The organism is Sphingobacterium yanglingense (genome assembly GCF_004363245.1).
In the GTDB taxonomy this organism is placed as follows: Bacteria; Bacteroidota; Bacteroidia; order Sphingobacteriales; family Sphingobacteriaceae; genus Sphingobacterium; species Sphingobacterium yanglingense.
Genome location: NZ_SNYV01000016.1, coordinates 230,174 through 287,844 on the forward strand (window position 1 = coordinate 230,174; position 57,671 = coordinate 287,844).

Genomic DNA, 57,671 nt, shown 5'->3' on the forward strand with positions numbered 1-57,671 from the left:
GATATGGTCATGGCACAGACCCTTATCGACAAAGGCGTGGACATCAGTTTTGAAACAACTGTTACCGCAATATCTTTTGAAGGCACAAACTCTGTCACTACCGTTGTAGACAAAGAAGGAAAGGAATCACAGATTAAGGCCAAATTTGTAATTGACTCTAGTGGGTATGGTCGGGTATTGCCGAGACTACTCCATTTGGATAAACCGTCAAAACTGAACCCGCACTCTGCAATCTTCTCGCATGTAAAGGATATTAACAGACCTGAAGGAATCGAAGGCACTCAAATTTCGTTTGATGTACTAGACACTGAAGTCTGGCTTTGGGTAATTCCGTTCTCCAATGGAAATACCAGTCTTGGAATAGTCGCAGACACCGCATTTATTGAGAAACTGGCAGAAAATGGAGATACCGCACTCGCTTTACAAAGGGCTATCCAACTTTCAGACTTCTATGTCAAACGATTTGCGGGAACGGAGTTTCTTTTTGAGCCTATACATTTGAAAAACTATTCGGCAGCGGTCACCAAAATGTATGGAGATGGCTTTGCGCTTACCGGAAACAGTTCCGAATTTTTAGATCCGGTATTTTCATCGGGCGTATGCTTTGCCACCGAATCGGGCATCTTAGCCGCTAAACTGGCATGGAGGGAAATAAACGGTGAACAGATCGATTGGGAAAAGGATTTTACACAGTATATGCAACGGGGCATCGATGTATTCACGACATATGTCAAAGAGTGGTACACCGGAAATCTGCAAACATTATTCTTTCACAGACCCGAAAATCTGGATGTTAAAGAAAAGGTCTGTGCTGTATTGGCTGGATATGTATGGAATGAGGAAAACCCATTCGTCAAGAAACATAACCGTGTCATCAGATCTATAGCCTATATGCTGGAAAACAATAAAGAACTATCTGATAATATTGAAAAAACATATAAATAAGAAAAGGAGGTTAAAAACCTCCTTTTCTTATTTACTTTATTAGCTTTCTAAAGTTTGCCACACTCACGCAAACATCTTTTTTACTATTCTCCCAATTATATTCATATTCGGCAGACAGCATTCCTTTAAACTTCTGACGTTTCAATTCATCAATGACCCCCTGCAAAGGCAACTTACCCGTCCCCCAGTGTACATCATGCGCCTTCTTATTTCCAAACTCATTCAAATCTTTAAAATGAAGATGAAATATATGCCCTTCCAACTGTTTTAGGCAAGCGATCGGATCCAAACCTGAACGCATCCAGTGCCCTACATCTGCCGCTGCACCCATTAATTTGCTCCGACCTTCCAAAGACTTTAGGACAACTTCTGGATTCCAGTATTTGGAAGGTTCAGGATGATTATGCAATGCCGCCTTAATCTGATACTTGTCACAAAGACGGGATACAATATCCAAATGAGCATCCGATGGCTCTACATTGATAACCTGTATCCCCATGTCTTTTGCAAAAGCAAAAACCTTATCCCATTCCTCAGCATCCTGCGCTCCTACCACACCGAAAGCGTGTAAAGTCACTCCTTTTTCTTTCAAAAGTTTCTTAACAAGACGCCTTCCCTCGGAGGATAACTGATAGCCCATCTTCTCTGTACTACCTGCACCGATAGTCTGTCCCGGATAGGCTTCAACATAGCCCAGATTACAGCTATCTAACTTGTCTAAAGCTTCAGCGAAGGAAAACAAACGAAAGGTATAAGCCTGTGCACCCAGCTTCCAACCGAGGCGTTCCTCTGGTCTATCTTTGGATGATTTACTAGTGCTGAAGGATAAAAAAAGTACCCCCAGCGCAATCACAAGCATAAATAAATTGATCTTTCTCATAAAGTTTGGTTTAGATTCTAAAGAATCTAAGTTAACCATTAAATATATCGAGTGCAATTTTTACACGCTTTATAACTTCTTTTTTTCCAAGAAGCTCAGCGATAACAAATACATCTGGTCCAAATTTTCCTCCAACCAACATGATACGGAAAGGCATCATCAGTTCTCCAATTTTCATTCCTGAAGCTTGTACACGCTCTTTGAAGAAAGGTTCTACAACTGAAGCTTCCCAATCCAACGGTTCAAAATCCACCATAATATCTTCGAAGAATTTAGTTTTATCGGCATTCCATTTAGGCTTGACCGCATCGACGTCATAACCCGCTGGTGACTGGAAAAAGAAAGACGCCTGTGCCCAGAAATCAGACAAATAAGTCATTCTCTCTTTCACGACCGACAATACTTTAATAACGGCATCATCTTCAACGGCAGTAGCACCGTGTTCTGTTAGGCTATCCTTTACAAGTGGTAAAAGATCAGTATCAGTGCTGTTTTTAATCCATTCGTGGTTGAACCATTTCGCTTTTTCAAAGTCGAACTTAGCTCCGGATTTATTGATTCTATCGACCGAGAACTTGGTAATCAACTCAGGCAATGTAAATATTTCTTGTTCTGTCCCGTCATTCCAGCCCAACACTCCCAACATATTGACAAAAGCCTCTGGTAAGAAACCTAACTCTCTAAATCCTTTCGTCACGTCGCCGGTTTTGGCATCGGTCCAGTTCATTGCGTATACCGGAAATCCTAATCGGTCTCCATCACGCTTACTCAACTTACCATTACCATCTGGTTTTAAGATCAATGGTAGGTGTGCCCACTGCGGCATTTGATCAGCCCAGCCTAAATATTCCCAAAGCAATAAATGAACAGGTGCCGAAGGCAACCATTCCTCACCTCTGAATATATGTGATATCTCCATCGCCTTATCATCAACAACTACTGCTAAGTGATACGTAGGCATGCCATCTGCTTTCAATAAAACTTTATCATCGACTAGCTTTGTCTCAAATGAAACCCGCCCACGAATCATATCATCAAAAGAAACAGTATGGTCCTCAGGCATTTTAATACGAATGGTATGAGGCGCATTGGCATTTAATAATTCTTGCGTCTCTTCGGCCGACAAATTCAATGAGTTACGTAAACCCAGCCTATTCTCATGTGAATAACGGAAGTTAGGCTCCACTTGTCTGAGCGCATCAAGCTCCTCCGATGTATCAAAGGCATAGTAAGCATAGCCTGCTGCAACCAATTGTTCTGCATACTGTCTATAAGATGGTTTACGCTCACTTTGACGATAAGGACCAAAAGCGCCAGGCTGGGAAGGACTCTCGTCCGGCAAGATACCACACCAAGACAAACACTCGTTAATATACTCTTCTGCTCCCGGAACAAAACGAGTCTGATCGGTATCTTCAATTCTTAGGATAAATTCTCCGTCATGCTGTTTTGCAAACAGATAATTGAACAAGGCTGTCCGTACTCCACCTAAATGTAATCCTCCTGTAGGACTTGGTGCGAAGCGCACTCTAACTTTTTTCTGCGAACTCATATCGCAAAATTACTTATTTCTAAATGATTCCTGTAATATAGAATCTGTAAAGTTATAAATTAAGGCAAGCCCCCATATTTTAAAAGAAATCTTCAATAAAATCGTTATTTTGCATATCGATTCACTAAAAAAATGAACCCATACAAGTATAATAAACAGGTTTGGAAAATCGTACTGCTGTTTTTCGCAGCAATGATTGGCATCGCCTCGCTCCTATACACCAATTACCTAGTTAAAAATCTATCCTCATCCGAACGGACCAAAGCAGAGGTATGGGCCATGAGCACACGGAGTATTATGTCCATGCCTGATGTGGATGACGAATTTATCAGCTTTGTCTATGCCGTACGGGATAGTCTATCGCTACCGGCAATTATTACAGACGCAAAAGGAAATATTATTTTTTGGAGAGACCTTGACAGCACTAAAACCAACATACAGGCAGAAGTCGAGCATAAAAAAGGATTGGTATACGATACCGATTACTTTCAAAAACAACTGCACACAATGAAAGGCATGCACCCTCCTATCATGCTGGATTTAGATACAGGCGAATCCTGGTTTGTCTATTATAAGGACTCCAGTGCACTACAACAGCTACGTATATTTCCTTACATACAGCTTTCACTTATTGCTATATTCCTGGTTATAGCTTACACGGTATTTAATTCCATCAAGAAATCAGAGCAAAACCTCGTATGGGTAGGTATGGCAAAAGAAGCGGCACACCAACTTGGCACCCCCATATCTTCACTAATGGGCTGGATAGAGCTCATACGACTAAAATACAATGCTGAAAATGATGATGTAGTCAACGAAATGGAACGGGATGTACAAAGACTAGAAATCGTAGCAGACCGTTTTTCAAAAATAGGGTCCACCCCCTCACTTTCCAATCACAACGTCTATCTCGTAGTCAACGATTTCATGAACTACTTCAAAATACGGACAAGTGACAAAATCACTTTTATATTAGAGGGGGACAGACATGTTGAAGCAATGTTGAATGTGCCATTATTTGATTGGATTATAGAAAATTTATTAAAAAATGCGGTAAATGCGATTGGAACAGAGGGCACTATAAAAGTATCGATTACTGAAAATATTGCAAAAGAAGAAATTTTTATAGACATTAGTGATACGGGGAAAGGTATTCCCCGTTCAAATTTCGAAACCATATTCCAACCTGGATTCACCACAAGAAAAAGAGGGTGGGGACTGGGATTAAGTCTAACTATGCGTATGGTTAGCTACCATAAAGGGCAAATTTTCGTTAAAGAATCAGAAATAGGAAAAGGAACAACTTTCAGAATAATACTAAAAAGCAACTTAAAATATGAACCTACTCAAGTCTGATGAATACCCAGCCATATACGACGACTATATCGAAACGATTGTTGGCGACATAAAAGAAGAGCTCATAAATCAGTTAGAGACTTTTCCCGACTTTATAAAAGCAATTCCTGACGAATTAGGAACCTATACCTATGCTGAAGGAAAATGGACAGTTAAGGAAATCCTCTGCCACATCATCGACACAGAGCGCGTCATGGCCTATCGCGCTTTACGCTTCGCGCGAAATGATATGACTGCCCTTGCCTCCTTTGAACAGGATGAATTTGTTGCCAATGGAAGACATAATGAAAGGACATTCGAGAGTATCATTGAAGAGTTTATTATGGTTCGAAAATCAAACCTCATATTATTCGATACATTCAATGAACACGAATTAGCGCGAAAGGGAATGGCATCTGATCGACTAATCAGTGTACGGGCCTTTATCTATGTTGTCGCTGGCCATCTAAATCACCATCGAATAATTTTACAGGAACGATATCTTAAAACTCAAGAATAAAGGACATGATTTGGTTTAGAACATACACGTTAGAAGAGGTCAACAACATATTTGATAAATACATGACCAAATTGTTGGAAGTAAAAGCCATTGAAATTCATGACGACAGCATTGTAGCCACAATGCCTATTACTGACAACGTACGTCAGCCTTTCGGCATATTACACGGAGGAGCTTCGGTAGTATTGGCAGAGTCTATTGGTAGCGTGGCCTCAAACCTGATTATTGATACCGACAAATATGCTGGCGTTGGCCTAGACATCAATGCAAACCACGTCCGCTCGGCATCCGAAGGCTTACTCAGAGCTGTTTGTGCGCCAGTACATATTGGTAAGACCACTCATGTATGGGACATCAAAATGTACGATGACAAGGGCTATTTAATTTGTATTTCAAGACTTACGGTAGCTATTATTGAAAAATCAAGAGTAATGTAAAACATTTTCAACCTTAAATTGTAGTAATACTATATACCATCATTTATTGGTTATATGATACGGTTTAGGTTTATAGAGAGACGTCGCCCATCGAAGTCTCTCTATTTTTATACTACTGCAACCGTTTGCTTGAGATATTTCTCTTCTTTAAATGAATAAATTTTATTAGTCTTGTAGTTAGAAAAAACTTAAACTTTACAAAATATAATCAATCAATGGATTCTAAAAACCTAAACGCTCAAAATGGTCAATCTACAGTTGGCCCAATGATAATCATCGGAGCTCTTTTTTTTATTTTCGGTTTTGTCACATGGCTCAATTCGCTTTTGATTCCCTACCTGCGTATTGCATGTGAACTGACAGAAGTTCAATCGTATTTCGTAACCTTTGCCTTCTACATTGCCTACCTAGTTATGGCACCGGTTTCTACTTGGGTACTTGACAAATACGGTTTCAAAAAGGGAATGTCTATCTCTTTAGGCATCATGGCCATAGGAGCATTATTATTTATACCAGCCGCATTTTCACGTACCTATGTCATATTCTTACTTGGCTTGTTTATTATGGGAGGAGGTTTAGCTATACTTCAGACAGCATCAAATCCCTATATTACCATAATAGGCCCTGTTGAAACAGCAGCGAAACGTATCAGTATCATGGGTATCTGTAATAAATTTGCAGGCGCTGCAGCTCCAGTTATACTCGGATTGTTCCTAAATCTAGGCGAGGCTGATAAAATAACAAAACAAGTTGACTCCATGAGTCCGACCGAATACGCCGCGGCATTAGACCAAGTAGCCTTACAGGTAGTTAACCCTTATATAGGTATTGTTATCGTTTTGATTGTACTATCAATCTGGATTTCAAAAGCAAACCTTCCAGAGGTAAAAGGAGACGAAGAAGAAACAGCAGACCATCACACTGTCTCAGAGGACAAGAAAAGCATCTGGAGCTTCCCCCATGTTATCTTAGGATTTATCACTTTATTCCTATATGTAGGGGTTGAGGTATTAGCAGGAGATACCATTATTGCTTATGGCGTTTCTCAAGGAGTGAGCCTAGAAGACGCTAAATTCTTTACAGGTTTCACTATGGGAGCCATGGTAGTAGGTTATATCATAGGTATTATATGTATCCCAAAATACCTAAGCCAAGAGAATGCATTAAAACTATGTGCACTTTTAGGCATCAGCTTTACCGTTGCAATCGTATTCACATCAGGGATGACCTCTTTACTATTTGTTGCTCTATTGGGTCTAGCCAACTCGCTGATATGGCCAGCGATATGGCCTCTAGCGCTCAAAGGCGTAGGCAAGTTTACAAGTGCTGCTTCTGGTTTATTAGTGATGGGTATAGCAGGTGGAGCTATTATCCCCCTAATCTATGGACAAATTGCACATGCCATTGGTTCACATCAAGCATACTGGATAGCATTACCTTGTTATCTATTCATACTGTATTACGCTATTTCCGGTCACAAAGCAGGAAAAAAGAATGTAACACATTAGTCAGTAAACACACCGCATCAAGCAAAACGGCATTGGGATACCCCAATGCCGTTTTGCTTGATGCTAAAAGCGATACAATGCTGTAGGGCTAATGCAATATTTCAACCTAATATCCCAAATACCAACATCAGTTATCTCTGCTACAGGCTCATAATAACTTAGACCAATAGTAGCAATATCTGGTCTGCACCGAGCCAAAAAGCGATCGTAAAATCCCTTACCATATCCGACTCTATTTCCTAGAGTATCCACGACCAACAAAGGAACAAGCACGACATCCAGTGCAGACTCTTCGACCATGACACCCCCTACAGGCTCCAAAACACCCCATTTATTAGCTTCAAAAACAGTATGCTCGTCCCATAAGTAATGAACCATCTCGTGGCTTTCAAAATCAGATCTTGACACCACAAACCGCACATCCGGTCGATTCTCTTGTATCCATTCTTTAAATCTTAAGGTATCTGGCTCTCTAAATTGCTGTATGGGTAAATAGATGTGTATATAAGTCGATTTAGACCAATCCATGGTTTTCAAAGTAGTGAAAAGAGCTTCCTCAAAGGCAGCCTGAGTATCGTCATTAAGTGCCAGTCGTCTTGCTTTATACAATAAACGTAGTTCTCTCTTGGTCATGCGCGCTGTAATTTGTAAATCAAAAAAAACGGCCTTGCAGCTGAGCGCTTACAAGACCGAATAATCAACCTAAACCTAAAATCTTTATTATTTTACACGCTCGATATAATCACCGCTTTGTGTATCAACTTTCACTTTATCTCCCTCATTAATAAAAAGAGGAACATTAATCTCTACTCCTGTTTCCACCGTTGCTTTCTTCAAAGCATTCGTAGATGTATCTCCTTTTACCGCAGGTTCCGTATATGTAATCTCTAGCTCGACACTCTTTGGCGTTTGGGCCATAATGGGTTCTTCACTTTCAAAGGCTACAATAACATTCATACCTTCTTTCAAAAACCGTGCCGACTCACCAAACAAGAACTTAGGAATATTAAACTGTTCGTAGCTGGCATTGTCCATAACCACGTAAAAATCTCCATCTTCGTATAGATATTGATAATCATTTGTTTCTACACGAGCTATTTCCACAGTCTCGTCTACACGAAAACGGTATTCTACCAACTTACCAGTTTTCACATTACGCATTCTAGCTTGATAGAATGCACGTAAGTTACCTGGTGTACGGTGTATATATTCTTCTACAGCAACTAGTTCGCCGTTAAAACGCAAAATATTTCCTGATTTTACTTCTGAAGCTTTAGCCATTGGAATTGTAGTTTTTATTTTCTGCTACAAACTTAGACAAAATGCCTTGCATGTACAAGACCTAGTCATTCGATAAATTCAGTTTATTTATAGTTTACTATAGAAAGGAAAGAGTCGCAGAAGGCATATTCTTTCTCTTGATTCGAACCGATAATAAGCACCCTATCTGGGCGGGATGTTTTATGAACGAGATCTAAGTACCAGGCCTCCCCTTCCAAATCCATATTACTGGTCGGCTCATCCAAAAAAAGTAAATTAGAGTCGCTACAACAAGCCAAAGCCAACTTGACACGTTGCTTCATGCCTGACGAGAAATATTTGAGTTCCTTACTACGGGATTTGCCTAGGCCTAAGAGATCTACAACGACATCCTTGTCGAAACCAGCAAGGTAACTTTTAAATTTAAAATGAAAATCTAAAAGCTCATTCAGTGTAAACTCCTCAACAAGTTCAATATAGGGTGCAGCAATAGAAACATGGCTGTAGACCTGCTCGATTGGAATCGCAACACCCGCTATAGAAAAGTCGAGTGTACCCTCGCTAGGTGCGAGTTGCCCAGTCAACGTCTTAATCAACGTTGACTTACCTGAGCCATTCGGTCCTAAAATTGCATATTTTTGATTGGAAGAGAAGGTATAATCAATTCTCCGAAAAATCCACTCTTGATTAAACCTTCTCCCTAAATTATGTAAAGTTATATTCAATAATCAATCTGTTTAATTAAACACCAGTTTTACCTTGATTAAATCCTCGAACAACGCCACGATTAGAATTACGTACAAAAGCTAAGATTTCATCCCTAAGCTCTGTCGCTTCAAACTCCGCTTCGACCAAATCCAATGCCTTCGAGAGGTTCCTGTTTTGAACGAATAACACACGATAGATATTCTGAATCTCTGCAATCTGTTCAGATGTGTACCCCCTTCTTCTCAGGCCTACAGAATTGACTCCTGCATATGAAATAGGTTCACGAGCTGCTTTTATAAATGGAGGTACATCCTTACGGACCAACGTACCACCAGTAACAAAGGCATGCGAACCGATCTGACAGAATTGATGAACAGCAACTAATCCTGCGAGGACGACATAATCCCCAACAGTGATATGTCCAGCCAATGTGCTTGAATTAGAGAAGATACAATTATCTCCAATAATACAATCATGTGCAATATGACTGTAGGCTTGAATCAAACAATTTTTTCCTATCACGGTTTTATATCGGTCGCGTGTTCCCCTGTTAATGGTAACACATTCACGAATCGTTGTATTATCTCCAATCTCTGCGGTCGTAATCTCTCCTTCAAACTTTAAATCTTGAGGTTCTCCGGAAATAACCGCTCCAGGAAATATCTTGCAATTCTTACCGATCCGAGCACCATCCATGATAGTAACATTCGAACCTATCCAAGTACCTTCACCGATTACAACATCTTTGTGGATGGTACTAAAAGGTTCTATGACTACATTTGAAGCTATTTTAGCATCAGGATGTATATATGACAACGGTTGTATCATTTATTTAAATTATTGTCTTACTTAACTTTTATAATCTGTGCCATCAGTTCCGCCTCACAGACAATCTTCTCACCGACCATCCCGACTCCCTTCATACGGGCAATCCCCCGACGAATAGGCTCCATCAACTCGCAACTGTAAATAATAGTATCGCCAGGAACGACTTGATTTTTAAACCGTGCACTCTCTATTTTCAAGAACAATGTTAACCAGTTTTCTGGGTCCGGTACGGTATTGAGAACCAATATACCACCAGTCTGTGCCATTCCCTCTATTCGCAATACTCCCGGAAAAATAGGCATCCCTGGAAAGTGCCCCATGAATAAATCCTCATTCATAGTGACATTTTTCAAACCTACGACATGTGTATCAGAAAGTTCCAATATCTTATCGATCATCAAAAACGGTTGACGATGTGGCAAAATATTCATAATCTGAACTGTGTCGTACACAGGTGTAGCATGAATATCATACGTATTTATTTTCTTCTTCGCCTTATCTCTCTTAATCTGATTCTTAATACGTTTAGCAAAAGCGACATTGGCCGCATGCCCTGGTCTCGCAGCCATGATATGCCCTTTCAAAGGACGCCCAACTAATGCCAAATCACCTATCATATCTAATAATTTGTGGCGTGCCGGCTCGTTCTGATACCTTAACTGGATATTATCTAAAATACCTTCATCAGCAACAGTAACCTTTTTATTAAACAAATTCTGCAATTTATCTAATTCTTCGGTACTAACCTCTTTATCCACTATAACGATCGCATTAGACAAATCGCCACCCTTGATTAAATTATTATTTACAAGAGCCTCTAATTCATGTAGAAAACAAAAAGTACGAGATGAGGAAATCTCTTTCTCAAACTCATCTATTTGACTTATCGAAGCATGTTGACTACCCAAGACCGGAGAATTGAAATCGATCATACAAGTCAGTCGATAGCCATCCAAAGGCATACCTACGATTTCAACTTTACGGTCTCCATCTACATAATGTATATTCTCTTTGATTTCATAGAAGTCACGGTCTGCATCTTGATCTACAAAGCCTATCTCTTTTAATTTTTGTAAGAAAATAGTCGAACTTCCATCCAAGATAGGGACTTCCGGCCCATTCAGGTCAATCAGGACATTATCAATCTGAAGACCAATTAATGCTGCCATCAAATGCTCTATTGTACTCACTGAGGCTCCATTCTCAGAGATAGTAGTCCCTCTAGATGTATCAGTTACATTATCAGCATCAACAGATACAACAGGCTGTCCATCTAAATCGATACGTCTAAATTTGAACCAATGATTCTCAGGAGCCGGCTTTAGAGTTAAGGTAACAGATGTACCAGTATGCAAGCCTACACCAGAAATAGTTAATTCAGATTTAATAGTCCGTTGCTTCGCGTTCATTTCCTCCATACTTATGGCTATTGGTTTTATTGTTTTTCTTTAAGTTTTTGTTCCAGTTCAGCTATTCTCTTTTCTAAGCTAGGTAGCTTTGAAAAAACCACCTGCGAACGAAGATGACTGGTATAAGGGGCAAATGGAGTACCGCCCCATTTCATATTTTCCTCTTTAATACTTTTATTAATTCCGGACTGTGCCTGAATCTGCGTTCCATTGGCAATAGTAATATGCCCAACCAACCCAACTTGTCCACCCAAAATCACATTGCTACCTACTTTTGTACTACCTGAAATACCTGTTTGAGCAGCTACAACAGTATTCTCTCCAATTTCAACATTATGCGCTACTTGAATCAAATTATCTAACTTCACCCCTCTACGGACCACTGTAGATCCCATTGTCGCTCTATCCACTACAGTATTTGATCCGATTTCTACATTATCTTCGATTATCACATTACCGATTTGAGGCACCTTATCATAAGTCCCATCAGGTTGTGGAGCGAACCCAAACCCATCGCTACCGATGACCACTCCCGAATGTAAAGTCACATTAGCACCGATTACACAATCATAATAAACAGTAACTCCTGGAAACAATACACAATCATCTCCGATGGTAACATTATCGCCAATGTAAACACGTGGATATATTTTCACATCATTCCCTATCTTCACCTCACGTCCTATATATGCAAAAGCACCTATATATCCCCTCTCACCAATCTGTGCCGTATCATGTACATATACCTGTTCATCTCTCCCAGAACGATCGTTACGCAGCGAATGATAAATCTTGAGTAATTCTGAAAACGCAGTATAAGCGTCACTAACCCGTATTAGGGTACAGTTGACGGCCTTTTGCAAAACTAAACTTTGGTTGACAATAACAACCGCAGATTTAGTCGTATATATAAAGTGTTCATATTTAGGATTAGACAGAAACGATAACGTTTCGGCAGACCCCTCCTCAATTTTTGCCAATTGAGAAACAGAAACATTAGGATTCCCCTCTATTGTTCCGTTTAGTAATGTTGCTATTTGTTCAGCTGTAAATTGCATTTAACTACAAATGTATCTTTTTTTCCCAATTTGTTTCCAACTTTTTTATTCCGAAGGCCTATTCCACAGCCCTCAATTCTTTCGGATAAGTCAACGCATACTTTACTACACGTCTAGACAAAGCCTCCAAATTCGATAAATCAGAAGCCTCTGCGATCTCCATCAGCTCCCCCCGATTGTTTAAAATCTTAATCGGTTCTTTTTCGGCATTATATGCAGAATTTTGTACTTCTTGATGATAGACTAGATAATCAACGTCACCATCTTCCAACTGAAAGTGTTGTTTAGCCTTTCTTTTCACATTATCGATCTCTTCCTGTTCAAAACAGTAAGATCTCATCTCTGTAACAAAAAGATTTCGACGTAATAGACGCTGACACAGCATCCGTAATACAAAATCACCATGTGATTCCCACGCCTTTATCGCTGATAAGATATCAGTATCATCCAGTTTTGTAAACCAGTCTAAATGGGCTGGGTCTTTTACAAAAGAAACCGCATCCAGCTGCCCGTACAAAAAATGAGCAAACGCGGGAGATGCGGAAAGCACCTCTCCCTTCTGACACAACATCCTAGCTCTTTTTAATATTTTAATCAACATTTGCTCGGCCGCAATCACAGTTTTATGCAAATAAACCTGCCAGTACATCAGACGACGAGCAATCAAAAACTTCTCTACAGAATAAATACCTTTTGCCTCAACCACAAGTTCGTCATCTTTTACAGAAAGCATTTTGATAATGCGATCAAAAGATATTACACCTTCAGATACCCCAGTAAAGAAGCTATCTCTATTCAGATAATCCATACGATCGGTATCCAACTGCCCGGAAACCAATTGATGCAAAAATTTTCTAGGGTATTGATTATTGAATATAATAATAGCTAAGGATAAGCGATTATCAAACTCCTTATTTAGACGATCCATCAAAAGAGCAGAAATCATTTCATGTGAAACGCCTTCAATCAACGAGTGCTCCAATGAATGGCTGAAAGGGCCATGACCAATATCATGCAACAAAATAGCAGCTAAGGCTGCTTCCTCTTCTTCTACACTAATAGCCACATCTTTACTCCTCAATGTATCTATCGCTAATTGCATGAGGTGCATTGCTCCTATAACGTGCTGAAAACGGGTATGCAATGCGCCAGGATATACCATATGCGTCATACTGACTTGCTTGATATACCGAAGACGTTGTAAATAGGAATGCTCAATTAAATCAAAAATCAATCCTGACGGAATTGTAACAAAGCCGTAAACAGGATCATTAATGATTTTTTTCTTGTTCAATCCCACTAATCTTTAAGAGTTTTCGTAATTTTATACTTGTCGAATAAAAACGACAAGCGCACCATCTAAGATAAGCGCAAAGATACACACAATGCCGTTAATTAATGTTAAAAAATAGCGTTTTATCCCGATTCTAATTAGGTTAGTTTCAAATATAAGTTTATATTGACAATTAACTTTTCTACTTACTCAAATTCTGCTAATCTTATTGGGTGTTTTTCTTGATATAGGGCAGCAACTATCAACATAGTACAAGACAAAATGGCAAAAACACATATACTTTGGGCGGATGATGAAATTGAATTTCTAAAACCTCATATCCTTCTGCTCGAAGAAAGAGGATTTAAAGTACATACGGTGAACAATGGGAATGATGCTGTGGATGCCTTCAAACAAGAGCCCTTTGACCTCGTTTTTTTAGACGAAAACATGCCAGGTCTAACTGGATTAGAAACACTCAGTATCCTTAAAGCTATTAATCCGACCACCCCAACGATATTAGTTACCAAGAATGAAGAAGAGCATCTCATGGAAGATGCTATAGGAGCCAAGATTGATGACTATCTGATTAAGCCGGTCAACCCCAAACAGATTCTATTGACTATAAAAAAGTTCACGGAAAATAAGCGAATCGTCAGCGAAAAAACATCCATGGCCTATCAGCAGGAATTTAGAAACTTAGGCATGATTATCAATAATGACCTATCTTTTGAAGAATGGACTGAAGCTTATAAAAAACTAATCTACTGGGAACTCTCCTTAGGTAAACTGGAAGACGATAGCATGCATGAGATATTGACGATGCAAAAAGCAGACGCAAATGCTACATTTTCTAAATTTATAGAGAACAACTATTTGAAATGGATGAAAAATCCAGAAAGTAGCCCTACCCTCTCTCATCAATTATTCAGAAAAAAAGTATTCCCAAATCTCCAACCAGACAAACCAACTTTTTTCTTTTTAATAGACAATTTACGCTACGACCAGTGGAAAGTAATCAACGATGTTATCACCGACTATTTCCGACTTGAAGAAGAAGACTACTACTACAGCATATTGCCAACCGCAACCCAATATGCCCGTAATGCTATATTCAGCGGTCTCACCCCATTGGAAATGGAAAAACGATTTCCAGACCTTTGGCAAAATGACGAAGATGAAGGTGGCAAAAACATGCATGAAGACAAGTTCTTGGCCGATCAGATAAAACGTCTCTACAGACGGGAAATCAAACACAGCTACACAAAAGTGCTCACTCTCGATCAAGGAAAAGAGGTCATCGATAACATCAGCAACTATATGCAGAATGACCTAAACGTACTCGTTTATAACTTCGTAGACATGCTTTCACATGCCCGCACCGACATGGCAATGATCAGGGAACTGGCCAATGATGAGGCTGCATATCGTTCACTCACTCTATCTTGGTTTGAGCACTCCCCACTACTCGAGGTATTAAAATGGTTATCACAGAAAAAAGTCAAGGTTATCATCACAACCGACCATGGCACGATTCAAGTAAAAAAACCGAGCAAAGTTGTAGGCTATAGGAATACAAACACCAACCTTCGATACAAACAGGGAAAAAACCTCAATTATATTGAGAAGGATGTTTTCACTATTCGTAATCCCCATGATGCTCAATTACCTAAACTACATGTAAGCTCTACATTTGTTTTTGCAAAGGAAGAGATATACTTTGTCTATCCTAACAATTATAATCAATTTGTGAACTACTATAACGGCACATTCCAACATGGAGGAATCTCCTTAGAAGAAATGATTATCCCATATGCTACTTATATCCCAAAATAGGTATTTTTGTCTATTATGGAAATCAATGTAAAAGACTTAACGGAATTAGGCGGAGCTGCAGCCCAAATCATCAAAAGTTATCCTCAAAATCGGATATTTCTTTTTTACGGAGCAATGGGAGCAGGGAAAACAACCTTAATAAACGAACTATGTCAACAGCTCGGCGTAAAAGACCATACTTCCAGCCCCACGTTTTCTATCGTAAACGAATACGCTTCTGACCATGGTCCAATTTTCCATTTCGACTTCTACAGATTAAAATCAGAAGCTGAAGCTTTTGACTTTGGTTACGAAGAATATTTTTACTCTGGAAATTACTGCTTTGTTGAGTGGCCTGAAAAAATACCCAATTTGCTACCACATGACGCCATTAAGATCACGATTACAGTACCAGACTTTCAATCACGCATAATAGCTATTGAGAAAAATTAATTTTTTTTCTCTAACTCGTGCAACCTTTCTTGGCGTCATCTCGTCTTCCTATTAACTAACATCAATTAATTGGAAAATAGCACTCTAAATATAATATGGCAAGCTTGCAAAAAGCAAGACAGAAAGGCTCAAGCTGCATTATATGATTATTTTTCAAAGAAAATGTTGGCCGTATGCATGCGATATGCAAACACGACACTTGAAGCAGAAGATATACTGCAGAACGGCTTTGTAAATGTTTTCACCAAACATCATCTATATGATGGAAAAGGTTCACTAGAGGGGTGGGTCAAAAGGATCATGATTAATGTAGCTATCGAAACACATCGAAAAAACAGAGGGAGAGTTACAGAATCCATTGACGACAATGAGTCCCTACAACTAATAAGCCATATTAATGCTGATCAGACCGCCTACAAGGATTTAATGACACTGGTTCAGCAACTACCTACGGGTTATAGAACTATTTTCAACCTCTATGCCATAGAAGGTTATTCACATAAAGAAATAGCAGAAATGATGGAGATCTCAGAAGGAAATTCAAAATCTCAACTTTCCAGAGCTAGACAATGGTTGCAAAGTAAATTGGTAAAATTAACGTACTAACTCATCATGAAAGAAGAAGACATCGACAAGTTGTTTCACAACGCTTTTCATGAAGCAGAAGAAACACCAAGCAACAACATCTGGAAACAGATTGAAAAAAAACTAGATGAACACAGGTTGCCGGTTCAGATTACACCTCGAAGGTATACTTGGATAAAGTACGCAGCTGCTGCACTCATACTAATGGGCACTACTCTTATTTTATTAAGAACAAACTATAAAACAGAGCTGTCTTCTTCTACAGTGGAAGAGACAGACATAATAGCAGAAGCCACAAGAAATAACGGAGCAATAACGGAACCTATCGAGCAAACAACACCTTTAGCAAGCGAAGGAATAGATCGCCATTACGTCAAGCCTAATCTCTCCCAGCAAATTACTGCTACAGAACGGATAAAGCTAATAAGCGACAAATTGGATAAAACAGCACAGTCACAGCGAAAGAACATTGATCTAGTAACTAATTGTCTAGAAGAAACTAAGCCCATATTAGCAAACATTAAAGATATCCAACAGATTAATATAACAGACATCCCTGTACGACAGGTCACAGAAATGGAAGCAATAAAACCGCTGATAGATCTAGATGAGGATACAGAAAGTATGTATGCACAAGCTCCACATGAAACAGCAAATAAAAACATAGTAACAACAATACTGAATACCATATCAGAAAAGATCGAGGTAAGCCCCACAAAGGATGTTCGATTCCGTACAGACGAAGAAGGTTCCTTCCGTATTGACATAATTAATTCACTAGTCAGAAACCGTAATAAAAAAAAATAGAACGATGAAAGCATGCACTCTTAAGTGTGGACTTTTGGGATTAGTCTTCACCTCATTAACATTATCCCCAGCTCGAGGGCAAGAGCATTCCGAACGCCGCGAAAAAGACCTAGATATCAGTATCGGTATCAAAGATGAACCGAACAAAACCAAATATCCCAGAACATTTGGCGGATTAACATTCACACGTATTGATTGGGGATTCTCTCGCATAATGGACGATGGGAAGTTCACCCTTTCGGAGGAGAACGACTTTCTAGCCTATAAAAAAGCGTCCAACTTTGGTTTTGATATCCTTCAATTTGGAGTCCGTCTCAATGACAACTTCAAAACCTACCTATCAGCGGGATTCGAATGGAACTACTTACGTCTGAAGAAGAACATTCAATTGGAAGAAGATACACAATCGCTGTCCTATAAAGAGATAGACCCCAATGAGATTAACTACAGTAAGAACGTACTTACTTCAACCTACCTTAGGCTCCCTCTTTCTGTGGAATGGCGTAGTGCCCAGAACAGCAAAGGAGACCGCGTCAAAGTAGCTTTTGGTGCAATGACGGGAATCTTACTAAAAGGTAGCCAAAGACTGAAAAGCAAAGAACAGGGAAAACAAACATTTAAGGACAACTTCAACCTCGCAAGCTTTCAATATGGACCTTTTGTACGTGTAGGCTATGACTGCCTTGGTATTTTTGCTAAATACTATGTTAATGATGTCTTTGAAAATAGTCCTGATCAAAAAGGTTTAAATAATTTCACCTTTGGGCTGACCCTAGGTTTTTAGCCCTTAATCGAAAAATATCACTACTTTTATGCCGAAATCACATTTCGGCATTTTTTATGGCTCATTCTAAATCTTCTTGTCAATATATTCCTTCTGATACACAAAAAACGGACGTCTCTCTAATTTATGGAAGAGATATCAGTAGCGTATTTGAAAGCAAAGAACGCGTGGTAGCAGTAGATCATGTCGATTTTGATATTGAACAGGGTAAAATAACAGCCATCATAGGCGAGTCTGGAAGTGGGAAAAGCACTTTATTAAAATTGATTTATGGCTTACTCGAACCTTTTTCGGGAGAAGTACGGTATAAAGGCTGGCTGGTCCCCACACGCAAAGACAAGCTCATACCAGGCCATGACGCCATGAAACTGGTCTCTCAGGGTTTTGAAGATTTAAACCTATATGCAAAAGTTTGGGATAATATAGCTTCCCAATTGCCCAACACTAACCTAGACTACAAAAAGTCGAGAACAGAAGAGATGTTGGTACGCTTAAAAATAAATCACCTTGCCCAACAGCGTGTTGCAGACCTCAGTGGGGGCGAACGTCAACGGGTGGCAATAGCACGCGCATTGATCAATGACCCCAAAGTATTATTAATGGATGAACCTTTCAATCAGGTAGATGCAGCCTTTAGAGACGACTTACAACAAGACATACGGCAAATTGTAGAAGAGCTAGGCCTTACGGTAATACTAGTCTCGCACGATCCAGCGGAAGTGTTAGCTATGGCCGACAGTCTAATCGTCATGAAAGCCGGTAAGATTGTAGACCTAGGTTCTCCAGAAACACTTTATTATACCCCGCAAAACCCATATACGGCACTCCTACTTGCAAAAAGCAATATACTCACCCCCGAACAAGCAGATACAATAGGCTTAAAAACGACTCAATCTATTGCAGTGCACCAGGAGTGGATTGAAGTTACCGCATCTTCCGACAGTACATTACGGATAAAAAACATTCGATTCAGAGGATTCTACAAAGAATATGTAATAGGTGATGACAATCTATCAGTACATGCTATTGTAAACACAGCATCCCCGCTTCCGACAGGCACCAAGGTAAAACTAGACATAAAGAAACATATTACCTTTACATCAACGAATCTATAGCTTAAGGCTGCCCCTCAAGCCACTGTAGCATATCAGCAAACCAATCGCCTTCTTGCTTTTTGTTGACCATACCAAATCCATGCCCCCCCACTTTATACTCGTATAAATGGTTTGGTATTTCAAAGCGAGTCAACGCTTCCTGATAGCGTAAACTATTAGCTATCGGCACAGCCACGTCGTCTTCGGCATGAACAAGATAAGTTATCGGTGTATTCCTATTGACATTATTCTCATTAGAAAATCTGAACACATCAGCATCGTCAAAAACTGGCCCAATCAGGTGCTTCTTCGACCCTTGGTGCGTGACTCCTGCAGTCATTGTGATTACAGGATAGACTAAAACCGAAAAATCAGGCCTCAAATTCACTTCCTCCTTCGTTCCAATATAGGATGTATCAAAATGAGTCGATAACGTAGACGCTAAATGCCCCCCAGCCGAAAACCCTAAAACTCCGACCTGAAGTACATCTATACCGTATGTGCCCCCATTTGATCGGATATGAGCAAGAGCTGTTTGTGCATCTTGTATCGGAGCAATCCGTTTGTCCAGCATCTGGCTATCTACAGGCAATCTATAGCGCAGGACGAAGGAGGCATACCCCAGAGTCTTCAAGCGCTTCGCGACGTCATGCCCTTCATGCCCAATAGCTACACGAGCGTACCCTCCTCCCGGAATAATTAGAAACACCTTGGAGTGGGATTGGACCTCCGGTTTATAAAAATATAATTCAGGAATGTTATCTCCTAAATCAACCCCTTCTCTTAAATTCAGAATCCCATTTGGGTAGAATGGAACCTTCTCCTGTCCCATCGCAAGACCAATCATCGTTACTAGAAAAAATATAAATACACAATTTCGCCCCATTACCAAGAAATCTTATTGATTCACAACTATCATTAAGCTTAAGTCCTTATAAGGAATATTAAACTTATCCGCCATATCCTTGTTTGTCAGACTTCCTTGATATAGGTACACTGCATTACGCACACCAGCATGCCCCCAAATTAAATTACTCACGCCCCCATAATCCGCAATCTGCAAAAGAATAGGTGTAAATATATTAGTCAGGGCATAAGTTGCTGTACGTGCTACCCGAGACGCTATATTAGGAACACAGTAATGTATTACCTCATATTTTTTAAAAACAGGCTTATCGTGCGACGTTATCTCAGAAGTTTCAAAACAACCACCCTGATCTATAGAAACATCGATCAAGACAGAATTTGGCTTCATCTTAGAAACTGTTTCCTCTGAAATAATACACGGAGAACGTCCATTTTTCGCTCTTAAAGCTCCAATTACAACATCACAGGAAAGAATTGCTTTGTTCAAAATAATAGGTTGTATCACCGATGTAAAGACTCTTGCTCCTACGTTGTTCTGCAACCTACGTAATCGAAAGACTGAACTGTCAAAAACTTTGACCTGCGCCCCCAATGCTATAGCTGTCCGTGCAGCAAATTCTCCTACTGTCCCCGCACCAATGATAACAATCTCTGTGGGAGGCACTCCCGTTACCCCTCCTAACATCAAGCCCTTGCCCTCAAAAACATTTGATAAATACTCTGCAGCAATCAGAATCGAAGTAGCCCCCACAATCTCGCTCATAGCCCGCACAACGGTAAGGTGGCCACCTTCGTCCTGCAGATACTCATACGACAATGCTGTAATCTGCTTCTTCATCATCGCTTTTAAAACCTGTAGATCCATTAATGAAGGCTGCTGCGAGGATAATAAAATCTGCTTATTCTTCATTAAGGCTATCTCCTCAAGAGTAGGACTTGCAATCTTGATAATGATATCCGCTTTAAAGATTCGCTCTTTTTCATACACAATCTGTGCGCCCTGTTCGCTATAATGATGATCTAGAAAATTAGAGGCTTTTCCCGCTCCGCTCTCTATCAGAACCTCATGCCCATGCTCCACCAACAATGCTACAGACAATGGGGTCAATGCAATCCTATTCTCCTGAAAAACAATCTCCTTTGGAATACCGATGATAAGTTTACACGATGAACTCTCAACTGCTTTATAAGCTTCTTGAGTCTGCCCAAACACATCTGGCGAAATCCTAGTCATATTACCCATCTCAAACTAATTAGTGGAGTAAATATAAATATATTAGAGTAAGTTTCAATCATTTAACGGCACAAAAACAATAAAGGTAAAACTGTTATATTTTTCTGCTACATTTGTAAGAATCACCACGTAAGATTATAAATGAAATTATTCAGAGTCATCAATCATGTCAAGATTGTCCCTAGATGGATAATCTTTTCGTTAGACCTGTTCGTTGCTGCAATAACTTTTTTGACAGCATTTGCTCTTTTTCATAATTTCCAATTTCACAACGTTTCGCCAAATGACTTTGCCACACAATTCCTACTCTGTATAGGAGCTACGGCGATATCGTTTTCCATTTTTAGACTTTATTCGGGTATTGTACGATACACCAGCGCAGCAGATTCAATTAGAATTCTCTCCACGATATTATTTACGATAATTATTCTTTTCGCCCTCAAACTATTCGGCTTGGCATTTAGGGCACCAAAGTTTATAGATAGTCGACTTATTATTATCTATTCGCTTTTTCTGTTTGCAGGACTGATTACCTACAGAACATCGATCAAAATATTTTTTCAGTATTCGAAAACAGCTCGAAAAATCAAGAAGAACACCTTAGTATTTGGTGCTGGAGAACTCGGTATCGCAGTTAAAAGGACTTTTGACCATGATTTGACATCCAATAAGATTATTGTAGGTTATCTCGATGATAACCCTTCAAAAATCGGAAAATCAATAGATGGCGTTAAAATATTCGGATCAGAAGAACTAACCAAAGTAATCTATAAATGTGCGGTAGATGAACTAATCATCGCCACACCGTCTATACCTCCGGATAAAAAATCAGAAGTAATCGAGATTTGTCTGGAACATAATGTATCTGTACTAACGCTGCCTCCAATCAAGAAAATAATGAACGGAGATCTAACAGTCAACCAGATAAAAAATGTTAGAATAGAAGATCTTTTAGACCGTTCCACCATTAAGTTGGAAAACGAAAGTGTACTCGAACAATTAAGTGGCAAACGTATACTTGTAACCGGAGCCGCAGGCTCTATTGGTAGTGAAATAGCAAAGCAACTCGGTCAATATAATCCGCAGATGATCGTCCTGTGTGACCAGGCAGAATCTCCATTGCACAACCTACAGCTTGACCTTCAAGAAAACTTTAAAGACCAGCTTTTTCATACTTTCATTGCTGATGTCAAAAGTAGGGAACGGATGAAAATATTGTTCGAAACCTTCAGACCACATATTGTTTACCATGCTGCAGCCTACAAACACGTGCCGATGATGGAAAACCATCCTATTGAGGGAGTAAAAAACAATGTTTTTGGAACAATGAACCTGGCTAATCTTTCGGTAGAATTTAATGTACAGAAATTTGTCTTTGTATCCACAGATAAAGCGGTCAACCCAACGAATGTCATGGGAGCAACCAAACGTATCGCGGAGATATATGTGCAGTCTTTAAATAGCAAAATATTAAAAGAAAACAAAACAGGGACAAAGTTTATTACCACGAGATTTGGTAATGTACTTGGCTCTAATGGCTCGGTAATCCCTCGATTCAGAGAACAAATCGAAAAAGGAGGACCAGTGACAGTAACTCACCCGGAGATAACACGCTATTTTATGACGATCCCCGAAGCATGTCAATTGGTCATCGAAGCAGGGAGTATGGGACAAGGAGGTGAAATATTCGTTTTTGACATGGGTAAATCCGTTAAAATTGTTGATTTGGCCCAAAAAATGATCAAATTATCAGGTTATATCCCTAATCAAGATATAGAAATCAAATTTACAGGTTTACGTCCTGGTGAGAAGCTCTATGAAGAATTACTCAACGATTTAGAGAATACACTCCCTACCCACCATCAAAAAATTATGATTGCTAAAGTCAGGGACAATGATTTTGCCATCATATCTATTCAGTTGGAAAAACTGTTAGAGATTACAAACTCGCAGCACAACACGAATATAGTGAGACAAATGAAGGTTATAGTTCCAGAATTCAAGAGTCAAAATTCAGAATATGAACTATTGGACAAGCAACAGGAGATTCCTTCCTCTTAAGAGGCAATAAATTAGCATTTTATAACAACAAAGTATTGCAAATATTTAATAAAAGTGTATTTTTGCGTTCCGTATAATTATTTAAAATAAACTAATGTCAACGAATATCAATTCAACCGAGAAAAAAGGTTCATTTTTTCAAGACAACCAAAAGAGTGTGATTTTTATCCTAGGAGGGATCATTGTATTGATTTTATTATACATAGGATATCAAAAGTTTTATCTCGCTCCGCGTGCTGAAAAAGCTGCAGACGCCATGTATAAAGCAGAGGAATATGCATTAATTGACTCTTTACAGAAAAAAGCTATTGATGGAGATGGTACATTTTTAGGATTCAAAGAAATAGCTGACGAGTACTCAAACACTCCATCTGCAAATATCGCGAACGCCTATTTGGGTAGCCTATATTTACGTCAACAAAACTTCCAAGAAGCGATCAAGTATCTTAAAAAGTACGCAGATACAGGTAGTGAAATATTAGACCCATTAGTAATTGGATTGATTGGTGATTCTTATTCGGAAAGCCACGACTACAAAAATGCTGCTGACTATTACAAGAAAGCTGCTGACAAGTCGAAAAACTCATATACAACACCTTTGTTCCTTAAAAAATTAGGTTTAGTCTATGAACAACTAAATGAGAACAAACAAGCAGAAGAGGCCTATTCTAAAATTAAAACGGAATATCCCGAAAGTGCTGAAGCTTCTACAATTGATGGGCCATTAGCTCGTGTACAAGCAAAACAATAATATTTATAAGTAAACACATAACATACGAAAAGGCTGCTATTAGGCAGCCTTTTTGATTAAAAAGGAGGGTTTCACCATGTCAAGTAGCTTAAAGAACTTATCAGATTTCTCACATCTACAGGTAAAAAGTGCGGAAGGAATAAAATTCGCAATTGTTGTAGCACAATGGAATGCAGAGATTACAGGTGCATTGCTAGCAGGAGCAGTAGACGGTCTCCTTAAAAATGGAGCTAGCGAAGATAATATTCAAGTGATTGAAGTCCCAGGTAGTTACGAATTGATTTCAGGAGCTGACATTGCTCTTCGCAACAAACAATTCGGAGCCGTAATCTGTCTAGGCTGTGTCATACAAGGTGAAACACGTCACTTTGACTTTATCTGTGACGCTGTAGCCAATGGAATAGCGAATGTTAGCATCAAGCACAATAAACCAGTCATTTTTGGCGTATTAACTACAGACAACATGCAACAAGCCCTAGACAGAGCCGGAGGCAAACATGGCAATAAAGGTGAAGAAGCTGCAATTACAGCTATTCAAATGTGCCATATAGCCAACGCATTCTAGTTGGTATTGTTTTTGATATCTTTTTAATATGAACAGGAAGTTAATCTTTTTGAGTTGTTTAATTATTGCTACAACTATTTTATCATCTTGTGGTACACAATCAACCTGTGCTGCATACAATACCTACCCTAAGAAAAAGCATAGAACGAGATAATAGCTATAAACCATAGTGATATGAAACACGTTGAATTTAGAGCTTTTTTTATCGGATTGACTCTTTTCTTAAACTTGGGCAGTTTAAACGCCCAAGAACAAAAAAACGGAAAAGATTTAATCCAAATGTCAATAGGAGAAGCTAATAAATGGGCAAATACACGCTATTTACTCTATTCTGTCGTTGGCCCATCCAATAACTCTGGAATGGGCAATGAAAGGTCATTTCTTATCGATAAGAAAACCGGAGATTGCCGTTTTGAGGGAACCAATAAAAACAACGAAAGCCTTGTACTTTTATTTAACTACAAGACCAAAAAGGTAAAACGGTATTTTGTTAACACAGAAGAGAGCAAAGAAAACCCCAATAGCATCATGGATAATATCCTTGGCCAGTTTTTCAAAGATACCCAGATTCTCTTTTTACCCGCATTTCTTAGTGATAGTCCATCCAGCATAACAGACGTCTCTCAAAAGGTCATCAACACGGATAAACTCAATGTCATTTCATTTACCAATATGCCCACCTTGGGGGATGATAACGTAAATGGTAAGATTACGCTGACCAACAAAGGCGACATCAAATCCATTTCTGTAGGCAACATAGAATACAAGACTTCTGCAATCAAAGATATCGGCGAGGGTATACTACTCCCCACGGTATTCGAAAACCATTCCAGTTACCGATTTCAGATAGTAGCCGCATTCACTGACGTGGAAACAGGAAAATTCACCAACATCTAAAAAGACAGCGAATGATTTGGAAAGACATTAAATCGATAGATACAATTCAGGATATATACAGATCCAATGACATTTATATCCTATTCAAACATAGCACACGCTGCCCTGTAAGTTCGATGGCCAAACGTAACCTCGAGCATGATAAAAACCTTATTCCCGAGGATACAGTTATATATTATCTGGATCTAATCGCACACCGAGACATTTCAAATGCTATAGCTGAGCTTTGGAAGGTAAGACATGAGTCTCCGCAACTACTTATTGTGCAAGGAGACACATGCCTTTATAATGTCTCGCATTCCGATATCGAAATGCAAGACATTATCCCATTTATTTCTTAAAGTAAGAGACTTGCCCCAGTCTTCCCTCGGTATCAACGACTGCAAAGGCTAAGACTTGACCAGCACGATAGAAAACCGGCGTATTCGCCTCATAGCGCTCACTATTTAATGTAGGCAAGGAACCATCCGAAGTATAATAAATAGAGAAACCTGGATACTCGACATTAGCAAATACTTTTCCTTTGATCTCCTTGAGTCCGACACCAGGGAGTCTGAACTTGACCTGTTCAGCAATCTTTGGCAGCTCATCCGTTCCCACTTTGATAATAAACTTAGCGTAATCGTTCTCCAAAAGTTTCAGATCAAACTTAGCTTCATTTTCATACGGTCTTTTATCTGACCATGCGCGTTCCGCCAATGCAAAAAAGCGAGGAAAAACCAAATAATCCATCTGTTCCTCATTCAATACAGTCTCTGCCCATAGTCCACCCTTTATACCTAAAAAGTTTGCCTTCCCTTTCTCAGTCAATCGTACACGCTGACTGAATCCCTTTTTACCCAACTTCTTCCCACTGTAATAGGTATCAATATTTGCAAAGTAATCTTCTGGTAATAAGGAATAGGAATGGAACAAGTCTGCATAGGTAGCCCATTTAAGTCCCGGTTCTGTAAAATTAGTATTCCACATCATGTCAAAATACATATTGGATGCGCTGATAAGTACCGTCTGATATCCTGCATTCGCTAAACGGTATGCCAGATCTTCCTGTCCACCTCCGATTACATTATTCCAGACATCCACTTGTATATTTGACTTGTTTCGAAGCTCAGGATTCACGACCATCCCCTGCCCCTTATTCACCATACCAATCTCTTCCCACCCCGCCATATCCAGTCCTTTAGCCAAACAGATTGCATTAACCCGTTCTATATAATAAGGCCATACTTCGTGCGGTGACTTCATTCCTTCTCTTTGCATCAAGGCATCAATCTTTGGAGACTTTGTCCATACTCCATTAGGCACCTCATCCCCTCCGATAGAAATCTTTTTGAAAGGAATATTCGCCTCCTTATACATCGCTATAAACTCGTCAATTACCTTCTCTAAGAAGGCATAAGTAGAAGGCAACGCAGGATTTATAACATTATCGCCAAAATTCTGCACAGAATTATATTCCGAACGGTCTTCTAGATCATACAATAGATACTTCTCGGCTTCTTCTCTCTCTCCCGCAGCCATCAATCGCTCGTACCGAGCGTGCATCGCTTTGATAGCAGCTCTAGCATGCCCAGGCGTCTCTATTTCGGGGATTACGACGATATTACGATCATGTGCGTATTTTAGGATCTCTATAAAATCAGTCCTTGTCAAGAACTTGCCAGAAACAGAATTTCCGCCCGAACCATAAGCAGGCTCTAAAGAGCGACCATTACTGAACAGAGGAGACCTTACGGCACCAACTGCTGTCAATTCAGGAAGCGAAGGTATCTCTATCCGCCAGCCCTCGTCGTCAATAAAATGGAAGTGGAAAACATTCAGCTTATACCGAGCCATTAAATCCAAATATTTGAAAATAGTAGTCTTATCCTTAAAATTTCGTGCGATATCCATCATGAAACCTCTATAAGCATACCGAGGCTCATCCTCTACCTGAACAAAAGGTAGCTTCAGTACGGCTTTAGCAAAATACATATCAGGGCTCAACATCGACACCAACGATTGTAACGCATATTGTACGCCAGCATCCGAACTAGATTCAATCCTTATTCCTTCTTTGCCTACAGAAAGCCTATAAGCTTCATTCTTAAGACCTTCAACCCGTTTAATAACCAGCTGTGCGCTTTCCTCTTTCGTAGGGGACAATTGCAGATTACGAATAGCGGGAATATTACCTAGAACATCTAGTTTAACATCAAACTCATTAGAGACAAAGTAATCTAATTGGGATAAAATTGTATAGCTTCCGTTGCCCATTTTCATCGTGCTAGGTGTTGGGAAAATCAATGGCAAAGCAGCTTTCTTATTTAATCGAGCATTTCGTTCAAAAAGAGATTCATTAAAACCATTTTGAATCTCCGCAGTCGTTGTAATAGGGGTGTATGACACATTACGCACTGGATAGTAAATACTCTTATCTGTCCGACTTTGAAAATAAAACCCATTAGGCATTGTAGACAAGTTAGAAATTGCATACTTAGTAGTATACACCATTACCAACGAATCATTAGGCGCTAAGTTACTTTCGGCAAACTGTAGCTTGAATAAATTCCCCCGTTGATCAGAAAAAGAATACTGAGCTGTAGTCTTGTCGACAACAGGATACATGGCATTAAACCATAAGTCCCATTTACTCAGATCCAAATAGTTATTAGAAGTATTTTTCACGATCAATGTCAGATCCAATTGGTCTTTTCCATTATAATTAATATCAGGGACCCATTTCACCTGCACTTGGTCAGCGATAGATGACGCTTGTGCAAGCGCATGTTGAGCCGTTAAGGCACCTAAAAGTGCTCCAAATAAAACGATATATCTCATTTTTAAGTTTTTGATTGACTTCTAAAAATAAGAATTGAAATTCATTAAAAAAAATGAATATTTTGTTTGGAGTAATAATAATTAATCCTATATTTGCACACCGAAACAAATAAAGGCCCGTTCGTCTAGGGGTTAGGACGCCAGATTTTCATTCTGGAAACAGGGGTTCGATTCCCCTACGGGCTACAAAAGGTTGAAATTCTAGAATTTCAACCTTTTTTTTGTCCTAAAATCAAACCTCTAATCTTCTATTATAGATTTTATCAAGTAGAGCGAACAGTTCTGGATGCTCATCCTGTAGTTTCTTTGGCTTCTTAAAGAAATACTCAGATAGCACAGCTAAAAACTCTGCTTCATTTGTACCTGCGTAGGTCCTAATATCAGAATCTCCTTCCCGTATCTCCCGTATGGTTCGGTTCATTTCCTTCATCCAGGGATCAATCAGCTCCTTGGGGATAAGGTATTCAGGGACACCGTCTACTACACCATCCGCTTTATCAATAAGGTGAACAAACTCGTGAACTGCCGTATTCCCATCGACATACCTGTCAAACCCTCCCCGCAAAGCGGGCAGAGATAAAACCATCTTTCGATTCATAGCCCCAGAGCCAACCATTCCCGCCACATTCTTACTATCAGATTGTGTGTCGAATCGCTCATCAAAATAATCTGGATACACAATGACCTCCTCTAGATTTTCATAAGCCCAAGTCTCAAAGTGAAGTAAAGGAATCGTAGCGCTTGCAGCAATCAATACCTTATCACAATCCGTCACTATTGCTCCCTTCTCCCCTGATATCTTAACTTTTCTCAAGAAATATTGTACACGTTCTTTAAATACACTTCTTTCCACATCGGACAAATTTAGGTAAAATCTTATTTTATCTAATAAAATGCCCTCTATAAAAGCATCTGGCAATTCGGTATACACATTTCTCCGCTTCCCATTAACACGCTTGAATGTATAAAAAATCAAAATAATACCCACGAAAAAAATTAAACCAGTAACAAAGTAGGGATTGTACATATTTCACATTTATGTTTTATCTTAGTAAGATACTAAGATAAAACACGCTATGCCAACAAAAAGTTATCATTACTCAGATGGAAAAAACTCTTTCGGTCCACTCACACTCGAAGAACTTCGAACGAAACAGATTGGCCCGAATACACTTATATGGACTGAGGATTTGGTAACCTGGACAAAAGCTCAAGATGTACCTGAGCTAAAAGATCTCTTCGTTAATTCAGTTCCTCCCGCCATTCCAACATCCATGTCAGGAGAATCCACAGTACAGCCCTCCTTCACCACAGATAGGACAGCAAATACAAACTACCTAAGACCTCCAAAAACATATCTCGTCGAAAGCATAATTACAACAATAATATGCTGCTGGATATTTGGAATACCAGCTATAGTATATGCATCACGGGTAGAGAAGAAGTTCTATGCTGGAGACCTTGCGGGAGCGGAGAGTGATTCAAAAAATGCTAAAAAATGGATTATTATTAACATAGTAGCCTGTGGTCTCGTGTGGTTACTTACCCTAGGTCTATTTGGATTAGGGTTCCTTACTTCAGCATTTTAATGAAACTAAGCAAAAGACAAGCATTTCTTTTCTTGTATCCTCTTGCACTAGGAGCAGCTGCTTTAATTTACAAATACTTCAACCCATTAGAACACGTATTGTTTCCAAAGTGTCCTATAAAGGCTATTACGGGATTAGATTGTCCAGGCTGTGGAGGACAGCGGGCAACCCATTTCTTGCTAAACGGAGACCTTAAACATGCTTTCTTAGAGAACCCTATGCTGTTCCTCCTTGTCCCATATTTAATTGTTGGATTTTACCTACAGCTCACACCGGAACCAACCGGTCAGGAGCTGAGATTACGCAGGGTTCTATATGGACAGAATGCACTAATAATCCTGGGGATAATCTTGCTCATGTTCACTGTTCTTCGAAATATCATTTAATAAAGGAATGCAGGTATGTATCTTCGACATAGATATGTGCTAAATTAACAGTATTAGCATAAAAAAAATCCCTGACTATTCTCAAGTCAGGGATTTTTTTATTTATATGATAAGAACAATTTACTACATCATTCCGCCCATTCCTCCACCCATCGGAGGTACGCCTGCGCCTGCGCCAGCTTCTTCAGGCTCATCTGCCAATACACACTCCGTTGTCAACAACATAGAAGCGATTGAAGCAGCGTTTTCTAAAGCTACACGAGATACCTTTGTAGGATCGATAACACCAGCACCGATTAAGTTCTCAAACTTATCTGTACGGGCATTATATCCGAAATCAGCAGTTCCTTCTTTCACTTTTTGCACGATTACAGCACCCTCAACACCTGCATTAAAACAGATTTGACGCAACGGCTCTTCGATAGCTCTTTTGATAATATCGATACCAATTTGCTCATCTTCGTTATCACCCTTCAGATTAGAAAGAGATTCTACTGCACGAATAAAAGCAACACCACCACCAGCGACGATACCTTCTTCAACAGCAGCACGAGTAGCATGTAATGCATCATCTACTCTGTCTTTCTTCTCTTTCATCTCTACTTCTGTAGTCGCACCAACGTATAAAACAGCGACACCACCTGACAATTTAGCTAAACGCTCTTGCAATTTCTCACGGTCATAGTCAGATGTAGTAGTTTCAATCTGTGAACGAATCTGAGCTACACGAGCCTTGATATCATCAACATTTCCAGAACCATTGATCACAGTAGTATTATCTTTATCGACAACAACTTTTTCAGCCTGACCTAGGTAAGACAATTCTGCATTTTCTAACTTATAACCTCTCTCTTCAGAGATAACAGTACCACCAGTCAAGATAGCGATATCTTCTAACATCGCTTTACGACGATCACCGAATCCTGGAGCTTTAACAGCAGCAACTTTCAAAGAACCACGAATTTTGTTCACTACTAAAGTAGCCAACGCCTCACCATCTAGATCCTCTGCAATAATCAACAATGGTTTACCCGTTTGAACTTGTTTTTCTAAAACTGGTAATAACTCCTTCATATTACTAATTTTCTTATCGTAAATTAGAATATAAGGGTTTTCTAATTCAGCCTCCATTTTGTCCGAATTAGTTACAAAGTAAGGAGATAAGTAACCACGGTCAAACTGCATACCTTCTACAGTTTTAACCTCAGTTTCTGTACCTTTGGCCTCCTCAACAGTAATAACACCGTCATTACCAACTTTTTCCATTGCCTCAGCAATCAAAGATCCGATAACCTCGTCATTGTTTGCTGATATAGAAGCAACTTGTTTGATTTTATTATTGTCAGCACCTACAGTTTGAGACTGCGATTTTAAGTTAGTAACTACAGCTGTAACAGCTTTATCGATACCTCTTTTCAAATCCATAGGGTTAGCACCAGCAGCTACAGATTTAATTCCTGGAGCAACGATAGCTTGTGCCAATACAGTAGCTGTCGTAGTACCATCACCAGCTTGATCAGCCGTTTTCGATGCAACTTCTTTAACCATTTGAGCACCCATATTTTCCAATGAATCTTTAAGCTCAATTTCTTTAGCTACAGACACACCATCTTTAGTGATTGCTGGAGAACCAAATTTTTTCTCAATAATCACGTTACGTCCTTTGGGACCTAACGTAACTTTCACTGCATTCGCTAGTGTATCAACTCCTTTTTTAAGGGCTTCACGCGCCTCGACGTTATATTTAACTTGTTTTGCCATTTTGTTAGTATTAAGTAGTTAGTATTGAGTATCTAGACAATAGATGTTGTAGAATACTTCTCCGATAACTCTTATTTTGATTTTTTTAATTTTGACCTTTTTATTAAAGTACTGCGTAAATATCAGCCTCACGCATAATCAAATACTCTTTACCTTCGTAAGTAATTTCAGTACCTGCATATTTGCCATACAATACTTTATCACCAACTTTAACAGTAAGTGGTTCTTCAGGTTTACCCGCACCAACTGCCACGATAGTACCTTGCGATGGTTTTTCTTTAGCCGTATCTGGAATATAGATACCTGATGCTGTCTTCTCTTCTGCTGGAGCAGCTTCTACAACCACTCTGTCTCCAATAGGTTTAATACTTAATGCCATAATTATACTATTATACGTTTATTTTTAATTTTTTCTTTTATACAATATCACCATCACCAACTGTGCCAAAGGAAACATCCCTCAAAAGATTGCCATTTTTTCCTTTTCAACCAAAGAATTGACAGTCTTTATCAGGCAGAGCTGTGTCATCATGACAGTCGAGCAAAAAAAAAGCCTTACAGAAGTACTGTAAGGCTTACTATTTTTCTTATCCTCTATTTCGCTGAATCAGGTTTAGCAGGCGCTCCTTGTTGAGCTGGAGCTGGAGCATTCAAATTCAAAGAAGGTGCTTGCGCAGGAGCTTCGATTTGATTAGAAAGACCTCCAGTGTTAGAACCTGAACTAGGTCCCAAAATATTAATAGCTAAACTAAATACCATAAGCGCTATTACTAGGGTCCATGTACCTTTTTCTAAAAAGTCACCTGTACGTTGAACTCCCATTAAGTTACTTCCACCAGCAAATCCTGATGATAAACCTCCACCTTTTGGATTCTGTATCAGCACGAAAAATGCTAAAATCACACTCACCAAAATAATCAGGATAATGAATAATGTTGTCATTTCTTAGTTAATATTATTTATAAGTTTTTTTCTAACTCTTGAATTTGGGTCGCAAAATACGATTTTTTTTCTGGATATTTCAAAATTAATTTTTTGAAAACCTCAATGGCCTTAAGATAAAGTGCCTGATCAATATAAATATTTGCTAATGTCTCTGTAACAAGAGAATAATTATCTTCCGCACTTTGACGCGCCATATTTTCATTATGAAGATTTTGAGCCGAAGGTGCCTGTATGATAGGTTCTTCTTTTATAAACCGTTCGATTACCTGATCACTTTTCTTTGGCTCAACAGGTTTCAAAGGGCTATTCTTTACCGCATCACTAAGCTTACTCTCTGGGTCCTGAAAGTGGATTATATTCTCCTTGATCTGTTGATCTAGAATCGTTTCGTCTAATTTCGATAGATCAAAATGCCCTTTCTCTGGCTTCGGCAGATGTGGAGCAATAAATGGCTGGTATATATCTGCATGCTCTAGTCTCGTCTTGTGCAACCACCACCGGAAACTATAAGGCATCAAATCATCATTATATAGACTTACATCCTCTGGGTCATCATTAGAAGAAGACAATAAACCTTCTTCCATAATATCCTCTTCTACTTGTTTTTCCTTCTCTTCAAAGACAAAGTAGTCTCCAAGGACAGCACCCCCTTGAAACAACTTCTCTAGTTCAACCTCCTCTTTGCTCGCTTCAGCAACCTCTTCTTTATCTGGATCAGTCTTCTCATCCTCCACTTCAAGCTTCAGGCCCTCTGCCATTGCAACTTGTTCCTCTTCTGCATGTACTGTGTCCTCTTGAGATACAAAATCTTCATCTGGCTTATCGTACAATTCAAAAGGAATATACTCCTCCTTTTCAGGAACGACTTCTTCGACCTTCACGACAGGTGCATTCACAAAGTTCCAAAGCCAATTCGCATTAGGAGCATACAATAGAGCAAGCTCACGGCTAGGAGAAACTTCATTGATAAGTTTCTTCCTACGTTCATAAGCAAATATCAACGGTTGAGAATAAGGAAAGCGCACGATCAACCCCAACAAGTCCTCTTCTGTCAATCTAGATGGATCAACAAGAGCTTGTCGGTATAGCATATGTTCTGAATTATTTAAATCTGTCATATTCGAATTATACTACCAGTTAGCAAACGCTTTATTATAAATATCCTCGGTCAAAGCTTTAATGATTTCTTCATTCAACCGTGCCTCATAGCTAGTAACATCTGAACCCGGAAATTCTTTAAACTGAGAAAAGCTTTCTTCAAAATTACTCTCGCCTGTTTGATCTAAACGATTCGTATATTTTACCTTCACAGTAATGGTCAACCTACTATTCTCCGCTCTTTCGAGTCCACCGGCAGCAACCGATGCAGGAGTGATCGTATAATTGGTAATCGTTCCCTCAAAAATAGCATCTCCATCTGCATTAACCTGACTCAGACTAGACTGCGTTCGGATACGCTCCTTTAATCCCTCGGTAAAGTTCTGGCTAAGTGTCGTATATACCATAGGAGCGATATTCTCAAAATACAAAACAGAATACGTTTTCATATCCTTTGGAATAGAGCCTCCAGTAAAACCATACTTGACACCACAACTTTGAGCCATAAAAAGTGCCACTAATAGCACCCCAACTACTCTCAAACGAGCTGTTAATCCCCACATAAGTATCTAGTCTAAATTTAAGTCCTTAATTTTTCTATACAATGTACGTTCCGAAATCCCAAGTTCCTGGGCTGCAGATTTACGCTTACCTTTATGCTTTTTCAAGGCTTTTTTGATCATATCCGACTCCTTATCGACAAGAGACAGTGACTCTTCTATCTCTTCCACATCCTGTGTATCATCAATGGAGACATAGTTATTACCTGAAGAACCTGTTGCCGGGTTATGTATTGTAAGTGTAGGTGTGCTACTCAGCTCCTCATTATAAAGCTGTGCCGGAGCTGGCTTAACCTCTTGATATAGTTGATTAATATATTGAGCGTTTTGATCATAAGAAGCCGCAGTATTACCGTTCTGAAGCAACTCTACAACCAGTTTTTTCAAGTCAACCATATCCTTTTTCATATCAAAAAGAACTTTATAAAGAATATCCCGTTCTGAAAAATCTTCTTTACCCTGCTCTTTTACAAATACCGGTAACGTACTTGAACTCTTTTCTACAGGGAGGTAGTTACTCAGAATCCGAGCATCTACGATTCTCTCCTTTTCTAGTACTGCGATCTGCTCCGCAATATTTTTTAGCTGCCGCACATTCCCTGGCCAACTATAATTCGCTAATAACTCCTGAGCATCTGGTGTCAACTGCACACCTGGAGACCTATACTTGTCTGAAAAATCAACCACAAATTTTCGGAACAGTAGAAATATATCTTCCTTTCTCTCCCGTAAAGAGGGGATACGTAATGGAACCGTATTCAACCTGTAATACAAATCCTCTCTAAACTTACCTTTCTTTACAGCTTCATATACATCCACATTTGTCGCTGCCACCACACGGACATTGGTCTTCTGCACTTTTGAAGAACCGACCCGTATATATTCACCCGACTCTAGGACCCGTAATAAACGAGCCTGAGTATTTAAAGGCAACTCTCCGACTTCATCCAAAAAAATGGTCCCACCATCTACAACTTCAAAATAACCTTTACGTGCTTCATGTGCACCTGTGAAAGATCCTTTCTCATGCCCAAACAATTCGGAGTCAATAGTTCCCTCGGGTATGGCCCCACAGTTTACCGCGATAAATGGCCCATGCTTACGCGCACTCAGCTGATGTATAATATGCGAAAAAACCTCTTTCCCTGCACCACTCTCACCTTGTATTAAAACAGATATATCGGTAGGAGCAACCTGCTTCGCAACATCTATAGCACGATTAAGCAAAGGAGAATTCCCTATAATACCAAACCTGTTTTTTATGTCCTGGATGTCCATTGTCCTTAGTCTTGAGTAATGAGATATTAATTTTTAGCTTTAATCGATTATCTTACCAATCAATGTCGCTGAAGTACAACTTTCGCCCAGCACCTGTACATAATCACCGACTTTGAATCGAGAATCTACAGGGAATACAACCATCGTATTTTGATCATTACGTCCGCAGTAATCCTGATCCGACCGCTTAGAGAATCCCTCAATCAGTACTTTATGTACTTTACCTACATACTGTTGTATACGCTCCAAACTATGCTCTTGTTGTTTATTGACTACTTCAGTCAAACGTCTCTTTTTGATATCTTCTGGTATATCGTCGGCGTAGCGTTTTGCAGCTAGCGTACCTGGACGTTCCGAATAGGCAAACATATAAGCAAAGTCATACTTCACAAAATCCATCATAGAGAGCGTCTCTTGGTGTTCCTCTTCAGTCTCTGTACAGAAACCTGTAATAACATCCGTAGAGATAGAACATTCAGGGATGATACGACGGATAGCATCTACTCGATCCATATACCATTCCCTATCGTACGTACGATTCATCAATTCCAACACTCTAGAATTGCCCGATTGTACCGGCAAATGAATATACTTACAGATATTTTCATATCGACCCATCGTATATAATACCTCATCAGTGATATCTTTTGGATGCGATGTAGAAAAACGTATCCGTAATTCAGGACTCACCTGAGCAACAAGTTCCAACAGGTTTGCGAAATTAACAGTCGGAAGAGCATCCTCGCCATCCTCAACTTTAGGTGTATATTTATAGGAGTCGACATTCTGTCCCAACAATGTAACCTCACGATATCCAGCATTGAACAGATCCTCTGCTTCTTTTACAATCGACTGTGTATCCCTGCTTCTCTCCCGTCCTCTGGTAAAAGGCACCACACAGAATGAACACATGTTATCACAGCCACGCATAATAGAAATAAATGCAGAAACGCCATTAGAATTTAAGCGAACAGGACTGATATCGGCATAAGTCTCTTCTCGTGATAACAATACATTCACAGCCTTATTACCATCATCTACCTTTTCGATCAAATTAGGCAGATCACGATAAGCATCTGGCCCAACAACTACGTCCACTAATTTTTCTTCCTCAAGAAATTTAGCTTTCAAACGCTCCGCCATACAGCCCAATACACCGACAACCATCCCTGGATTCTTCGCTTTAGCGGATTCAAATTCCTTCAAACGGTTGCGAACACGTTGCTCTGCATTTTCCCGAATAGAACAGGTATTAATAAATACTACATCGGCTTCTTTATAATCCTTGGTTGTTTCAAACCCCTTATCAATCAATATAGACGCAACAATCTCACTGTCCGAGAAGTTCATCTGACAACCGTAGCTCTCAATATAAAGCTTTCTCCCATCAGCTTTCCCTGTTGGGGCTAACTCCAAAGCCTCTCCTTGACGGTCTTCGTCGTGCGTTTTTGTTGTATGTGTTAATTCTAACATAGCTTATTGTAAAAGACTACAAAGTTAAAAATAAAATACCATTATTTATGACAGTTTGGCAGAGCTTACCAAATTTTAACAAATAATTATCAAGCTCCTATTTACCCACTTTCTGAAAAAGGTTACTACACCATCACTAATTAAAGTAACGCACTATCGATTGAGAGTGTAGCAACAGTATAAATCAAAAAAGGCTCTCCAAAACAGGAGAGCCTCTCTATATATCTCTACAGGACGAGATCATCACTGACCTACTTGCTTTCTTGCCTCGTCTTGCATTTTCTTGCTAGCAGTAATTACAATTTCTACACGGCGATTTTGCGCACGCCCTGCTTCTGTATCGTTAGAAGCAATGGGCTCAGAGTAATTCTTCCCTTCAGTAGCTATACGTCCAGCAGACAACCCCTGTGAAACAGCATAATCCCTCACAGATTTTGCGCGATCACTAGACACCTTATCATTTGCCGCCAAAGTACCCACATTATCCGTATGCCCAATCACTAAAATATCTGTGTTAGGCTCCTTATTTAGGGTCTCAACCAATTTAGCTATATTTGTTTTAGCCTCACTTTTTAGTGTAGACTTATTAAAGTCGAATAAAATTCCTGAATCAAATTTTACTAAAATCGCCTCATCTACTTTTTCGACTTCGGCACCAGCAATTGTATTCTCGATCTCTCTAGCCTGCTTATCCATTTTATTACCGATCAACGTTCCTGCTGCACCACCGATTACAGCCCCAGCGATAGCACCGATAGCCGTATTACCCGCCTTACCACCGATCAATGCGCCAAGACCAGCACCAGCTGTTGTACCAATAGCCCCGCCTTTAGTCGCATTATTCGCATTTTGAATAGTCGAACAGCTTCCTAACAACAATGCAGATGTAGCCAATGAAAGACCGTATACTGCTAATTTCTTATTCATTTTCATAACTTTACAAATAATGTTTTCTATATAACCCTATTTACTAAACAAAGCAAATGCCAAAAGTAAAGGATAAAATATAAACCAATGACGCTAGTGTTTGTTTTATTTAATTTTGTGGAGGAATCTCTAATTTTGGCAGCCTCACTGGAGCGGGACGACCTTGCGCATCCCATGTCTTAAAGGAACTAGCTATATAATTTAATAAATCATACTGCCCCCAGTGCTTTGAAAGCTCATAGGAAGGGCGATATATTTCCATAAAATTTTGAAGCTGCTCTCCCTCCAAACCGGTATGCTCTGCAACAGCAGCTTTTGTAAACAACCGATCAACAGCGATTTCATTAACCTCACGATCCATATATTTCTCAAACCGCTTCATATTTTTTGCTTCTCTTCCAAAAAGATTATACAATGCCGTAGCAGGACTACTCAAATAAGTCCCGACCTTATTCTTACCACCATTATAAATACCTTTTTTCTCATAGTCTCGTAGAATATCCTCCATTTCCTGCTGCCTGGTCTTGCGGGCTACGACGACAGTTTCAATCTGCATACCTGGTTGCATTTCCAACACCAGATCATCCAAGGTATAGATTACAGTCTTCAAAGAACCGTAGCCCACTTTGGTAATAGAAAGGCTGTCTCCGATCATTGCATCTATGTAAAAAACACCAAAATTATTAGAAGTAACCTTCCGATTCGTTTTAAGGTTGATTACATTCACGTCTGCCAAACGAATTCCAGTGCTCTTTTCCAGGACCAATCCAGATACTTTTGGCAACTCTGTCATCTGCGCCATTCCGTCTTTCATTGAAAAGAACAAGACAGGGAATAAGATTGCTATTTTTATAAAAAAATTAATCATTGTGATACGAATGTAAACAAATATTGGACTGCAGAATGTTAAAAAGTATTAAACAGTTTCTTACTTAAACGGGTAGAACACAAAATTTGCTCCCTCGGGAACAACCACAAATAAGCACATAAACTCTTCTGCTTTTTTAAAGTTTTTTTCAAAATAAGCCTTTCTATCCGACTGAATAACACCTTTGTCCACAAACTCTTCTAAGGAACTAGCATTGATAGTCCAGTTTGTATTCAGCTCACTCCTATCCAATATGACTTCACCAATAGTTACATCATGCTGGTGCGCAACAAAAATCGGATATAGCGTATAGCCCTCAGCAATCATTTCACTTGAAATTTCCTTTATAGATTCACTGTAAAAGTCCAGGTCAATCTTCAAGCTTGACAAAGGACTGGGTTTTGTAGCCTCTTGTCCATCGCCCGTAGCAGCGGATTGATTATTTAAAAGATCTCTTAAATCCATTTCTGTACTATTTTAACACGAGTAAAACAACATTTTCAACATGCTGTGTCTGCGGAAACATATCCACAGGCTTAATCCGAACAACACGATACTTCTCATTTAGCATCTCCAAATCACGCGCCTGTGTAGCAGCATTACAGCTTACATACACAATCTTTTCGGCCGCCATTTCTAAGATACGCTTGACAACATCAGGGTGCATCCCTGCACGCGGAGGATCCGTAATCACAACATCAGGCTTGCCATGTTCAGTGATAAAGTCTGCCGTCAATACATCTTTCATATCCCCTGCAAAAAACTTCGTATTACCGATATTATTGATAGACGAATTAATCTTTGCATCTTCAATAGCGGACGGCACATACTCTACACCTACGACTTCCTTGGCATTACGAGCTACAAAATTGGCTATTGTTCCAGCGCCGGTATAGAGGTCATAAACAAGTTCCGTACCTTGCAAACCAGCAAACTCCCGGGTAATTTTATATAACTCATAAGCCTGTCTAGAGTTCGTCTGGTAAAAAGATTTTGGCCCTACCTTAAACTTCAAGCCCTCCATCTCTTCATAGATAAAATCTCTTCCACGGAAAACATGGATATCCTGGTCGAAGATCGTATCGTTCTTCTTCTGATTGATAATATACAGCAACGATACTATCTCTGGGAATTGTGAAGCTATATATTCCATCAATAGTTCCACCTGCCCTTCCTCAGGGTAAGCAAAAACAACGATAACCATAACTTCACCTGTAGAAGAAGTCCGGATAATCAAATTACGCAATGCACCTTCGTGCATACGCAGATCGTAAAACGAGATTTGATTTTCAACCGCAAATTTTCGAATAGAATTCCGTAATTTATTAGAAGGTTCTTCTTGTAAAAAACAATGCTCTACATCGAGGATTTTATCAAAACGTCCTGGCACATGAAAACCCAAAGCATCCATATTATTGGCCTCCGTAGCTTCATCTACATTCGTCAACCAGCGCTTATTGGAAAATGTATACTCTAACTTATTCCGATAGTATTGGGTCTGCTCAGAGCCTAGAATAGGCTCCATACTCGCTGTATCAACTTTACCGATACGGGAAAGTGCATTATCAACCGATTGTTGTTTAAACTTGAGCTGCGCATCATACTCCATATGTTGCCACTTACAGCCACCGCACACACCAAAGTGCGGACAGAATGGGTCTATCCGGTAGGGTGATGGAGAAATAATCTCCGTAACACGTCCTTCAGCAAAACTTTTTTTCTTACGTTGCAGCTCAACATTAACCACATCTCCCGGAATGGCTTTCTCGATAAATAATACTAAATCATCATGTCGCGCCACACCTTTTCCCTCTTCAGCAATATCAAAAATCTCGACATTGTTTAAGCTTCTTTTTTCTTGCGGTATTCTTCTTCCCATATGTCTGCAAAAATACATTTTTAACAGCATATTAACACCATCTTATAATGCTGAACCGCAGTTATGGAAATAGGTTAAATCGAATGGCTTGGCGCTAGGCCAGCGTAGCCTGAACCAAATAAGGTAAAATCTCTTTTTGGAAAGAGATAAAGTTCTTCTTCACATCGGCATCGGTCACCGCTGTAAAAGCGAACGAGAAGACAATATTCTTACTCGTCTTGATTAGAAAAGTCAACTTCTCTTCGGCAATTGTATTCCCAATAGTCTCATTTTGAATAAAAGAGCTCAATAGCAGAAATTCAAGATCATCCGACAGCGTCTTTAAATATTCTTGGGCATTAGTTGACTCACGTATAAACTCCCAGCCTACAAACTCATTACAAACAGTATAAGTGACCCTACTCACCCTCAAAATTGTATTAGCCAAAAAAGTTGGAAGATCCTTCTCTCGAACACCAGAGCTCAAAATATCCTGCACATTCTCACGTATATAATCCATAAGAACTTCGTGCAAAATAGATTCTTTAGAAGAAAAATATTTATAAAAGGTAACCTTAGATATATTGGACTGTTTGGCCAACTCGTTTACACTGGTTTTATTATAGCCATATTTACGAAACAAATCCCGTGCAGCTTTCTTAATAACAACTACCAGATCTTCTTGACTCATAATTAATTAGAAACAGTATAAGTGGTTCCAAACTTTCCTACTCGATAGGGTTTTAAGGGACATTCAGCAATAGCGAGGGGAGATCCGTCTTTTAGGAGCCATTTAGCCCCACTCACAGGGTCATGTGCAATAGAAGAACCATAGAGCTCAACACGATTCCGCTTCTCCGGATTGACAGGACTGCAGCGATCAAAGGCAACAAATCCATCCCCGGTATTGTATACAATCAATCCACAAACGCCGCCGTCAACATAATCAGCTCCCATAGCGGCAAACAACTTGGGATGTGAACCCTGTGAAAAGCTGGAATGCACCGTAGTATTAGGTATTACATTGCAACCACTACTCCCACAACTTCCGAGTAAAGTGCTAAGAAAAGCGAATGCAATGTAAATCCCAATATACTTCATTATATAATCTCCGTTTCAAACTGCGACAAGAATCGAGCATCATTCTCAGAGAAAAGACGTAAGTCTTTTATTTCGTATTTCAGGTTTGTGACGCGTTCTATACCCATTCCAAATGCAAACCCACTGTACTTCTTACTATCGATACCACAGTTCTCCAAAACGTTAGGATCTACCATGCCACAACCTAGAATCTCAACCCAGCCGGAGCCCTTACACAAGTTACAACCTGCACCTTTACATATTGTACAGGAGATATCCATCTCTGCAGATGGCTCCGTAAACGGGAAATAAGAAGGGCGGAAACGAACCTTTGTGCCCTCTCCATAAAGCTCTTGCACAAAATGAAAAAGTGTCTGCTTCAAATCAGCAAACGAGACATTCTCATCGACATACAAACCTTCAACCTGATGGAAAAAGCAATGTGCACGAGCAGAAATAGCTTCATTACGATATACACGACCTGGCATAATAGCACGGAAAGGAGGTTTCCCCATTTCCATCATACGCACTTGCACCGATGATGTATGTGTTCGCAGAGCGATATCATTACCATCTTGCTTTTTAATAAAAAAAGTGTCTTGCATATCGCGAGCAGGATGCTCTGGCGGGAAGTTTAAGGCCGAGAAGTTATGCCAATCATCTTCTATCTCTGGTCCTTCAGAGACGACAAAGCCCAGCTTCTTGAAAATCTCTACGATTTCCTTGCGCACCAAAGAAAGTGGATGTCGAGACCCCAGTTCCATACCCTCGCCCGGCAAGGTCAGATCACTTTCTTTCCTTTCCAAAGCACTAGTAGATTGTTGAAATTCAGCTTGGGCTTCTTGAAATTTATCCTCTGCCAACTGTTTGAATTCATTCAAGACTTTTCCCAACACCCGTTTCTCTTCGGATGAAACTGTCTTAAACTCTTCAAACAAACTTTTTACGATACCTTTAGAAACCAAAAACTTCAATCGGAACGCCTCAACATCAGCGATTGAAGTTGGAGCAAACTGCTCAATCTCTTCTGTATACTGCTTTATCTTATCTTGCAACATAAAGCCAAAGATACGGCAAAAAATAAAATTTCAAGAACCCCTTTTCTATTATTTACAGTTTAAAATGGCAGACCATCATCTTCCTCATTGTTCTCGGTGAAGTCAACCTGTTGCTCCTGTGCTTGAACAGCGGTTCCAGCAGTACCTCCCGTCTGAGGGTTTGTCCCACCTTCAAAATCAGAACGACGACCAAGAATATTAAAGCTCTCTGCGACAATCTCCGTAGTGTACCGACGCACGCCCTCTTTATCCTCATAGGTCCGAGTACGAAGTTTTCCCTCTATGTACACCAAACGACCTTTCGTCAGGTACTTGGCCGCCACATCAGCCAACCCTCTCCACATAACAATATTATGCCACTCCGTTTGCTCCACCTTCTTTCCGTCCCGATTGAAAGTTTCAGAAGTTGCAAGAGGAAAACTAGCAACGCTAATATTACCTTCTAAATAACGTAACTCAGGATCTTTCCCCAGATGACCCACTAAAATAACTTTGTTGACACTTGACATAATAATTTAGGATTTTGATTTGGTCTATAAATACTTATCAATAAAAGAAAAAACAAGTTTATGTTTAGCTAATTTATCCAAATTTTCTAACAAAAAGTAATGCCATGTATCTTTTTTTTCCAAAATATCTTTAGCATTGGGCAATCTAAAAAAACGAGCATATATATTTTGATGACTCAGTATATGTTTCGTCACTCCCCCAAAAGGTTCCACTACCGCATCCCCAAAAGTAGCACGATATTCCTCGGTATGAATCAAATCTTTCAATTCCAACTGATCTTTGGTCTCAATCAGAGGAAATTCGTACATATTCGCCCATACATCTTCGCTTCCTCGCTTTGACATCAAAATCATACCATCATCCTCAATCACAAAATAATTGAAATAACGATCTCGGGACTTCTTCGCTTTGAGTTTGACAGGAAGCGCACCTACAGTATCCTCTTCAAATGCAGCACATTCCCCTCGAAAGACACAATCCACACACAGGGGTGCCTTAGGCTTACATACCGTCGCCCCAAAGTCCATTATAGCATGATTATAGGTACCAGGATCGCTAGCGCTAATCAAGTCCTGAGCCAAACTCTGAAACAACTTTTTTCCCTCTCCTGTATTAATAGCCGTAGAAATACCGAAGACTCGGGACAGCACCCGAAACACATTCCCATCCAATACCGCTTTGCACTCGCCTACAGAAAAAGAAGATATCGCTGCGGCGGTATATTCTCCTATCCCTGGCAGGCTCAACAGACGTTCATAATCACTCGGAAACTGCCCCTGATAATCCTGCTCAACAATCTTGGCCGCCTTATGCATGTTTCTGGCTCGAGAATAATATCCCAACCCCTGCCATAACCTTAATACCTCATCCTCATCAGCGGTAGCGAACTCCGTTACAGACGGAAAATGCTCAGCAAAAGTATAAAAATAGGGAAGCCCCTGCTCCACTCTGGTCTGCTGGAGAATCACCTCAGATAACCAAATAATATAGGGATCTTGAGTCTTCCTCCAGGGTAAATCACGGCCCTCCAATCGGTACCACTCTATCAGTTTATTTGCGAATGACATAGCACAAAAGTGAGCATTTTTAACATAGTTTAACAATAACATGTTGAAAATCAATAACAACAAATTGATACTTAAGCACATAATATGTACTTTTGCATGCACCGTATGTAATACACAATAAAAGTTGAGAACATGTTAAAAAAGAAATCATCTGTATTGATTTGCATAGAGGGACATAAAGACAAAAACCTAGTTGTCCCCACAGTTATTGTAAAGAATTTAAAAAAAATAGCATTATCAGTTTCTGCACTCATCGTTACTTTGATCAGCTCCCTGATTTATATGGCCCATAAACAGGAGAAGGAGCTAAACTCACGATATGAAGCGACGTTGAATCAGGTAAACCAAAAGAACCGTCAGCTTACCCTAAAGAAAAATGAAACCGAAAGGGGAATAATAGAAGCAAAAAAATCATTTAACAAAATAGATTCTACGTTGGCCATCATTAATCAAAAGATGAAAAATCGCGGATTAAAAACCATCGCCTTACAAAATGCCGGGGGCCCGGTTGAACCTGACGAAGAAAACATCGACTTACTGAGTGAATATTACGAAGAAGCCTTAAAAGACCTTGACAACAAACTCTCCAATTTGCCCATAGGTATCCCACACGGAGGCAAAATAACATCAAAATTCGGTTACAGAGCCAATCCATTTACAAACAGAGGCCGTGAGATGCACTCCGGTGTCGATTTAAAAGGCAATACCGGAGACCCTATTAAAGCAACAGCATCAGGCAAAGTCACTTTCTCCGGATATGATGGGGAATATGGAAACGTGGTCAAAGTACAACATAAAAACGGTTACGAGACACGCTATGCACACCTTTCCAAAACAAAAGTAAAAAAAGGAGATAAGATAGATGCAGGTAAAACTGTAGGTTTATTGGGTAGCACTGGACGTAGCACAGGCCCCCATTTACATTACGAAATCCTGAAAGACGACAAAAAGATAAATCCTGAAAAATATTTCAGACTTTAAGTAACAAGCACTTTTCATACCTATCAACAGCTTCGATAGGTATGAAAGTTTTCTATCTTTGTTTGATGAATCAAACATTCCAAATAAATACCCTCCACAGGGGCAGATACATGCTCTGTTTTTTTGTGCTCCTTTTTGTTTTCGGAGGAATCAGTTCTTATATTCCACTTTCCGAAATCTACAAAATAATCATCGTACTTTTTACTATCCCAATCATCTTATATACCGCCGTAAAAGTAAGCCAACGTCCCTCTACCTGGACATTAAGCACAGAGAGTTTGACAATAGCTTTTGCACAAGAGACACACGTATACCCGATCGCGGATATTGATCACCTAAGGAGTCTGACACGCTCTGGAGGAAACCTCTATGTAATATATCTGCGCAAAAAAAGCCCTGCTAGATATTGGCGCAATAAACTCTTCCAGGCAGACGACGACACCCTGGCACTGCATGAAGCACTAATACAAAGTGATATCGAATATTTTAAGTTTTAATACAGTACCAAGACATTTTTCAACCCAGTCTTAGCCAAAATTCACTTCGGTTTTTGTATGTTTGACAGATGAAGTCAAAAGTTTTCTTACTAGCATTAATCGCTTTAATCAGTATACAATCAAGCTTTGCCCAACGCAAAGGTTATTGGCAACAAAAAGTCGACTACAAAATAAATGTAGATGTCGATGAGAAAAACTACCGGTACGACGGAACAATGTCCCTAAAATACACGAATAATTCGGGGCATAGCCTATCCAAAGTCTACTTCCACCTCTACTTCAATGCTTTCCAACCAGGAAGCATGATGGACTACAGGCTCTCTAACATCGCAGACCCAGACAGCAGAATGGCCACAAACCTAGGCACCAAAGAAAATCCAAAATGGGAAAGCCGTATCGCCAAACTGACACCAGATCAAATTGGCTATCAAAAGATTAAAACACTATTGATAGATGGTGTAGAAACTGTTTTCAAGACAGATGGCACACTATTAGAAGTCAGCCTCCCGCACGCTATCGAAGATGGTGCAACAGCAACCTTCGATTTGACCTGGACAGCACAGGTACCAGAACAAATCAGACGGACAGGACGCAACTCAAAAGAAGATGTTGCATTGTCTATGGCACAATGGTATCCAAAAATGGCACACTTTGATGAATTCGGATGGCACTTAGATGAATATGTAGCACGTGAATTTGTGGCTCCTTTTGGAAACTTTGACGTATCCATACATATCAATAAAAACTATATTGTAGGTGCATCGGGCGTTTTGCAAAATGCAAACGAAGTAAAAGGCTATCAACGCAAAGCAAAAGTAAAAACACAAGGCAATAAAGCTACTTGGCACTATAAAGCAGAAAATATCCATGATTTCGTATGGGCAGCCGACCCCAAATTTGTGGTAGATTCTACCGTGAATAAAAATGGAGTCACACTGTACACCGTGTATATACCTGTCGATGATGCCACCATAAAAAACTGGAAACAGGCACTTGGGCTAGCTGCTGATTTCTTCGATTTATGTAACCAAAAGTTCGGTGCCTACCCCTGGTCGACATACACCATTATACAAGGAGGCGACGGCGGAATGGAATATGGGACAGCAACTTTAGTGACTGGTGGCCGAAATATTAAAAGTCTAGTTGGTGTTATCTTTCATGAGGCTGCACACTCCTGGTACCAACACCTATTTGGCATCAACGAAACGGTCGATGAATGGTTTGATGAAGGTTTTACAAGCTATGTAGAGGAACTAGGTATGCAGCAACTTTTTTATAAAAAAGGAGCACTAGAAACAAACCCAATGATAGATGCTTACAGAGCCTATTACAAATTGGCACTATCTGGTAAGGAAGAGCCAATGAGCCTATTGGCCGACTACTACAATACAAATTACGGATATAGTAATCAAGCATATAACAAAGGGGCTGTTCTCGCAGAACAGCTAGGATACATTATCGGGAAGTCCAACTTAGAGAAAACATTTTTGAAATTCTATGATATTTGGAAATTTAAACACCCCACTCCTAACGACTTCAAACGGGTCGCTGAAGACGTCTCTGGAATCAATCTCAAATGGTATTTCAACCTATTCGTAAATACAACACGTCATATTGACTACGCTATCCAAGAGGTAACAGACAACAGTGTTACCTTACGCAACAAGTCGAATCTAGCTATGCCAATAGATGTATTGGTTGAGTATACAGATGGTTCTAAAGAATTATTCTATATCCCACTACGAGAGATGCGTGGAGAGAAACCGGCAGAGGACTTTGCTATCTACGAAAACACCAAAAGAACCATCCTAGAAGACTGGAACTGGACTGTACCGACATATAGCTTTCCTGTGGATAAAGTGCCTTCCAAAATATGGATTGACCCAACACAACGCTTGGCCGATATTGAAGCTAGTGACAATTACTCCGCACGTTAGATGATTTATTTCCACATCCCATTCTGCAAACAGGCTTGTCACTATTGTGATTTTCATTTTTCAACTTCGTTAAAATACAAAGAAGACGTGTTGCTAGCCCTATCCAAGGAACTAGCAACACGTACCGCATATCTAGAGGACAAAAAAGTACACTCCATTTATTTTGGAGGGGGTACGCCTTCAATCTTAGAACCATCAGAAATACAACACCTGATTGACCAAGTAGTCCATCATTTTGACATAGACCCTCAAGCAGAAATAACACTGGAAGCCAATCCAGATGACCTCACCCGGGAGAAAGTAAATGCTTTAAGACAAACCTCCATAAACCGATTTAGTATCGGGATACAGTCTTTCTTTCAAGAGGACCTAAGCTGGATGAATAGAGCTCACAACGCACAAGAAGCTGACGCATCTATAAAAAGAGTTCAGGATGCTGGTTTCGAAAACATAACATGTGACCTCATCTACGGTTACCCTTTGCTATCCAACGAAAAATGGATAGCAAACATGGATAAGCTAATAACCCTAAGCGTACCACATATCTCCTCGTATGCAATGACAGTCGAGCACAGGACCGCACTAGCACATCAAATTAAAACAGGACGCACAGCAGGCATTCTAGAGGACCAAGCCGAGTTACAGATGCGGATGCTTATGGAGACCCTCACATCCCACGGATACGAACATTATGAAATCTCGAATTTTGCAAAAAACCACAAATATGCCAAGCACAACACAAACTACTGGAGGGGCAAGCACTATCTAGGTATTGGCCCCTCGGCACATTCTTATAATGGGGTCTCCCGCAGCTGGAATGTTGCAAACAATGCAAAATACATCGCTGCACTACAAGAACGAACAGCATACCAAGAAATCGAAGAGCTCTCATTACAGGATCGCTACAACGAATATATCATGACCTCACTCCGAACGATGTGGGGAGTACAGGCAACGCAAATACAGAAACAATTTGGATCAGAGTTCCTTTCCCATTTCCTTCGTGAAATAGAACCGTTTATCTCGGAGCAAAAGATAACATTAGACTCCGATGGCGCTTACAAACTGACCTCTCAGGGGAAACTATTTGCAGATTTCATCGCATCGGAACTCTTTTTTATTGAAAATTAAACGAATGAGTACCTTATAGAATCTTGAACAAAATCGTTTTTATTGAATAATCAATAATAAAACAGCAACAACAATGTTAAATTAGAAAAAGAACACTATAAAGCGATTTCATTTTTATCAATTTTTCAAAATCATTCGCTCTTTACACTATTAATGACCTATTTTTGCAGCATAATAGTTATAGCAAAAATTATGGTACAAAAATCGACTTTTGAAGCCGAAATCAAAAGTTACAAAAGCAAACAAAATGCGGCTGTTAAACTGATACAGATTGTCAGCAACCTATGGTACAACCACTCCATAGAACTGGTATTTTTCAGAAACCAACTTTTCGACCGCAGAGTAAGTCGTATTTTAACGCTACATCAAGAATCAAAAGCACTTTCAGATAGCCCAATCAGCATATTTGAGACATTACAAATAGCAGAGGCCATGCAACACTTAAAGCTAGCCCCTTCTCGTTTGGATATTGGTAAACTGGCATTAGAAGTTCGGAATCAAAATATTGAAGAAGAGCATATTCTATACTTTATAAAAAAAGAACTTTTATCCGCACAAGAACACCAGACATTCGAGCCAAGAGATGTTGTTCTCTATGGGTTTGGTAGAATTGGGCGTCTGCTCGCACGCGAGCTAATCAGCAAAGCCGGAGCTGGGCATCAACTACGACTTCGCGCCATTGTAACCCGCGACAATGTCGACATTCATACACTCCAAAAAAGAGCTACTTTACTGCAAAATGATTCTATACATGGAGACTTCGAGGGAGTAGTAGAAGTAGATGAAAGTAAAGGTGCATTAATAATAAATGGAGCAACAGTATATATTATTTCTGCAAAAAATCCTGAAGAAATCGATTACACCAAATATGGCATCGACAATGCATTAGTGATTGACAATACAGGAGCATTCAGGGACAACAATGAACTGGGCAGACATTTGACTTCTATTGGAGCTTCGCAAGTATTATTAACAGCTCCAGGAAAGGGTGTTCCAAACATCGTATATGGTGTCAATAATGACATGATTGATTTGGACAATTCCACTATCTTCTCTGCGGCATCATGTACTACAAATGCAATTTCCCCTATTTTGGAGGTTGTGCACAACAAATTTGGCATTAAACACGGACATATAGAAACAATACACTCCTATACAAATGACCAGAATTTAGTAGACAACATGCACAAAAAGACCAGAAGAGGTCGTGCTGCGGCATTAAACATGGTAATTACCGAAACAGGAGCCGGATCAGCAGTAGCCAAGGTACTACCTGAACTCGCTGGAAAGCTAACTTCCAATGCGATACGTGTACCTGTACCAAATGGCTCTCTAGCTATATTAAACGTAGAGTTAACTAAAAAAACAACACTTGAAGAGCTTAATAATACGTTAAAGGAAAGTGCTCTGTATGGTAGCTTAGTCGAACAGATCAAATACTCAGACAATGAAGAACTAGTTTCTTCAGATATCATAGGTACTTCGGCAGCATCCGTAGTAGACGCTCCAGCGACCATTGTCTCTGCAGATGGCAAACATGTTAATCTATACGTATGGTATGACAATGAGTATGGTTACACACATCAAGTTATGCGTCTCGCACGACATATAGCAGGTGTTAGAAGATACACTTACTATTAAACAATCACGTCCAATTTTCAATTTTTTAATAAATCGAGGCTGTCTTTAGGGACAGCCTCTTATTTTTAGTGAATATCTAAAAGCCCTTCTGTCTCTAAGTACTTCATGATAATCTGCGTCGCTCCAGCTCGTTGCTTCACGTATTCTAAGCCCATATTTCCTATTTCCTTCCTTTTCTCCACATCTTGGAGAGCGGCAAAGACCTCACGCAATTCGGCATAATTGGATATGGAGAAGCCAACCATAAGCGTCACCAAATCAAGAGCCTCTTGAAACTTTTCATACTTAGGACCGAATATAACAGGTTTGCCATAAGCAACAGCTTCCAGTGTATTATGAATACCTGCCCCGAACCCGCCTCCAATATAGGCTATATCCGCATAATAGTATAATGACGATAACATTCCAATATTGTCTATTACCAACACCCTTGCATGTTGCAACTCTTCAGCCTCATAAGACGCGAACTGCGAATAGAGAAGACAACCAGGAAATAATTCACAGATTTCGTTGATATGGGAGCGATCAATCTCATGTGGTGCCAAAACCAACTTCCAACCGACAGATTCCGCTATCAAAGACTGCAAAAGCAATTCATCCTTTGGCCAAGTACTTCCTGCGACAAGCACCTGCTCGCCACAAGAAAAACGCTCAACAGCCCTATTTTCTACATGTTGTCTTGGTAACTCGACGACCCTATCGAAACGGGTATCTCCCGCTAGGCCAGCATTGGTAATTCCAATCCACTTCAACATATGGACGGAATCCATATTCTGGGTAAAGAAGAAGGAAACCTTCTTTAACATCTGCCGATAGAATCCACCATAGGGCTTAAAAAACAATTGCTCTTCTCTAAAAATAGCAGAAATCATCAGCAACTGAATATCCTGTTGTTTCAATGTATCGAAATAATGATACCAGTACTCATATTTCGTGAACACAGCAAACTTGGGTTGAATAGCAGCAATAAAACGTCTCGCATTCCGCTTCGTATCTTCAGGTAGATAAAACACATAATCGGCAAGTGGGGTATTCTTTCTTATCTCGAAACCTGAAGGAGAAAAGAATGTAATGACAATTTTTTCCTGTGGAAATCTTTTTTTTATCTGCTCCAAAACAGACCTTCCTTGCTCAAATTCACCCAAAGAAGCAAAGTGAAACCAGATATGTTTCTGCCCCTTTTCAATCGTTTGTTCTATTGCACCTACACCTCCTTTACGTCCATCGACCCAGAGTCTAGCCTTCCGATGAAACACTGAAAGTCCTCGCAAAAGCATGCCATAAAACCAAATCCCCAAATCGTACAACAGTCGCATATTGTGAAATAATACTTATATTCGTCAAAGATATTAAACCTTTTCTAATTCGAAACAACGTGCAGGTGAACGTGCGAAAAAGAATATTAATTACAGGAGCTGCTGGTTTTTTGGGTTCCCATCTTTGTGATCGTTTTATACAGGAAGGATTCCATGTAATCGGGATGGACAACTTGATAACGGGAAATCTTCAAAATGTAGAGCATTTATTTGGTCTGGAGAATTTTGATTTCCTTCATCACGATGTATCCAAATTTGTTCATGTACCTGGGCCTTTAGACTATATTCTCCATTTCGCCTCTCCAGCAAGCCCAATCGATTATCTTCGGATACCTATACAGACGCTAAAAGTAGGTTCCCTAGGTACCCACAACCTCTTGGGATTAGCAAAAGATAAGAAAGCAAGAATTCTCGTTGCATCGACTTCCGAAGTCTATGGAGACCCTCTAGTATCCCCTCAATCGGAACAATACTGGGGCAATGTAAATCCAGTCGGTCCACGCGGTGTGTACGACGAGGCAAAAAGATTTCAAGAAGCCATGACAATGGCTTATCACAACTTTCATGGACTAGACACTAGGATAGTGCGCATATTTAATACCTACGGCCCACGGATGCGACCTGAAGACGGTCGAGCATTACCGACTTTCATCGGTCAGGCGCTACGGGGAGAGGACATCACCGTATTCGGCAAAGGAGAACAAACCCGTTCATTTTGTTTTATATCGGATCAAATAGACGGCATATACAAGCTTTTACTTTCAGACTATCCGTATCCCGTTAATATCGGCAATCCAGAAGAACTAACGATATTACAACTTGCACAAGAGATCATCACTTTAACCAACAGCCCGTCCCGCATCCGGTTCGAACCTCTACCCGAAGACGATCCTAAACGCAGGCGTCCGGATATTACACTAGCAACGAAAATCCTGAATTGGGCGCCAAAAGTAAGTCTCAACGAAGGGCTAATCAAATCCATTACTTACTTTACAAAAGAAGATAATACAAACACAAATAGATAGATACATATGAGCAAAATATTAGTAACAGGAGGTACAGGATACATAGGATCCCATACCGTAGTAGAACTTTTTAATGCGGGCTATACCCCGATAATCGTAGACAACCTTTCCAATTCTAATATTGAAATTTTAAGTCAAATTGAACGCATTATTGGCATCCGTCCGGAATTTCATCAGTTTGACCTATGTGATGAAAACAAAACCCGAGAATTCATACAAAGTCAACCTGAAATCAGTGGCCTCATACACTTTGCAGCATCAAAAGCCGTGGGAGAGTCTGTTGCTGATCCACTAAAATACTATTATAATAACTTCTTTTCATTAATAAACCTCCTTAACGCTTACAGAGAGGCACCTATCAATTTTGTTTTTTCTTCCAGCTGCACGGTATACGGTGAGCCAGACACACTGCCAGTCACAGAAAGTGCTCCTGTAAAAAAAGCAACTTCTCCTTATGGCAACACCAAACAGATAGCTGAAGAGATTCTATCTGAAACAGCTGCGGCGTACAGTAATTACAACATTATCGCACTACGTTATTTCAACCCGGTCGGAGCACATAGCTCGGCATTGATAGGCGAACTTCCTAACGGTGTACCACAAAATCTTCTTCCATTCATTACACAGACTGCGATTGGAAAGCGAGAAAAACTAACCGTATTTGGAAATGATTATGACACCCCTGACGGTTCCTGTATAAGAGACTATATCCATGTCGTCGACTTGGCAAAAGCACATGTCGCAGCAATCAAACTCCTTGAAAAAGGAAACCCTAATGGAAAATATGATGTCTTTAATGTCGGAACAGGAAATGGCTATTCTGTATTAGAAGCAATAGCTGCTTTTGAAAAAGCCTCTGGGCAAAAGCTCAATTATACCTTTGGTCCACGAAGAGAGGGAGATATTATCAAAGTCTGGGGAGATGTTTCTAAATCCTCAACACAGCTAAACTGGAGCGCAGAGCTAGGTATAGACGAAATGATGTCTTCAGCATGGGCATGGGAAAAATATCTTGAAGAAAACCCAATAATATAAAGATAAAATCCCCTCCTTTTAAAATAAAGGAGGGGATTTTTATATACAGAGAATAATCTATTCGGATTTATCCCGTAAGAAAAGCTCCTCCCTAAATTTAAACTGAGGAGTCAACCAGTACATCAATACCACCCTTGAATAACGATAGTTAAAAGGAGCCATGATAAATGCTGCCAACAGGGCAACAGTAAGATATAACCATGGTGATTCTAAATTATGTGTAAAAATATAGGTCGCCACACAGGCTGCCACTAATTCCGCCACGACAAAGGCATAACTAACATACATCGCTACATAAAAATAGCCTGGCTCCTTCTCGAACTTCAATCCACAATGAGGGCAATGGCTCTTCATCTTACGCGATCTGAAACTGAATAAAGGTGCATTAAACATATCACCTTTCCGGCAACGCGGACATTTTCCATCTACAGCACTTTTAAACTCGCCTGGAAAACTATATTCCTTTGCTATTTCTTTATTATTTTCCATAATTATAATTTTTCTTCCTAAACTCTTCTGGAGTTAATCCTTCAATTTTTTTAAAGAACTTCGTAAAATAGGAATTATCATTGAAGTTCAATTCATAAGCTATTTCCGCAATTGAGAAATTTCTTATTACAAGAAGCCGTTTCGCTTCCAGAATTACCCGGTCTCGAATCACTTCTCCCGCTGACATCCCCAACAGCTCTCTACACAACGCATTCAAATGATTCGGTGTAATATACAACAATGCAGCGTAATCTTTAGGAAGTCTTAGCTCCCTATAGTTCAACTCGATAAGTTGCAAAAAATTCCGCAACAAGGTATGATTATATCTATTCGCCTCAAAAGTACTATCACGAACTTTATCCGATTCCAACAAATGGAACAAATAGAGCAGAGAAGCCGAAACAATCCCCTTATCCCCTTGATATTCCAACATTTTTTCCAAGACATTGCCCACCACTTCACGCTTATCAACATCCACAACAAATACCTCATCCTTGACCAACCCAGAGAAAAAGGAGAATAGAGAGAGGTAATCAGGGTTTATCAATAGGGTTTTGAAAAGATCCTTATCAAAGTTGACTACATATCCTTGCATTTCACCTTCAAAACTCCATGTATGAATCTGCCCTGGAGACATAAAATAAATCTGCCACTTTTCAATTTCAAAGGCCTCAAAATCTATGGTATGTTGCCCCGCTCCCGCCGTAAATAATAAAAAGTGATAGAAGTTATGCCGATGCGGAAAAACAAGGTTTTTATTGCGCACCAAGTAATCGCTCAATCTTTCGACTGTCACGTCTCCATTGACGCCACTCGACACTGTACATTGTTCAATTATAGGTACCCGTCCAACCATACACAAAAATACACTAATAATACCACTAACAATGGTGTAATTAGCTTATTAAATGGTACTTTTTAGAGATAAACACAATGTGTAATCCCTACCTACAGGTAGATTGCCTGTTCAAACTCCCTAAACCGGCTTCCCATTTTTTTCTTTAGCCGTTGCCGGCTTTTCTTTACGGATTCTGTAGAAATCCCCAATAAATTCGATATTTCTGTCACAGATAAGCCTAACTTAGACAAAATAATATAACGCATGTTAGAGTCTGTCAACTCTGGGAATTCATGCTTTAAGTTAAGGTAAAAATTAGGATAAGTCGCGTCAAAAGACCTCTTAAAGCTCGCCCAGTTCTCTTCTGTCAAAAGATGGGAATCTAAAATCTCCTTTAACAGCCCCTTTTCCTTTTCGAGATAATACGATTTAGAATCACCCCCCCCATTGATCATCTGTTGCAATTCATCTATCTGTCTATTTTTCTCCGTCAGATAGTCCTTATAAGATTCCAATGTCTCGTGTGCGACCAACAGTTTCTTTTCTGCAGCAACCTTTCGTAATTGTAATTCAACGACAGTCTTATCATACTGTAACTCCCGTGCCCTTGCCGAACGTTTGAGGTGGATAAAAATAGCGAATACACCTACTCCAATTAAAACGACCAACGAGCTAAGCACAATTCTTCTATAGCGCTCTGTCTGATAATCAGACTCTAACTCTAGAAGCGCCCGCTGTTTCTTCTCCTTATCAACCTGCCACCTATTCTGTAATAAGACACGCTCACCGTCCAGCTCCACCACCAATCCCTCTAAAACTTCCAATTTCCTTCTGATCAATAGTTCCTCCCACTCCGCATTTTGCCGTATGGCAATATTAAGCTTTAGTCGATTTATCTCTAAAAGGTTTTTCTTGAGGTAAGTCTTAGAGTTGGCATAGCGTTCAGCCTTATTTAACATCTCCAAGGCGCTGGAAATACTATCCATTTTTAAGAGTATCCTAGCTTTTAGCACCTGTGCATACATGGTATTTTGCGCACTGTTATTCGCCTCGGAATACACCAAATCCTTATTAATTAGCGTTAAGGCTTCTTGATACTTACCTCGCCCCAAATGGATTAGTGCTATATTTCCTAATGCCTTCCCATAACGGACATAGTCATTGGACTTTGCGGCCAGAGATTCCGCCTGCAAGAAATAGTTCAACGCAGTAGTTGTATCTTGATTATACAAATGATATTGCCCTAAATTATCCAACAATGTCGCTCGCTGTTTTGGGGTCAACATCGTTGCATATCGATCTCCTTTCTCTAAATAAGAAATCGCATCTTCGTAATTGCCTATAGTGCCAAAAAAGAATCCTAACTTTCTAAAAGTATCCTCCGGGAGAATAACAGCCTCCTCACCTATTGTATCAATCAAGAATACCGCTTCCATAAAAAGGGGCAAAGCCCTTTCCGTCTGTCGAAAATTATAGAAGTAATATCCATAATTAACTAAACTCCAGACCTTCATAATCGGTAAGTTTTCCTTCTCTGCAAGATCAACACTGTGCTGATAATAAGATTCACTATGCGGATTTAACCGATCGTAATGCTTGGCTGAGACATTCCCCAACACACCGTAATACGCAACGAGATTAGAAGAATCTCTCTTTTCAGTTGTGGCAACTGCTTGAAAAAAGCTGTTAGTTTCTAGCGTATCTATGGTCAAATCCTGTGTTCTAGACAACAGAGAGCGAACCAATGATTCACTATAATCGACATCTTCCCTTTTACTATGCGTGCCGTTACAAGACGAAAGCATTACAGCAACTATAAAAAAAAGAAATAGATTAGAGTGATTTTTTTTATGTCGCATCTACCTTTATTTTCAGCG

The 57,671-nt window shown here is 39.7% G+C and carries 58 protein-coding genes and 1 tRNA gene (1 of these 59 cut by a window edge); 26 read left to right on the forward strand and 33 right to left on the reverse strand.

What is annotated here, in order from left to right; translation table 11 throughout:
• A protein-coding gene (locus CLV99_RS17250) for an NAD(P)/FAD-dependent oxidoreductase (protein ID WP_133585753.1) crosses the window boundary here: on the forward strand, positions 1-945 show its 3' portion. The gene continues 324 nt to the left of window position 1, outside the view; 945 of the gene's 1,269 nt are visible here — the last part of the coding sequence; the start codon falls outside the window, past its left edge; it ends in the stop codon at positions 943-945.
• A gap of 31 nt (positions 946-976) precedes the next feature.
• Here the strand turns inward: CLV99_RS17250 and CLV99_RS17255 are convergent, their stop codons facing one another.
• Positions 977-1,825 carry a sugar phosphate isomerase/epimerase family protein gene (locus CLV99_RS17255; RefSeq protein WP_133585754.1) on the reverse strand — a complete coding sequence of 283 codons (849 nt, stop codon included), beginning with the start codon at positions 1,823-1,825 and terminating at the stop codon, positions 977-979.
• 31 nt (positions 1,826-1,856) lie between these two features.
• A complete protein-coding gene (gene gltX / locus CLV99_RS17260; protein ID WP_133585755.1) occupies positions 1,857-3,377 on the reverse strand; it encodes a glutamate--tRNA ligase in 1,521 nt (506 codons plus the stop codon).
• Positions 3,378-3,509: 132 nt separating this feature from the next.
• Between gltX and CLV99_RS17265 the strand changes: the two genes are divergently transcribed.
• The 4 genes from CLV99_RS17265 to CLV99_RS17280 all read left to right on the forward strand — a co-directional run bounded on the left by CLV99_RS17265 (position 3,510) and on the right by CLV99_RS17280 (position 7,177).
• On the forward strand, positions 3,510-4,733 hold the full coding sequence (locus CLV99_RS17265; RefSeq protein WP_133585756.1) for a sensor histidine kinase: 1,224 nt from the start codon (positions 3,510-3,512) through the stop codon (positions 4,731-4,733).
• Positions 4,714-5,232: a DinB family protein gene (locus CLV99_RS17270; protein ID WP_133585757.1), complete on the forward strand. Its 519-nt coding sequence runs from the start codon at positions 4,714-4,716 to the stop codon at positions 5,230-5,232. Before CLV99_RS17265 ends, CLV99_RS17270 begins: the two co-directional genes overlap by 20 nt.
• Before the next feature lie 5 nt (positions 5,233-5,237).
• A complete protein-coding gene (locus CLV99_RS17275) occupies positions 5,238-5,669 on the forward strand; it encodes a hotdog fold thioesterase (RefSeq protein WP_133585758.1) in 432 nt (143 codons plus the stop codon).
• A gap of 215 nt (positions 5,670-5,884) precedes the next feature.
• A complete protein-coding gene (locus CLV99_RS17280) occupies positions 5,885-7,177 on the forward strand; it encodes a sugar MFS transporter (RefSeq protein WP_133585759.1) in 1,293 nt (430 codons plus the stop codon).
• A 63-nt stretch (positions 7,178-7,240) separates the two neighbouring features.
• Here the strand turns inward: CLV99_RS17280 and CLV99_RS17285 are convergent, their stop codons facing one another.
• The 7 genes from CLV99_RS17285 to CLV99_RS17315 all read right to left on the reverse strand — a co-directional run bounded on the left by CLV99_RS17285 (position 7,241) and on the right by CLV99_RS17315 (position 13,734).
• On the reverse strand, positions 7,241-7,810 hold the full coding sequence (locus CLV99_RS17285; protein ID WP_133585760.1) for a 5-formyltetrahydrofolate cyclo-ligase: 570 nt from the start codon (positions 7,808-7,810) through the stop codon (positions 7,241-7,243).
• An 87-nt stretch (positions 7,811-7,897) separates the two neighbouring features.
• The gene (gene efp, locus CLV99_RS17290) at positions 7,898-8,458 is read right to left on the reverse strand and encodes an elongation factor P (protein ID WP_133585761.1); all 561 of its coding nucleotides are present in this window, start codon (positions 8,456-8,458) and stop codon (positions 7,898-7,900) included.
• Between the two features lie 83 nt (positions 8,459-8,541).
• Complete coding sequence (locus CLV99_RS17295; RefSeq protein WP_133585762.1) at positions 8,542-9,162, reverse strand: ABC transporter ATP-binding protein; 621 nt, start codon at positions 9,160-9,162, stop codon at positions 8,542-8,544.
• Between the two features lie 16 nt (positions 9,163-9,178).
• The gene (gene lpxA, locus CLV99_RS17300; RefSeq protein ID WP_133585763.1) at positions 9,179-9,973 is read right to left on the reverse strand and encodes an acyl-ACP--UDP-N-acetylglucosamine O-acyltransferase; all 795 of its coding nucleotides are present in this window, start codon (positions 9,971-9,973) and stop codon (positions 9,179-9,181) included.
• 17 nt (positions 9,974-9,990) lie between these two features.
• Positions 9,991-11,382 (reverse strand): bifunctional UDP-3-O-[3-hydroxymyristoyl] N-acetylglucosamine deacetylase/3-hydroxyacyl-ACP dehydratase, encoded by a 1,392-nt coding sequence (locus CLV99_RS17305; protein ID WP_211348579.1) that lies wholly within the window; start codon positions 11,380-11,382, stop codon positions 9,991-9,993.
• A 26-nt stretch (positions 11,383-11,408) separates the two neighbouring features.
• Complete coding sequence (lpxD, locus tag CLV99_RS17310; RefSeq protein WP_133585765.1) at positions 11,409-12,440, reverse strand: UDP-3-O-(3-hydroxymyristoyl)glucosamine N-acyltransferase; 1,032 nt, start codon at positions 12,438-12,440, stop codon at positions 11,409-11,411.
• Positions 12,441-12,498: 58 nt separating this feature from the next.
• Positions 12,499-13,734, reverse strand: coding sequence for an HD domain-containing protein (locus CLV99_RS17315; RefSeq protein WP_133585766.1), 1,236 nt, complete (start codon positions 13,732-13,734; stop codon positions 12,499-12,501).
• A 261-nt stretch (positions 13,735-13,995) separates the two neighbouring features.
• Between CLV99_RS17315 and porX the strand changes: the two genes are divergently transcribed.
• The 6 genes from porX (at position 13,996) to CLV99_RS17345 (ending at position 19,272) form a co-directional block, all read left to right on the forward strand.
• A complete protein-coding gene (porX, locus tag CLV99_RS17320) occupies positions 13,996-15,549 on the forward strand; it encodes a T9SS response regulator signal transducer PorX (protein WP_133585767.1) in 1,554 nt (517 codons plus the stop codon).
• Between the two features lie 15 nt (positions 15,550-15,564).
• Entirely contained in the window at positions 15,565-15,981 is a 417-nt protein-coding gene (tsaE, locus tag CLV99_RS17325; RefSeq protein ID WP_133585768.1) for a tRNA (adenosine(37)-N6)-threonylcarbamoyltransferase complex ATPase subunit type 1 TsaE, read from the forward strand.
• A 69-nt stretch (positions 15,982-16,050) separates the two neighbouring features.
• On the forward strand, positions 16,051-16,587 hold the full coding sequence (locus CLV99_RS17330; protein ID WP_133585769.1) for an RNA polymerase sigma factor: 537 nt from the start codon (positions 16,051-16,053) through the stop codon (positions 16,585-16,587).
• Positions 16,588-16,593: 6 nt separating this feature from the next.
• Entirely contained in the window at positions 16,594-17,373 is a 780-nt protein-coding gene (locus CLV99_RS17335; protein ID WP_133585770.1) for a hypothetical protein, read from the forward strand.
• Positions 17,374-17,377: 4 nt separating this feature from the next.
• Positions 17,378-18,157, forward strand: coding sequence for an outer membrane beta-barrel protein (locus tag CLV99_RS17340; RefSeq protein ID WP_133585771.1), 780 nt, complete (start codon positions 17,378-17,380; stop codon positions 18,155-18,157).
• Positions 18,158-18,213: 56 nt separating this feature from the next.
• Entirely contained in the window at positions 18,214-19,272 is a 1,059-nt protein-coding gene (locus tag CLV99_RS17345; RefSeq protein ID WP_133585772.1) for an ABC transporter ATP-binding protein, read from the forward strand.
• Position 19,273: 1 nt separating this feature from the next.
• On the opposite strand, the gene CLV99_RS17350 is transcribed toward CLV99_RS17345, so the two are convergent.
• Both CLV99_RS17350 and CLV99_RS17355 read right to left on the reverse strand, forming a co-directional pair.
• On the reverse strand, positions 19,274-20,137 hold the full coding sequence (locus CLV99_RS17350) for an alpha/beta hydrolase (RefSeq protein ID WP_133585773.1): 864 nt from the start codon (positions 20,135-20,137) through the stop codon (positions 19,274-19,276).
• 12 nt (positions 20,138-20,149) lie between these two features.
• Complete coding sequence (locus tag CLV99_RS17355; RefSeq protein WP_133585774.1) at positions 20,150-21,361, reverse strand: alanine dehydrogenase; 1,212 nt, start codon at positions 21,359-21,361, stop codon at positions 20,150-20,152.
• A 132-nt stretch (positions 21,362-21,493) separates the two neighbouring features.
• Between CLV99_RS17355 and CLV99_RS17360 the strand changes: the two genes are divergently transcribed.
• The 5 genes from CLV99_RS17360 (at position 21,494) to ytxJ (ending at position 25,967) form a co-directional block, all read left to right on the forward strand.
• Positions 21,494-23,413, forward strand: a complete 1,920-nt coding sequence (locus CLV99_RS17360; RefSeq protein WP_133585775.1) for a polysaccharide biosynthesis protein — start codon at positions 21,494-21,496, stop codon at positions 23,411-23,413.
• Between the two features lie 94 nt (positions 23,414-23,507).
• Positions 23,508-24,164 (forward strand): tetratricopeptide repeat protein, encoded by a 657-nt coding sequence (locus CLV99_RS17365; RefSeq protein ID WP_133585776.1) that lies wholly within the window; start codon positions 23,508-23,510, stop codon positions 24,162-24,164.
• Between the two features lie 76 nt (positions 24,165-24,240).
• Positions 24,241-24,729, forward strand: a complete 489-nt coding sequence (gene ribH / locus CLV99_RS17370; protein WP_133585777.1) for a 6,7-dimethyl-8-ribityllumazine synthase — start codon at positions 24,241-24,243, stop codon at positions 24,727-24,729.
• Positions 24,730-24,903: 174 nt separating this feature from the next.
• A complete protein-coding gene (locus CLV99_RS17375) occupies positions 24,904-25,626 on the forward strand; it encodes a hypothetical protein (RefSeq protein WP_133585778.1) in 723 nt (240 codons plus the stop codon).
• Positions 25,627-25,637: 11 nt separating this feature from the next.
• Positions 25,638-25,967, forward strand: coding sequence for a bacillithiol system redox-active protein YtxJ (ytxJ, locus tag CLV99_RS17380; RefSeq protein ID WP_133585779.1), 330 nt, complete (start codon positions 25,638-25,640; stop codon positions 25,965-25,967).
• Here ytxJ and CLV99_RS17385 read toward each other — a convergent pair.
• Positions 25,957-28,446: a beta-N-acetylhexosaminidase gene (locus CLV99_RS17385; RefSeq protein ID WP_133585780.1), complete on the reverse strand. Its 2,490-nt coding sequence runs from the start codon at positions 28,444-28,446 to the stop codon at positions 25,957-25,959. The genes ytxJ and CLV99_RS17385 overlap by 11 nt on opposite strands.
• 114 nt (positions 28,447-28,560) lie before the next feature.
• On the opposite strand from CLV99_RS17385, the gene CLV99_RS17390 reads away from it, so the two are divergent.
• Positions 28,561-28,632, forward strand: a tRNA-Glu gene (locus CLV99_RS17390).
• Between the two features lie 46 nt (positions 28,633-28,678).
• On the opposite strand, the gene CLV99_RS17395 is transcribed toward CLV99_RS17390, so the two are convergent.
• Positions 28,679-29,473, reverse strand: a complete 795-nt coding sequence (locus CLV99_RS17395; RefSeq protein WP_133585781.1) for a M90 family metallopeptidase — start codon at positions 29,471-29,473, stop codon at positions 28,679-28,681.
• 49 nt (positions 29,474-29,522) lie between these two features.
• Between CLV99_RS17395 and CLV99_RS17400 the strand changes: the two genes are divergently transcribed.
• Positions 29,523-30,035: a CD225/dispanin family protein gene (locus CLV99_RS17400; RefSeq protein ID WP_133585782.1), complete on the forward strand. Its 513-nt coding sequence runs from the start codon at positions 29,523-29,525 to the stop codon at positions 30,033-30,035.
• The gene (locus CLV99_RS17405; protein ID WP_133585783.1) at positions 30,035-30,421 is read left to right on the forward strand and encodes a DUF2752 domain-containing protein; all 387 of its coding nucleotides are present in this window, start codon (positions 30,035-30,037) and stop codon (positions 30,419-30,421) included. The genes CLV99_RS17400 and CLV99_RS17405 overlap by 1 nt, the downstream gene beginning before the upstream one ends.
• Before the next feature lie 123 nt (positions 30,422-30,544).
• Here the strand turns inward: CLV99_RS17405 and groL are convergent, their stop codons facing one another.
• From groL to mutY, 16 genes are all read right to left on the reverse strand, one after another.
• Positions 30,545-32,182, reverse strand: coding sequence for a chaperonin GroEL (gene groL / locus CLV99_RS17410; protein ID WP_133585784.1), 1,638 nt, complete (start codon positions 32,180-32,182; stop codon positions 30,545-30,547).
• A 103-nt stretch (positions 32,183-32,285) separates the two neighbouring features.
• Positions 32,286-32,561, reverse strand: a complete 276-nt coding sequence (locus tag CLV99_RS17415; RefSeq protein ID WP_021071123.1) for a co-chaperone GroES — start codon at positions 32,559-32,561, stop codon at positions 32,286-32,288.
• Between the two features lie 215 nt (positions 32,562-32,776).
• Complete coding sequence (gene secG / locus CLV99_RS17420) at positions 32,777-33,124, reverse strand: preprotein translocase subunit SecG (RefSeq protein ID WP_133585785.1); 348 nt, start codon at positions 33,122-33,124, stop codon at positions 32,777-32,779.
• A gap of 17 nt (positions 33,125-33,141) precedes the next feature.
• Positions 33,142-34,218 (reverse strand): hypothetical protein, encoded by a 1,077-nt coding sequence (locus CLV99_RS17425; protein ID WP_246032789.1) that lies wholly within the window; start codon positions 34,216-34,218, stop codon positions 33,142-33,144.
• Between the two features lie 39 nt (positions 34,219-34,257).
• Positions 34,258-34,788 carry an LptE family protein gene (locus CLV99_RS17430; protein ID WP_133585787.1) on the reverse strand — a complete coding sequence of 177 codons (531 nt, stop codon included), beginning with the start codon at positions 34,786-34,788 and terminating at the stop codon, positions 34,258-34,260.
• 6 nt (positions 34,789-34,794) lie between these two features.
• Positions 34,795-36,063, reverse strand: a complete 1,269-nt coding sequence (locus CLV99_RS17435) for a sigma 54-interacting transcriptional regulator (RefSeq protein ID WP_133585788.1) — start codon at positions 36,061-36,063, stop codon at positions 34,795-34,797.
• 39 nt (positions 36,064-36,102) lie between these two features.
• Positions 36,103-37,536, reverse strand: a complete 1,434-nt coding sequence (miaB, locus tag CLV99_RS17440; RefSeq protein ID WP_133585789.1) for a tRNA (N6-isopentenyl adenosine(37)-C2)-methylthiotransferase MiaB — start codon at positions 37,534-37,536, stop codon at positions 36,103-36,105.
• A 243-nt stretch (positions 37,537-37,779) separates the two neighbouring features.
• Positions 37,780-38,463, reverse strand: coding sequence for an OmpA family protein (locus CLV99_RS17445; protein WP_246032790.1), 684 nt, complete (start codon positions 38,461-38,463; stop codon positions 37,780-37,782).
• A gap of 109 nt (positions 38,464-38,572) precedes the next feature.
• Positions 38,573-39,331, reverse strand: coding sequence for a hypothetical protein (locus CLV99_RS17450; protein ID WP_133585791.1), 759 nt, complete (start codon positions 39,329-39,331; stop codon positions 38,573-38,575).
• Positions 39,332-39,391: 60 nt separating this feature from the next.
• On the reverse strand, positions 39,392-39,796 hold the full coding sequence (locus CLV99_RS17455) for a hypothetical protein (protein WP_133585792.1): 405 nt from the start codon (positions 39,794-39,796) through the stop codon (positions 39,392-39,394).
• Between the two features lie 7 nt (positions 39,797-39,803).
• Positions 39,804-41,210 (reverse strand): 23S rRNA (uracil(1939)-C(5))-methyltransferase RlmD, encoded by a 1,407-nt coding sequence (gene rlmD, locus CLV99_RS17460; RefSeq protein WP_133585793.1) that lies wholly within the window; start codon positions 41,208-41,210, stop codon positions 39,804-39,806.
• Between the two features lie 94 nt (positions 41,211-41,304).
• Positions 41,305-41,880: a TetR/AcrR family transcriptional regulator gene (locus CLV99_RS17465; protein WP_133585794.1), complete on the reverse strand. Its 576-nt coding sequence runs from the start codon at positions 41,878-41,880 to the stop codon at positions 41,305-41,307.
• 2 nt (positions 41,881-41,882) lie between these two features.
• Positions 41,883-42,290 carry a hypothetical protein gene (locus tag CLV99_RS17470; RefSeq protein WP_133585795.1) on the reverse strand — a complete coding sequence of 136 codons (408 nt, stop codon included), beginning with the start codon at positions 42,288-42,290 and terminating at the stop codon, positions 41,883-41,885.
• On the reverse strand, positions 42,290-43,327 hold the full coding sequence (gene pheS, locus CLV99_RS17475) for a phenylalanine--tRNA ligase subunit alpha (RefSeq protein WP_133585796.1): 1,038 nt from the start codon (positions 43,325-43,327) through the stop codon (positions 42,290-42,292). Before pheS ends, CLV99_RS17470 begins: the two co-directional genes overlap by 1 nt.
• A 59-nt stretch (positions 43,328-43,386) precedes the next feature.
• Positions 43,387-43,836: a single-stranded DNA-binding protein gene (locus tag CLV99_RS17480; protein WP_133585797.1), complete on the reverse strand. Its 450-nt coding sequence runs from the start codon at positions 43,834-43,836 to the stop codon at positions 43,387-43,389.
• A gap of 24 nt (positions 43,837-43,860) precedes the next feature.
• Entirely contained in the window at positions 43,861-44,904 is a 1,044-nt protein-coding gene (gene mutY / locus CLV99_RS17485; protein ID WP_133585798.1) for an A/G-specific adenine glycosylase, read from the reverse strand.
• Positions 44,905-45,036: 132 nt separating this feature from the next.
• Between mutY and CLV99_RS23520 the strand changes: the two genes are divergently transcribed.
• The 5 genes from CLV99_RS23520 (at position 45,037) to CLV99_RS17510 (ending at position 51,091) form a co-directional block, all read left to right on the forward strand.
• The gene (locus tag CLV99_RS23520; RefSeq protein ID WP_133585799.1) at positions 45,037-45,885 is read left to right on the forward strand and encodes a M23 family metallopeptidase; all 849 of its coding nucleotides are present in this window, start codon (positions 45,037-45,039) and stop codon (positions 45,883-45,885) included.
• Positions 45,886-45,995: 110 nt separating this feature from the next.
• Positions 45,996-46,382: a hypothetical protein gene (locus tag CLV99_RS17495; RefSeq protein ID WP_133585800.1), complete on the forward strand. Its 387-nt coding sequence runs from the start codon at positions 45,996-45,998 to the stop codon at positions 46,380-46,382.
• Positions 46,383-46,450: 68 nt separating this feature from the next.
• A complete protein-coding gene (locus tag CLV99_RS17500) occupies positions 46,451-48,319 on the forward strand; it encodes a M1 family metallopeptidase (protein ID WP_133585801.1) in 1,869 nt (622 codons plus the stop codon).
• On the forward strand, positions 48,320-49,450 hold the full coding sequence (hemW, locus tag CLV99_RS17505; RefSeq protein WP_133585802.1) for a radical SAM family heme chaperone HemW: 1,131 nt from the start codon (positions 48,320-48,322) through the stop codon (positions 49,448-49,450).
• A 192-nt stretch (positions 49,451-49,642) separates the two neighbouring features.
• The gene (locus CLV99_RS17510) at positions 49,643-51,091 is read left to right on the forward strand and encodes a glyceraldehyde-3-phosphate dehydrogenase (RefSeq protein WP_133585803.1); all 1,449 of its coding nucleotides are present in this window, start codon (positions 49,643-49,645) and stop codon (positions 51,089-51,091) included.
• A gap of 65 nt (positions 51,092-51,156) precedes the next feature.
• Here CLV99_RS17510 and CLV99_RS17515 read toward each other — a convergent pair whose 3' ends face one another.
• On the reverse strand, positions 51,157-52,407 hold the full coding sequence (locus CLV99_RS17515; protein ID WP_133585804.1) for a 3-deoxy-D-manno-octulosonic acid transferase: 1,251 nt from the start codon (positions 52,405-52,407) through the stop codon (positions 51,157-51,159).
• 71 nt (positions 52,408-52,478) lie between these two features.
• Between CLV99_RS17515 and CLV99_RS17520 the strand changes: the two genes are divergently transcribed.
• Positions 52,479-53,432, forward strand: a complete 954-nt coding sequence (locus CLV99_RS17520) for a UDP-glucuronic acid decarboxylase family protein (RefSeq protein WP_133585805.1) — start codon at positions 52,479-52,481, stop codon at positions 53,430-53,432.
• A 6-nt stretch (positions 53,433-53,438) separates the two neighbouring features.
• Positions 53,439-54,467: a UDP-glucose 4-epimerase GalE gene (gene galE / locus CLV99_RS17525; RefSeq protein WP_133585806.1), complete on the forward strand. Its 1,029-nt coding sequence runs from the start codon at positions 53,439-53,441 to the stop codon at positions 54,465-54,467.
• Between the two features lie 57 nt (positions 54,468-54,524).
• On the opposite strand, the gene CLV99_RS17530 is transcribed toward galE, so the two are convergent.
• From CLV99_RS17530 to CLV99_RS17540, 3 genes are all read right to left on the reverse strand, one after another.
• Positions 54,525-54,956, reverse strand: a complete 432-nt coding sequence (locus tag CLV99_RS17530; RefSeq protein ID WP_133585807.1) for a DUF983 domain-containing protein — start codon at positions 54,954-54,956, stop codon at positions 54,525-54,527.
• Positions 54,946-55,812: a helix-turn-helix domain-containing protein gene (locus CLV99_RS17535; RefSeq protein ID WP_133585808.1), complete on the reverse strand. Its 867-nt coding sequence runs from the start codon at positions 55,810-55,812 to the stop codon at positions 54,946-54,948. Before CLV99_RS17535 ends, CLV99_RS17530 begins: the two co-directional genes overlap by 11 nt.
• A gap of 92 nt (positions 55,813-55,904) precedes the next feature.
• Positions 55,905-57,653 (reverse strand): tetratricopeptide repeat protein, encoded by a 1,749-nt coding sequence (locus tag CLV99_RS17540; protein ID WP_133585809.1) that lies wholly within the window; start codon positions 57,651-57,653, stop codon positions 55,905-55,907.
• Between the last annotated feature and the right edge of the window lie 18 nt (positions 57,654-57,671).

Bases quoted from the DNA above. Each gene is read 5' to 3' on its own strand.
- CLV99_RS17255 (WP_133585754.1), bottom strand. From the start codon at position 1,825: ATGAGAAAGATCAATTTATTTATGCTTGTGATTGCGCTGGGGGTACTT.
- gltX (WP_133585755.1), bottom strand. From the start codon at position 3,377: ATGAGTTCGCAGAAAAAAGTTAGAGTGCGCTTCGCACCAAGTCCTACA.
- CLV99_RS17265 (WP_133585756.1), top strand. From the start codon at position 3,510: ATGAACCCATACAAGTATAATAAACAGGTTTGGAAAATCGTACTGCTG.
- CLV99_RS17270 (WP_133585757.1), top strand. From the start codon at position 4,714: ATGAACCTACTCAAGTCTGATGAATACCCAGCCATATACGACGACTAT.
- CLV99_RS17275 (WP_133585758.1), top strand. From the start codon at position 5,238: ATGATTTGGTTTAGAACATACACGTTAGAAGAGGTCAACAACATATTT.
- CLV99_RS17280 (WP_133585759.1), top strand. From the start codon at position 5,885: ATGGATTCTAAAAACCTAAACGCTCAAAATGGTCAATCTACAGTTGGC.
- CLV99_RS17285 (WP_133585760.1), bottom strand. From the start codon at position 7,810: ATGACCAAGAGAGAACTACGTTTATTGTATAAAGCAAGACGACTGGCA.
- efp (WP_133585761.1), bottom strand. From the start codon at position 8,458: ATGGCTAAAGCTTCAGAAGTAAAATCAGGAAATATTTTGCGTTTTAAC.
- lpxA (WP_133585763.1), bottom strand. From the start codon at position 9,973: ATGATACAACCGTTGTCATATATACATCCTGATGCTAAAATAGCTTCA.
- CLV99_RS17305 (WP_211348579.1), bottom strand. From the start codon at position 11,382: ATGAACGCGAAGCAACGGACTATTAAATCTGAATTAACTATTTCTGGT.
- lpxD (WP_133585765.1), bottom strand. From the start codon at position 12,440: ATGCAATTTACAGCTGAACAAATAGCAACATTACTAAACGGAACAATA.
- porX (WP_133585767.1), top strand. From the start codon at position 13,996: ATGGCAAAAACACATATACTTTGGGCGGATGATGAAATTGAATTTCTA.
- tsaE (WP_133585768.1), top strand. From the start codon at position 15,565: ATGGAAATCAATGTAAAAGACTTAACGGAATTAGGCGGAGCTGCAGCC.
- CLV99_RS17335 (WP_133585770.1), top strand. From the start codon at position 16,594: ATGAAAGAAGAAGACATCGACAAGTTGTTTCACAACGCTTTTCATGAA.
- CLV99_RS17340 (WP_133585771.1), top strand. From the start codon at position 17,378: ATGAAAGCATGCACTCTTAAGTGTGGACTTTTGGGATTAGTCTTCACC.
- CLV99_RS17345 (WP_133585772.1), top strand. From the start codon at position 18,214: ATGGCTCATTCTAAATCTTCTTGTCAATATATTCCTTCTGATACACAA.
- CLV99_RS17350 (WP_133585773.1), bottom strand. From the start codon at position 20,137: ATGGGGCGAAATTGTGTATTTATATTTTTTCTAGTAACGATGATTGGT.
- CLV99_RS17355 (WP_133585774.1), bottom strand. From the start codon at position 21,361: ATGGGTAATATGACTAGGATTTCGCCAGATGTGTTTGGGCAGACTCAA.
- CLV99_RS17360 (WP_133585775.1), top strand. From the start codon at position 21,494: ATGAAATTATTCAGAGTCATCAATCATGTCAAGATTGTCCCTAGATGG.
- CLV99_RS17365 (WP_133585776.1), top strand. From the start codon at position 23,508: ATGTCAACGAATATCAATTCAACCGAGAAAAAAGGTTCATTTTTTCAA.
- ribH (WP_133585777.1), top strand. From the start codon at position 24,241: ATGTCAAGTAGCTTAAAGAACTTATCAGATTTCTCACATCTACAGGTA.
- CLV99_RS17375 (WP_133585778.1), top strand. From the start codon at position 24,904: ATGAAACACGTTGAATTTAGAGCTTTTTTTATCGGATTGACTCTTTTC.
- ytxJ (WP_133585779.1), top strand. From the start codon at position 25,638: ATGATTTGGAAAGACATTAAATCGATAGATACAATTCAGGATATATAC.
- CLV99_RS17385 (WP_133585780.1), bottom strand. From the start codon at position 28,446: ATGAGATATATCGTTTTATTTGGAGCACTTTTAGGTGCCTTAACGGCT.
- CLV99_RS17395 (WP_133585781.1), bottom strand. From the start codon at position 29,473: ATGTACAATCCCTACTTTGTTACTGGTTTAATTTTTTTCGTGGGTATT.
- CLV99_RS17400 (WP_133585782.1), top strand. From the start codon at position 29,523: ATGCCAACAAAAAGTTATCATTACTCAGATGGAAAAAACTCTTTCGGT.
- CLV99_RS17405 (WP_133585783.1), top strand. From the start codon at position 30,035: ATGAAACTAAGCAAAAGACAAGCATTTCTTTTCTTGTATCCTCTTGCA.
- groL (WP_133585784.1), bottom strand. From the start codon at position 32,182: ATGGCAAAACAAGTTAAATATAACGTCGAGGCGCGTGAAGCCCTTAAA.
- CLV99_RS17415 (WP_021071123.1), bottom strand. From the start codon at position 32,561: ATGGCATTAAGTATTAAACCTATTGGAGACAGAGTGGTTGTAGAAGCT.
- secG (WP_133585785.1), bottom strand. From the start codon at position 33,124: ATGACAACATTATTCATTATCCTGATTATTTTGGTGAGTGTGATTTTA.
- CLV99_RS17425 (WP_246032789.1), bottom strand. From the start codon at position 34,218: ATGCTATACCGACAAGCTCTTGTTGATCCATCTAGATTGACAGAAGAG.
- CLV99_RS17430 (WP_133585787.1), bottom strand. From the start codon at position 34,788: ATGTGGGGATTAACAGCTCGTTTGAGAGTAGTTGGGGTGCTATTAGTG.
- CLV99_RS17435 (WP_133585788.1), bottom strand. From the start codon at position 36,063: ATGGACATCCAGGACATAAAAAACAGGTTTGGTATTATAGGGAATTCT.
- miaB (WP_133585789.1), bottom strand. From the start codon at position 37,536: ATGTTAGAATTAACACATACAACAAAAACGCACGACGAAGACCGTCAA.
- CLV99_RS17445 (WP_246032790.1), bottom strand. From the start codon at position 38,463: ATGAATAAGAAATTAGCAGTATACGGTCTTTCATTGGCTACATCTGCA.
- CLV99_RS17450 (WP_133585791.1), bottom strand. From the start codon at position 39,331: ATGATTAATTTTTTTATAAAAATAGCAATCTTATTCCCTGTCTTGTTC.
- CLV99_RS17455 (WP_133585792.1), bottom strand. From the start codon at position 39,796: ATGGATTTAAGAGATCTTTTAAATAATCAATCCGCTGCTACGGGCGAT.
- rlmD (WP_133585793.1), bottom strand. From the start codon at position 41,210: ATGGGAAGAAGAATACCGCAAGAAAAAAGAAGCTTAAACAATGTCGAG.
- CLV99_RS17465 (WP_133585794.1), bottom strand. From the start codon at position 41,880: ATGAGTCAAGAAGATCTGGTAGTTGTTATTAAGAAAGCTGCACGGGAT.
- CLV99_RS17470 (WP_133585795.1), bottom strand. From the start codon at position 42,290: ATGAAGTATATTGGGATTTACATTGCATTCGCTTTTCTTAGCACTTTA.
- pheS (WP_133585796.1), bottom strand. From the start codon at position 43,327: ATGTTGCAAGATAAGATAAAGCAGTATACAGAAGAGATTGAGCAGTTT.
- CLV99_RS17480 (WP_133585797.1), bottom strand. From the start codon at position 43,836: ATGTCAAGTGTCAACAAAGTTATTTTAGTGGGTCATCTGGGGAAAGAT.
- mutY (WP_133585798.1), bottom strand. From the start codon at position 44,904: ATGTCATTCGCAAATAAACTGATAGAGTGGTACCGATTGGAGGGCCGT.
- CLV99_RS23520 (WP_133585799.1), top strand. From the start codon at position 45,037: ATGTTAAAAAAGAAATCATCTGTATTGATTTGCATAGAGGGACATAAA.
- CLV99_RS17495 (WP_133585800.1), top strand. From the start codon at position 45,996: ATGCTCTGTTTTTTTGTGCTCCTTTTTGTTTTCGGAGGAATCAGTTCT.
- CLV99_RS17500 (WP_133585801.1), top strand. From the start codon at position 46,451: ATGAAGTCAAAAGTTTTCTTACTAGCATTAATCGCTTTAATCAGTATA.
- hemW (WP_133585802.1), top strand. From the start codon at position 48,320: ATGATTTATTTCCACATCCCATTCTGCAAACAGGCTTGTCACTATTGT.
- CLV99_RS17510 (WP_133585803.1), top strand. From the start codon at position 49,643: ATGGTACAAAAATCGACTTTTGAAGCCGAAATCAAAAGTTACAAAAGC.
- CLV99_RS17515 (WP_133585804.1), bottom strand. From the start codon at position 52,407: ATGCGACTGTTGTACGATTTGGGGATTTGGTTTTATGGCATGCTTTTG.
- galE (WP_133585806.1), top strand. From the start codon at position 53,439: ATGAGCAAAATATTAGTAACAGGAGGTACAGGATACATAGGATCCCAT.
- CLV99_RS17530 (WP_133585807.1), bottom strand. From the start codon at position 54,956: ATGGAAAATAATAAAGAAATAGCAAAGGAATATAGTTTTCCAGGCGAG.
- CLV99_RS17535 (WP_133585808.1), bottom strand. From the start codon at position 55,812: ATGGTTGGACGGGTACCTATAATTGAACAATGTACAGTGTCGAGTGGC.
- CLV99_RS17540 (WP_133585809.1), bottom strand. From the start codon at position 57,653: ATGCGACATAAAAAAAATCACTCTAATCTATTTCTTTTTTTTATAGTT.